Annotated in this window: 38 protein-coding genes and 2 pseudogenes; 20 read left to right on the top strand and 20 right to left on the bottom strand. The window is 39.3% G+C overall.

The genetic code is table 11. From position 1 onward, the window contains the following. Nucleotides 1-217, top strand: a pseudogene (locus CRJ00_RS18790) (hypothetical protein); the annotation flags it as partial. 171 nt (nt 218-388) lie between these two features. Here the strand turns inward: CRJ00_RS18790 and CRJ00_RS07770 are convergent. The 3 genes from CRJ00_RS07770 to CRJ00_RS07760 all read right to left on the bottom strand — a co-directional run bounded on the left by CRJ00_RS07770 (nt 389) and on the right by CRJ00_RS07760 (nt 3,634). Then, nucleotides 389-1,588, bottom strand: a complete 1,200-nt coding sequence (locus tag CRJ00_RS07770) for a porin (RefSeq protein WP_099366309.1) — start codon at nt 1,586-1,588, stop codon at nt 389-391. Between the two features lie 14 nt (nt 1,589-1,602). Continuing rightward, a complete protein-coding gene (locus tag CRJ00_RS07765) occupies nt 1,603-2,670 on the bottom strand; it encodes an agmatine deiminase family protein (RefSeq protein ID WP_099366308.1) in 1,068 nt (355 codons plus the stop codon). An 88-nt stretch (nt 2,671-2,758) separates the two neighbouring features. Next, nucleotides 2,759-3,634 (bottom strand): carbon-nitrogen hydrolase, encoded by an 876-nt coding sequence (locus CRJ00_RS07760; protein WP_099366307.1) that lies wholly within the window; start codon nt 3,632-3,634, stop codon nt 2,759-2,761. Between the two features lie 92 nt (nt 3,635-3,726). Here CRJ00_RS07760 and dinB point away from each other — a divergent pair, with 92 nt between their 5' ends. Then, entirely contained in the window at nt 3,727-4,797 is a 1,071-nt protein-coding gene (gene dinB / locus CRJ00_RS07755) for a DNA polymerase IV (RefSeq protein WP_099366306.1), read from the top strand. A 15-nt stretch (nt 4,798-4,812) separates the two neighbouring features. On the opposite strand, the gene CRJ00_RS07750 is transcribed toward dinB, so the two are convergent. From CRJ00_RS07750 to CRJ00_RS07725, 6 genes are all read right to left on the bottom strand, one after another. Continuing rightward, on the bottom strand, nt 4,813-6,183 hold the full coding sequence (locus tag CRJ00_RS07750; RefSeq protein WP_099366305.1) for an exonuclease domain-containing protein: 1,371 nt from the start codon (nt 6,181-6,183) through the stop codon (nt 4,813-4,815). Between the two features lie 97 nt (nt 6,184-6,280). Next, complete coding sequence (gene asnA / locus CRJ00_RS07745) at nt 6,281-7,285, bottom strand: aspartate--ammonia ligase (protein ID WP_099366304.1); 1,005 nt, start codon at nt 7,283-7,285, stop codon at nt 6,281-6,283. Between the two features lie 140 nt (nt 7,286-7,425). Further along, on the bottom strand, nt 7,426-8,712 hold the full coding sequence (locus tag CRJ00_RS07740) for an anthranilate synthase component I family protein (protein ID WP_099366303.1): 1,287 nt from the start codon (nt 8,710-8,712) through the stop codon (nt 7,426-7,428). 5 nt (nt 8,713-8,717) lie between these two features. Then, nucleotides 8,718-9,989, bottom strand: a complete 1,272-nt coding sequence (locus tag CRJ00_RS07735) for an adenylosuccinate synthase (protein ID WP_099366302.1) — start codon at nt 9,987-9,989, stop codon at nt 8,718-8,720. 127 nt (nt 9,990-10,116) lie between these two features. Next, complete coding sequence (locus CRJ00_RS07730; protein WP_099366301.1) at nt 10,117-10,611, bottom strand: Fur family transcriptional regulator; 495 nt, start codon at nt 10,609-10,611, stop codon at nt 10,117-10,119. A gap of 82 nt (nt 10,612-10,693) precedes the next feature. Next, nucleotides 10,694-12,898: a RelA/SpoT family protein gene (locus tag CRJ00_RS07725; RefSeq protein WP_099366300.1), complete on the bottom strand. Its 2,205-nt coding sequence runs from the start codon at nt 12,896-12,898 to the stop codon at nt 10,694-10,696. A 153-nt stretch (nt 12,899-13,051) separates the two neighbouring features. Between CRJ00_RS07725 and CRJ00_RS07720 the strand changes: the two genes are divergently transcribed. Genes CRJ00_RS07720 through CRJ00_RS07705 form a run of 4 tightly spaced genes read left to right on the top strand, consistent with a single transcriptional unit; the run spans nt 13,052 to nt 15,371 of the window. Next, the gene (locus tag CRJ00_RS07720; RefSeq protein WP_099366299.1) at nt 13,052-13,681 is read left to right on the top strand and encodes a DUF4294 domain-containing protein; all 630 of its coding nucleotides are present in this window, start codon (nt 13,052-13,054) and stop codon (nt 13,679-13,681) included. Nucleotides 13,682-13,727: 46 nt separating this feature from the next. Further along, a complete protein-coding gene (locus tag CRJ00_RS07715) occupies nt 13,728-14,228 on the top strand; it encodes a glutathione peroxidase (protein ID WP_099366298.1) in 501 nt (166 codons plus the stop codon). A gap of 48 nt (nt 14,229-14,276) precedes the next feature. Continuing rightward, a complete protein-coding gene (bshB1, locus tag CRJ00_RS07710; protein ID WP_099366297.1) occupies nt 14,277-14,996 on the top strand; it encodes a bacillithiol biosynthesis deacetylase BshB1 in 720 nt (239 codons plus the stop codon). Nucleotides 14,997-15,050: 54 nt separating this feature from the next. Then, nucleotides 15,051-15,371 carry a hypothetical protein gene (locus tag CRJ00_RS07705; RefSeq protein ID WP_099366296.1) on the top strand — a complete coding sequence of 107 codons (321 nt, stop codon included), beginning with the start codon at nt 15,051-15,053 and terminating at the stop codon, nt 15,369-15,371. 52 nt (nt 15,372-15,423) lie between these two features. Here the strand turns inward: CRJ00_RS07705 and CRJ00_RS07700 are convergent, their stop codons facing one another. The 5 genes from CRJ00_RS07700 to CRJ00_RS07680 all read right to left on the bottom strand — a co-directional run bounded on the left by CRJ00_RS07700 (nt 15,424) and on the right by CRJ00_RS07680 (nt 19,222). After that, the gene (locus CRJ00_RS07700) at nt 15,424-16,401 is read right to left on the bottom strand and encodes a bifunctional riboflavin kinase/FAD synthetase (RefSeq protein WP_099366295.1); all 978 of its coding nucleotides are present in this window, start codon (nt 16,399-16,401) and stop codon (nt 15,424-15,426) included. 16 nt (nt 16,402-16,417) lie between these two features. Then, nucleotides 16,418-17,146: a tRNA pseudouridine(55) synthase TruB gene (truB, locus tag CRJ00_RS07695; RefSeq protein ID WP_099366294.1), complete on the bottom strand. Its 729-nt coding sequence runs from the start codon at nt 17,144-17,146 to the stop codon at nt 16,418-16,420. A gap of 111 nt (nt 17,147-17,257) precedes the next feature. After that, nucleotides 17,258-18,073, bottom strand: a complete 816-nt coding sequence (locus CRJ00_RS07690) for an undecaprenyl-diphosphate phosphatase (RefSeq protein ID WP_099366293.1) — start codon at nt 18,071-18,073, stop codon at nt 17,258-17,260. Between the two features lie 3 nt (nt 18,074-18,076). Continuing rightward, nucleotides 18,077-18,328, bottom strand: coding sequence for a DUF3098 domain-containing protein (locus tag CRJ00_RS07685; protein ID WP_099366292.1), 252 nt, complete (start codon nt 18,326-18,328; stop codon nt 18,077-18,079). A 15-nt stretch (nt 18,329-18,343) separates the two neighbouring features. After that, a complete protein-coding gene (locus tag CRJ00_RS07680; protein WP_099366291.1) occupies nt 18,344-19,222 on the bottom strand; it encodes a cell division protein FtsX in 879 nt (292 codons plus the stop codon). Between the two features lie 157 nt (nt 19,223-19,379). Between CRJ00_RS07680 and leuS the strand changes: the two genes are divergently transcribed. The 5 genes from leuS to CRJ00_RS07655 all read left to right on the top strand — a co-directional run bounded on the left by leuS (nt 19,380) and on the right by CRJ00_RS07655 (nt 26,982). Then, nucleotides 19,380-22,163 (top strand): leucine--tRNA ligase, encoded by a 2,784-nt coding sequence (leuS, locus tag CRJ00_RS07675; protein ID WP_099366290.1) that lies wholly within the window; start codon nt 19,380-19,382, stop codon nt 22,161-22,163. 666 nt (nt 22,164-22,829) lie between these two features. Continuing rightward, nucleotides 22,830-24,068, top strand: a complete 1,239-nt coding sequence (locus CRJ00_RS07670) for an OmpA family protein (RefSeq protein ID WP_099366289.1) — start codon at nt 22,830-22,832, stop codon at nt 24,066-24,068. 144 nt (nt 24,069-24,212) lie between these two features. Then, entirely contained in the window at nt 24,213-25,127 is a 915-nt protein-coding gene (locus CRJ00_RS07665; RefSeq protein ID WP_180268448.1) for a DUF5106 domain-containing protein, read from the top strand. A gap of 172 nt (nt 25,128-25,299) precedes the next feature. Then, on the top strand, nt 25,300-25,713 hold the full coding sequence (locus tag CRJ00_RS07660) for a hypothetical protein (protein ID WP_099366287.1): 414 nt from the start codon (nt 25,300-25,302) through the stop codon (nt 25,711-25,713). A gap of 60 nt (nt 25,714-25,773) precedes the next feature. Continuing rightward, nucleotides 25,774-26,982 carry an MFS transporter gene (locus CRJ00_RS07655; RefSeq protein ID WP_099366286.1) on the top strand — a complete coding sequence of 403 codons (1,209 nt, stop codon included), beginning with the start codon at nt 25,774-25,776 and terminating at the stop codon, nt 26,980-26,982. Here the strand turns inward: CRJ00_RS07655 and CRJ00_RS07650 are convergent. Together CRJ00_RS07650 and CRJ00_RS07645 are read right to left on the bottom strand one after the other, a co-directional pair. Beyond that, on the bottom strand, nt 26,979-27,578 hold the full coding sequence (locus CRJ00_RS07650) for a class I SAM-dependent DNA methyltransferase (RefSeq protein WP_099366285.1): 600 nt from the start codon (nt 27,576-27,578) through the stop codon (nt 26,979-26,981). The two genes, CRJ00_RS07655 and CRJ00_RS07650, sit on opposite strands and share 4 nt — an antisense overlap. A gap of 10 nt (nt 27,579-27,588) precedes the next feature. Further along, entirely contained in the window at nt 27,589-28,149 is a 561-nt protein-coding gene (locus CRJ00_RS07645) for a DUF4230 domain-containing protein (protein ID WP_099366284.1), read from the bottom strand. A 130-nt stretch (nt 28,150-28,279) separates the two neighbouring features. Between CRJ00_RS07645 and CRJ00_RS07640 the strand changes: the two genes are divergently transcribed. Next, entirely contained in the window at nt 28,280-29,746 is a 1,467-nt protein-coding gene (locus tag CRJ00_RS07640; RefSeq protein WP_099366283.1) for a TPM domain-containing protein, read from the top strand. On the opposite strand, the gene CRJ00_RS07635 is transcribed toward CRJ00_RS07640, so the two are convergent. Further along, entirely contained in the window at nt 29,747-32,602 is a 2,856-nt protein-coding gene (locus CRJ00_RS07635) for a triple tyrosine motif-containing protein (protein WP_099366282.1), read from the bottom strand. It lies immediately after the preceding gene. A 106-nt stretch (nt 32,603-32,708) separates the two neighbouring features. Between CRJ00_RS07635 and ispE the strand changes: the two genes are divergently transcribed. The 3 genes from ispE (at nt 32,709) to CRJ00_RS07620 (ending at nt 35,276) form a co-directional block, all read left to right on the top strand. Beyond that, nucleotides 32,709-33,515: a 4-(cytidine 5'-diphospho)-2-C-methyl-D-erythritol kinase gene (gene ispE, locus CRJ00_RS07630; RefSeq protein ID WP_099366281.1), complete on the top strand. Its 807-nt coding sequence runs from the start codon at nt 32,709-32,711 to the stop codon at nt 33,513-33,515. Between the two features lie 112 nt (nt 33,516-33,627). Further along, complete coding sequence (gdhA, locus tag CRJ00_RS07625; RefSeq protein ID WP_099366280.1) at nt 33,628-34,962, top strand: NADP-specific glutamate dehydrogenase; 1,335 nt, start codon at nt 33,628-33,630, stop codon at nt 34,960-34,962. Between the two features lie 68 nt (nt 34,963-35,030). Then, the gene (locus tag CRJ00_RS07620) at nt 35,031-35,276 is read left to right on the top strand and encodes a hypothetical protein (RefSeq protein WP_099366279.1); all 246 of its coding nucleotides are present in this window, start codon (nt 35,031-35,033) and stop codon (nt 35,274-35,276) included. Between the two features lie 186 nt (nt 35,277-35,462). Here CRJ00_RS07620 and CRJ00_RS07615 read toward each other — a convergent pair whose 3' ends face one another. Further along, nucleotides 35,463-36,146, bottom strand: coding sequence for an SIR2 family NAD-dependent protein deacylase (locus CRJ00_RS07615; RefSeq protein WP_099366278.1), 684 nt, complete (start codon nt 36,144-36,146; stop codon nt 35,463-35,465). A gap of 63 nt (nt 36,147-36,209) precedes the next feature. Next, on the bottom strand, nt 36,210-36,503 hold the full coding sequence (locus CRJ00_RS07610; RefSeq protein WP_099366277.1) for a YgaP family membrane protein: 294 nt from the start codon (nt 36,501-36,503) through the stop codon (nt 36,210-36,212). 120 nt (nt 36,504-36,623) lie between these two features. On the opposite strand from CRJ00_RS07610, the gene CRJ00_RS07605 reads away from it, so the two are divergent. The 5 genes from CRJ00_RS07605 (at nt 36,624) to CRJ00_RS07585 (ending at nt 43,422) form a co-directional block, all read left to right on the top strand. Continuing rightward, nucleotides 36,624-37,466, top strand: a complete 843-nt coding sequence (locus CRJ00_RS07605) for an ATP cone domain-containing protein (protein WP_099366276.1) — start codon at nt 36,624-36,626, stop codon at nt 37,464-37,466. Beyond that, a complete protein-coding gene (locus CRJ00_RS07600) occupies nt 37,459-38,211 on the top strand; it encodes a TIGR00730 family Rossman fold protein (RefSeq protein WP_099366275.1) in 753 nt (250 codons plus the stop codon). The genes CRJ00_RS07605 and CRJ00_RS07600 overlap by 8 nt, the downstream gene beginning before the upstream one ends. A 104-nt stretch (nt 38,212-38,315) precedes the next feature. Then, on the top strand, nt 38,316-39,218 hold the full coding sequence (locus CRJ00_RS07595; RefSeq protein WP_099366274.1) for a sugar phosphate isomerase/epimerase family protein: 903 nt from the start codon (nt 38,316-38,318) through the stop codon (nt 39,216-39,218). A gap of 243 nt (nt 39,219-39,461) precedes the next feature. Then, on the top strand, nt 39,462-40,610 hold the full coding sequence (locus CRJ00_RS07590) for a hypothetical protein (RefSeq protein WP_099366273.1): 1,149 nt from the start codon (nt 39,462-39,464) through the stop codon (nt 40,608-40,610). A 1-nt stretch (nt 40,611) separates the two neighbouring features. Continuing rightward, nucleotides 40,612-43,422, top strand: a complete 2,811-nt coding sequence (locus tag CRJ00_RS07585) for a hypothetical protein (protein WP_099366272.1) — start codon at nt 40,612-40,614, stop codon at nt 43,420-43,422. A 252-nt stretch (nt 43,423-43,674) separates the two neighbouring features. On the opposite strand, the pseudogene CRJ00_RS07580 reads toward CRJ00_RS07585, so the two are convergent. Further along, nucleotides 43,675-43,896 (bottom strand): annotated as a pseudogene (locus CRJ00_RS07580) (IS110 family transposase); the annotation flags it as partial.

Below are 43,896 nucleotides of genomic sequence, written 5' to 3'. Positions count from 1 at the left end.
CGGCATACTGAAGGCGGAGTTCGACCTCTACGCATCACAGGGTGGCCTGAGGGAGACCACCGGAAAGATACGGGAGAACATCAGGGTATACAACAACCTGAGGCCGCACGCGAGCTGTGACTACCTCACCCCTGAACAGGCACACATGAGATCAGGTGCGCTCAGAAAGAGATGGAGACCAAAAAAATATCCAATAGTGAAGAAAGAGTTTGTATAGTACATATAGTATTACCAAATTTGCCTGTATAATCAATTCAGAATTAAACCAATAATCTGTATAGCTATATAAGGACAAGACAAGGTGTAAGCATAGTAAAAGTGACATGTAAGTGAGGTGTAAGTGCATGAAGGCACTTACACCTCGCTTATATAAAGAAGAAAAATAGGATTAGATACCTAATTCTACTTGGAAAATTCCTCCCCAAGTTCCTTTTTGGTTATTGTTGTTGAAGTAGCCATCTTTAAAGGTATAACTACCGTTCAGTTGGAATTTTAAGCGGTGTGCTTTCATGTATTTGGTCAAGCCTAATTCCACAACTTCTGTTTGACGTTCAAAATCCTGAATGTCCTGGTGTGGTTCGATATACGTATAACGTCCCGCTATTTCATAACCTTTATTCATGAGGTAGGAGATCTGTTGGTTCAATCCCCATCCTTTATAAGCAACGGTTGGTTCTGGTTCATCTTCATCCGTTACATTTAAAGGATTATCCACATCCCTGCGCATGTATTCTGCTTGATAAGCAAAGCCCATGTATTTGAAGATCATATCCGCAAAACTGGTTTTCAAGGTAAATGGGTTTTGTACATAACGGCCGGTTTGACCACCTTCGCGAATGGTGCGGTCATTGTAGGAATAACCTCCACCAAAGGAGATTTTCGGTGTTTCCTCACGGACAAGGTCACCCTCTTGGTAATCATTTTCATTGGTGAATTTACCTAAAGGAAGAAATTCTACCCGTCCGGTATAGGCCAAACCATCATCTGTTGAATTGGCTGGTCTTCCTTCACCAGTAGAAACAGCACCTTTCGCTGAGAACGCAACGGAACCGATCTCTTTACTGTAGTTCAGGGAAACTCCAAAGTCACGGTCAATCGTAAAGTTGCTGTTCACCAAAGAGCGGTCAGCAAATTGTAATTGTCCGGAAGAGTTTACCCTTTGACGGTTACCAGGTAATTTGTTCTGTCCAAATGAAATATAGAAGTCATCGGAGAAATTGTAGAAAACGACCGCATCACGAACGATATTGGCAATTCCTGTATCATCAACATCCTGGTCACTACGGGTAAACGCCAATTGTACCGAATATGAAATCTTGGGGGTATAGATATAACCATCCATACGCATTCTTAACCTTCTGATTCGGGCATCGAATTTTCCATCATCTTCACCATTGATTTCGTTGGAGAAACCTAATCGGTTCTGCATCCGGAATCGGAAGTTGGTATAGAACAAGGAATCCTTTGATTTATACTGGATTCCCTTGAAATTTAAAATAGTAGCCCTGTCATCTCTTTCCTGCGCATTCAACAATCCGATGCAAAGGAAGAAGAACAAGGTAGTTAGTGTAATGTTTGTGCTTTTCATAGTATGGTGCTGGCTTAAATTGCGGGTTCTTGTTGACTTAAACAATGGAAACTTCCCAATCCCCAAATAATATCTACTGAATTGATACCGATAACTTTACGGTCTGGAAAGCAGGATTGAATAATATCCAATGCTCGCTGATCGTTTGGATCGTTGAATACAGGAACAACTACTACCTTATTGGCAATATAAAAATTGGCATAGGAGGCAGGTAACTGTTGGTCTTCATAGATAACTGGTTTCGGCATAGGCAATTCCACGATTTTTAAAGAACGACCATCTTTTAATTTCATATTCTTCAAGTTCTCTAAGTTTTCCTGAAGAATAGGATAATTCTCATCCGATGGATCTTCCTCGATTACTGTCAGAACGGTGTCCTCCGAAACAAAACGGGTAATATCATCTATATGACCATCGGTATCATCTCCAATGATACCATCGCCCAACCATAAAACTTGGTCCTGGCCATAATAATCCATTAAATACTGTTCTATTTGTTCCTTGGTCAAATGAGGATTTCTGTTTTCGTTCAACAGACAGGCCGTTGTAGTTAGCACAGTCCCTTGACCATTGAACTCCACCGATCCTCCTTCCATAACAATAGGAGGGGTGAAAAGTTTTAGATTAAATTCCTTTGCGATTCTTGTTGGAACCACATCATCCAGGTCAAAGGGCGGATATTTACCTCCCCAGGCATTATATCCCCAATCTACAACCGCTTTTTCTCCGGTAGTAGGATTGATTAGGAATGCAGGCCCATGATCACGGCACCAGGCATCATTTGTCGGATTGAAATGGAAACTTACATTTTCCATATTCGTTCCGGCAGCCTCAATATGTTTGGAGGCAAATGCTTTCATGTCTTCATCTGCCACATTGATTCTTACCAACTGATCTTCTGCAACAACTTTAATAAATTCGCTATAGGGTGCATAGATGGTTTCAATTTTACCTGGCCAAGATTCTTCTTTATGCGGCCAAGACAACCAAAGGGCTTCTTGTTTTTCCCATTCTGCAGGAAATCGGAAACCTAATGCTTTGGGAGTTTCTTCGATGGAATAAAGGGAGGAATTTGTGTTCATATGTTTGGATACATAAAAATACCTTCATGAAGGGTATTCCAACCAGGAAATGAACATGAAGGTATATTGTGTAATGGATTTATGCTAATTAATCTTCGTCAATAAAGCGTTTTGTGATCGGACTGTAAGTTTCAATACGTCTATCACGTAAGAATGGCCAATGCTTGCGGAAGTAATCCGATTGTTTAAGATCTAACTCCACCACTTCCACTTCTTCTTGATCATGGGAAGCTAGGTAAAGCAATTTTCCTTGTGGGTTGGTTACAAAACTTCCTCCCCAGAATTTCATCGCACCATCTTGCTCAAATCCCACACGGTTGACAGATACTACAGGAACACCATTGGCAACAGCATGTGAGCGTTGGATGGTTTGCCAAGCATTATATTGGTCTACATTGGTTTCTTCATCCTGATCGGTTGCCCATCCAATAGCAGTTGGGTAGAAAAGGATTTCAGCACCCATTAGGGCGGTGATTCTGGAAGCTTCTGGATACCATTGATCCCAACAGATCAATACCCCAATTTTACCGAATTTGGTTTGGAAAACCTTATAGCCTAGATCGCCTGGAGTGAAATAGAATTTCTCGTAAAAGGCAGGATCATCAGGGATATGCATCTTGCGGTATTTGCCCAAGTATGAACCATCAGCATCTAAAACAGCTGTGGTATTATGGTATAATCCTTCTGTACGTTTTTCAAATAAAGAAGCAATAATAACGACACCTAATTCTTTGGCAACTGAAGAAAGGGCATCTGTAGAAGGACCAGGGATAGATTCCGCTAAATCGAAATTGTCATAGTCTTCTACATCACAGAAATATAGGGAGGTAAAAAGTTCTTGTAAACAAACTATTTGGGCGCCTTTTGCAGCAGCTTCACGAACCTTTACAATCGCTTTATCCAAATTTGCCTGTTTATCTTTTACACAGGACATTTGTACCAATCCAACTTTAACTTTGCTCATTTTCAATTTTAATATTTGATTGCTGCAAAGATACTATATTTATTAGCTAAATTACCTCGAAAAAATACCTGGATGTATTTTTTGACCAAAATATGCGAAAAATCATACATATCGATATGGATGCTTTCTACGCTTCGGTAGAGCAGCGGGACTTTCCCGAATTTCGGGGGAAACCTTTGGCTGTTGGCGGTTCTCCGGATGGCCGAGGGGTGGTAGCAACAGCGAGTTATGAGGCTAGGAAATTTGGTGTTAAATCGGCGATGTCCTCCCGGATGGCACTTCAATTATGCCCGGATTTGCTTTTTACTTACCCACGATTTGATGTATATAAACAGGTCTCTAATCATATCAGGTCGATATTTTTAAGGTATACCGATATTATTGAGCCTTTGTCGTTAGATGAGGCTTTTCTGGATGTTACGGAGGATAAATTAGGTATCGGATCCGCTTTGGATATCGCTAGGGAAATTAAAGAAGCCATTCGTGAGGAATTGCAATTAACAGCCTCAGCGGGGGTATCCGTAAATAAGTTTGTGGCAAAGATCGCTTCGGATCTGCAAAAACCGGATGGATTGACCTTCATTGGGCCTTCCAAAATCGTCAAGTTTCTGGAGCAGTTACCGGTGGATAAATTCTTTGGCGTAGGAAAAGTTACAGCCAAGAAAATGCATCAACTGGGTATTTTTACGGGTAAGGATTTGAAAAGGTTTTCGGAATCGGAAATGATCTTTCATTTTGGGAAGTCGGGGAAATTTTTCTTCCATATTGTTCGAGGAGAAGATAATAGACCTGTAAAACCCAACCGCATTTCGAAATCCATTGGCGCGGAGGATACTTTTGAAAAGGATCTTAGGGAATTGGAAGATCTTAGAACGGAAGTGATCAAATTGTCTGCGAAAGTGTTTAATCGATTGGATAAATCAGGGCGGAAAGCGAAGACGATTACCTTAAAGGTGAAGTTTGCAGATTTTACCCAGATAACCCGTAGTAAAACCATGCTGGATTATTTTGGAAGCCAACAAGAAATAGAGCATTTAGCCTTGGAGTTATTGGAAAATCTTGACCTGCAGGAAATAAAGATCCGCCTATTGGGTGTTACGGTTTCCAATTTCCAAACATCTGAAGGTGATCAACTACCAAACCCTCAATTAAAACTCTTTTAAATACCGCTTGGTGTATTAGATAGTTAAAACCAGGTTGGGATATCTTAAGGCATAACTATCGGCAAGATTATTCATATAATAATTGCTGTGAACCAAGTTTTCTTGAACGATGACATCCTCGATATTGCTTATTTCCAAATCGTTGGCTACAAATCCAACAGCGTGCACCTTGTTATCTTTAAAATACACATAACTTTTTTCTTCCCTGTTCCTGCCTTTATCGACAATTAAGAAGCTTCTTTTAAACTGATCCAGATGGTTCAGCGCATTATTCATACGTTCATTATAGGATTCCACATCAGGAAGATTTTCCTTCAGCACAGGTTCCACCCGTTCCTTCGGTTGTTTTCCATTGTCAAAAAAGGAACATAAACGATAATCCAACTGATAGGTATCAATGAGTTTCATCAAAAATTGGGTAGACTCATGGACGGTATTAAAATAATAGACCGGATAGACCCCTTTACGGATTTGACAGATGGATAAGCGTAGGTATCCATTCTGGTCCTCATAGCTTAAAAGCCCGAATTTAGGTTCATATTTTTTGAGAGCTCGGTTATAGATCGGCCAATGTTTTTTGATCAGGTTACATTCCATCATCAAGGCCATCAATTCCGTGCCTGATTCCTGAAATTCAATGTCAGCAATTTCATTGATGAACTTTTGTCGCCTTTCGCCTTGATTATTGCCACTGAAATGGGAAATAACCCTTTTTTTGATGTTTACGGCCTTGCCTACATAGATAATCTTGGAACTTGAATTTCGAAAAATGTAGATTCCAGTGCTTGATGGAAGGCTTTCGAAAAGTTCTGATGGGATATGTGTTGGCAATCGCTGTTCCTTCGCTTTTGCTGAAACTGCTTTGGCGATGTACTGTTCCTCATCCCTTTCATAAATTTGACGAAAGAGCTCCACGGTAGCTTTTGCATCTCCAAATGCCCGGTGGCGATCGGATAAAGGTATGTTTAAGGATTGGCAGATCTTACCAAGGCTATAGGAAGGGAAGCCTGGAAATATTTTCCGGGCAAGTCTTACGGTGCATAGGCGTTGCGCTTTCCAATCATAGCCTTCATTTTTTAGGCCGGCAAGGATGAAGGAATAGTCAAAATGAACATTATGGGCAACAAAGATTCTTCCTCGAAGCATCTGGTAGATGTTTTCAGCGACATCCTTAAAGGTGGGAGCATCCTGAACCATTTCATCGGTAATGCCCGTGAGGGTCTGGATATGGAATGGGATGGGGGACATGGGGTTGATCAAAGTAACATACTCATCGATGATTTTTTTGCCATCGAAAATGAATATGGCAATTTCCGTAATCTGGTTGGCAGCGGCGTATGATCCCGTTGTCTCAATATCGACTATGGCAAAGTGTGATTCCCTCATAAAACAAAAATACTACTAATATTTTTATTTACTAAAAATGTTAGCAGTATTTTTGCATGTTTTATTGAATAATAGAATATATAATAGTGTGGATGTTTTATAAGAGTTCTACGCCTTGTTCCAATAGGGATTCTTTTCGTTTTGGATCCCAGATACTCACCTGTACCTCGCCGATATGTTTTAGTTTCAGCATGAACATGCAGATTCTTGATTGGCCGATACCACCTCCAATGGATTCAGGTAGGAGGTCGTTCAATAACATCTGATGGAAGGTTAACTGTTGCCTGTCCATACTGTTCCTGATTTCCAACTGGGTGATCAAAGCTTTTTTATCCACCCGAATACCCATTGACGAAAGTTCAAAGGCAGTTCCTAAAACCGGATTCCATACCAGAATATCGCCGTTCAATCCTTTATATCCTCTTTCATTTCCGGTGCTCCAATCGTCGTAATCTGCTGCGCGGCCATCATGCGGATAGCCATTGGACAAGTTGCCCCCGATTCCATATAAAAATACAGCACCGTATTCTTTTGCAATGGCATTTTCCCTTTTCTTCGGTGTAAGATCCGGATAGGTCAATAACAGCTCTTCGGAAGAAATGAAATGTATGTTTTCTGGCAATACGGCTTCTATATGTGGGTATTGTGTTGAAACAGCTTGCTCGGTGGAATAGATGACCGAATAAATATCTTCTACCGTTTTCTTTAAGAAGGGTAGGTTCCGGTGATCTGGCGTAATGCAACATTCCCAATCCCATTGATCTACATAAATAGAATGGATCGGCGAATAATCCTCATCTGGTCTTAACGCCCGCATATCGGTAAGAATTCCTTCACCTGGTTCCATCTCCAATTCCTTTAATCGGATCCTCTTCCATTTGGCTAAGGAATGGACCACAACAGCGCGTTGGTCATCCAACGATTTGATGGGAAAGGATACGGGTCTTTCAATGCCATTCAGGTCATCGTTGATACCAGTTCCATCCAATACCACAATAGGTGAAGAAACTGGCGTAAGGTTCAACACCTTCTTTAATCCAGTCGCAAATGTTTCTTTAACAAACGTAATGGCTTGTTCTCTTTTTAAAATATGTCTTCCCATTAAAAATTTCAACTAATAAACATAGAGCCAGCTAATAGATGATGACCAGCAATTATAATTGTAAGCAAAAATAGTAAAATGTTAATGATTTAGGTGTTTTATTATTAAAATAATTACAAAACGTTGAAAACGTGATGAATTTATTTAATGAAACCGTCCAATGCGCGAAGAATGGCACTGGCTTTGGTTAGGCATTCGGCATATTCATGTTCAGCAGTTGCATCAATGGTAATGGCACTGCCAGTATGAAAGGATAGGAATTGATTATCGGCATTATAAAGAAGCGTACGAATGACTACATTAAAATCGAAATCCCCATTAGGTCCAAAATAACCGATAGCGCCGGAATAGATTCCTCTGCGCGAATGTTCATAACGATCGCATAATTTCATGGCCGATAGTTTAGGGGCCCCGGTCATGGATCCTGCAGGAAAGGTATTTTTGATTAGATCGGTAGCTTTTACACGGCTATCTACCTGGCAGGAGATGGTGGAGATCATCTGGTGGACATGCTTAAAGGTGTAGACGCCCAGTTTCTCCGTAACTTCTACCGTACTTGGAATGGCAGTTCTGGTCAGGTCATTTCTTACCAGATCGACGATCATGACATTCTCCGAAATCTCTTTTGGATTGTTTGCCAGATTATGACGAAGGATCTCATCTTCTTCTTCTGTTTTACCGCGCGCTGCAGTTCCCTTGATAGGTTGTGAAATAACCGTCGAACCTCGTTTTGCCAGAAAACGTTCAGGAGATGCACTCAGGATATATTTATTCTTCCACTTAAAGAAACAGGAAAAGGGGGTAGGCGAAATTTCATTCAGACGCTCATACAGATCCTCTAAATTATTAAGTGCTGCCGCATCATCATAAAATTCCTGACATAGATTTGCTTCGTAGATATCTCCGCGTTTTATGTGGGAAATCATCTGCTCAAAAGCGTGGAAATACGCTTCTTTGCTCATTCTGGCGCGAAGATGCCCGGTATAACTATTGCTATTATCCGGAATATTAAAACTTTGAATGGCTTCGAAAATTGCTTCAGGACTTCCTTCACATTCAATTTCCACCTGATCATTGGAAAACTTGATCAGCAGTTCAGGAATAAAAAAATAGGCGTCTGGAAATTGTAAGGGATTTGGATGATTGGTGGAAATATCCTCCAATTCATTTTTCAGATCGTAAGAAAGAAATCCCGGTATCCACTGATGCGGATAACGGGATTTAAAATCTTCTATTTCTGAAAAAGCACGACCTACGTTGGCTGTCAATTCATCCTTTGCTCCAATCGCTAATAAGCTTTGTATTTCTGAATATTGGTTCTGAAATTCGTTCGATTGAAATAAACAAACTACTTCAAAGCCTTTTGACCAGTGTAAAGCTTGATGTAAGAAAGATGCTGGATCAATATGAAAGCTGGCTGTTGCCATGTTTCTTATAATTCGATCGTTTGCTTACGGTCAGGACCTACTGAAAGATATTTGATCGGCACATTCAGTTCCTTTTCAAGAAAAGCAATGTAATTTTCCAATGCCGTTGGAATTTCTCCTTTGCTTTGGATACCTGTAAGATCTTGTTTCCAACCTTCGATAGCCGTATAGATTGGCTCTGGTTTGTTGGTGATGATCTCGTAAGGCATATAATCAATCTTTTCTCCTAGGTAATTATAATGCGTACAAGCGTAAATAGTATCAAAAGAATCCAATACATCCGCTTTCATCATGATTAATTGGGTTACTCCATTGATCATGATCGCATATTTTAACGCAGGAATATCGATCCAACCTGTACGACGGGCGCGGCCTGTTGTTGCACCGAACTCATGTCCTAACTGACGTAATTGTTCGCCGGTTTCATCATCCAATTCCGTTGGGAATGGACCACCACCTACACGTGTTGCATAAGCTTTAAAGATACCATACACTTCACCAATCTTGTTGGGAGCAATACCTAATCCGGTACATGCACCAGCCGTAGTGGTATTCGAAGAAGTAACGAAAGGATAAGATCCGAAATCCACATCCAATAATGTTCCTTGGGCGCCTTCTGCCAATACGCGTTTACCATCTTTCAGATATTGGTTTACCAAATGTTCTGAGTCAACGTGCGGGATAGACTTTATAAATTCAATAGCATCTAAGAATGCTTTTTCTTTTTCAGAGAAATCTGGGATTTCACCGTAATGAGAAAGCATGGATAGGTGTTTTTGTTTTAGTTTTTCATATCGTTCTTGGAAGTCAGATAGGGTAGTATCACCTACGCGCAATCCATTTCTTCCTGTTTTATCCATATAGGTTGGACCAATACCTTTTAAGGTAGATCCAATTTTACCTGCTCCCATATTGGATTCAGAAGCAGCATCCAATAATTGATGGGTCGGAAGGATCAAGTGTGCCTTACGGGCCAACACTAAATTTCCTTTTCCAACAGGATCGAATCCAGCGGCCTTTAATTTGTCTAATTCTCTTTTAAGGATTATTGGGTCGATAACCACACCATTACCAATAAGGTTAAGTGTGCCTTCATTAAAGATTCCGGATGGAATGGTGTTCAGTACGAATTTTTTGTTGTCGAATTCTAAGGTATGTCCTGCATTTGGCCCACCTTGGAAGCGAGCAATTAAATCGTATTTAGGACAAAAAACATCTACGATCTTTCCTTTTCCTTCATCACCCCACTGCAAACCCAAAAGCACATCAACTTGCATAGTTATTATTGAATTTATTGTTTAAATATTTGTTTGATACACGAAAAAAATAAATGTTCGGCAGAAGGAAGTGAGTTTACTAGCCTTTTGCCGAACAAAGGTATATATTATATCTTTCTATGTTAAATTAATTTGAAATTACTTCCGCTTTTAAGGTCGTTTCATTCGTTCCTTTACTCTTGCGACAATCCGCACAGATGCCATAAAGGTTGAGAGAGTGGTGTTTAATATCAAAATTCAACAGGTCACCGATCATGGATTGGATTTGATGGATCCTAGGGTCACAAAATTCCACCACCTTATTGCATTCAATGCAGATCACATGATCGTGCTGCTTGTAGCCATAGGATTTTTCAAATTGGGCCATGTTACGGCCAAACTGATGTTTGGTAACCAAATCGCAGGATACTAACAGCTCCAAGGTATTGTAAACTGTGGCGCGGCTCACGCGGTATTTCTTATTCTTCATGTGGATATATAAGGATTCCACATCAAAATGGTCTGAACGTGAGTAGATTTCTTCCAGGATAGCGTAGCGCTCCGGTGTTTTTCTTAAGTTCTTGTTTTCAAGGTATGCCTCAAAAATCTTTTTAACAGTTTCGTAATTTTCGCCCTGTCTCATATGATTCCTTAACGTTAAAGGTTCAAATTTACCACTTTTGTATGGTATTCACTATTTAATTCTGTCAGACGCTTGTAAGTCTTTAATTCTCTGATTCGTAACGGGTAACTCCTGTGATGCCCGATATCTGTTTTAAATTTTTGATGAGGTTGTCCAATTGTTGCGTATCATTCACAAAAACCATGATATCTCCCTCAAAAATCCCTTCGTTACTGGAAATGGATAAGGAACGGATATTCACATTAAAATCATGTGAAATGACTGTTGTTATCTTGTTCACTAAACCTACATCATCAATACCCACAATTTTTAAACCGGTCAAGAAGGAAGGTCTGTTCTGCATGGATGCCCATCTGGCTTTTAGGATGCGATATCCGTAATTTGCCATTAATTTGGATGCATTCGGACAGCTTGTACGGTGGATTTTTATACCATCATTCACTGTTAAGAATCCAAAAATATCATCTCCAGGAATAGGGTTACAACAAGGCGCCAAGGTATAGTCCACTTTTTGGAAATCATCTCCAATCAAGATGGTGTCATCTTTCTTATTGATCTTCTCTACCAACCCATTGATATGCGTTTGGAACTGATTCTGGTTAGCATCCTCAGAACGTTCAGCGGCAACAAATTCCCGAAGATTTTTGATGTCAATACTTCCCTTGGCCACATTGTAGAATAATTCCTGCGAGCTTGGGAATTTAAAATAATTCGCAATCTTATTGATGTTGTCCGTATTGTAAGTGATTTTCAACGTCTTTAACTTCCGTTCTAAAATCTCCTTACCATCTTCAGCAACCCTTCTTTTTTCTTCTTTTAAGGATGATTTGATCTTGGACTTAGCTTTCGCCGTCACCACGAAATTCAACCAATCCTCTTTTGGGGTCTGTTTGCTGGATGTGATGATCTCCACCTGATCACCGTTCTGGAGCTCATGGCTTAAAGGCACCAATTTATGATTGACCTTCGCGCCGATACAGGTTGCACCAATATCCGTATGGATCTCAAAAGCAAAATCAAGTGCAGTAGCACCGTTTGGTAATTGGATCAACGTTCCTTTTGGCGTGAAGATGAAAATCTCGTCCGAGAACAGGTTCATCTTGAAGTCATCCACAAAGTCCATGGCATTCTGCTCAGGATTACTCAAAATATCCCTGATCTTCTGTATCCATAGATCCAATCCATTATCCGAATTAGACTCTTTGTACTTCCAATGTGCCGCAAAACCTTTCTCCGCAATTTCGTTCATGCGTTTTGTACGGATCTGTACTTCCACCCATTGACCTCTTGGGCCCATTACGGTTGTATGCAATGATTCATAGCCATTGGCCTTCGGAGAGGAAACCCAATCTCTCAAACGATCTGGATTTGGGCGATAAAGATCAGTTACGATGGAATATACCTTCCAACATTCTGTTTTTTCTTTCTCATCCACCGTGTCGATGATGATCCGGATCGCAAAAAGATCATAAACCTCTTCAAAAGGGATGGATTTTTTACGCATTTTGTTCCAGATGGAATGGATGGATTTAGGCCTTCCGAAAACCGAAGCCGTAATTCCCTCTTCTCCTAGAATCTCTTTGATAGGACCAATAAAATCGGCAATAAACTTCTCCCTTTCGGCTTTTTTCTCGTTCAGTTTCTTTGCGATGAATTTATAAGTATCCGGATCGGTATACTTCATGGAAAGATCTTCCAATTCGGATTTTATCGCATATAATCCTAAGCGGTGAGCCAGAGGAGCATACAGGTAACTGGTTTCCGACGCGATCTTCAACTGTTTATGGCGTGCCATGAACTCCATGGTCCGCATGTTATGAAGTCTATCGGCCAGTTTGATCAAGATCACACGGACATCATCCGCAAGAGTCAACAACATCTTACGGAAATTCTCCGCCTGCATCGAGCTATTTGGATCAAAGATCCCAGAGATCTTGGTCAGTCCATCGATAATACGAACTACCTTTTTACCAAACTGTTCTTCAATATCCTGTAAAGTGACACTGGTGTCTTCCACCACATCATGTAGGAGGGCACAGACAATGGAAGTTGTTCCTAAACCTATTTCTTCGGCAGCAATTTGTGCTACCGCTATGGGATGATAGATATAGGGCTCTCCAGATTTTCGGCGCATGTCCTTATGGCTTTCCAATGCAAGATCGAAAGCATTACGAATCTGTTGCTTGTCGCCTTTCTGCAAGGTCGGCTTACAAGCTCGTAATAATGCGCGGTATCTTTTACGGATTTCCTTATTTTCTGCCTCAATATCAATCACGTATTCTTCCATAAAACTTCCTGAGTAATAAAATAATATTTAAAATTTTTATTATATTTAGTGGTCAAAAAACTATGTATTTTTGTATAGCGTTTAACGTATAAATATACGCAAAAAAAATGATAATTTAGGTTTCAGGCATAATTATTTAGAATAGCGAAAAGGATGAAAAAGTGGTTAGGGATATGTTTAATCGGGTTGTTTTTCCCTTTCTGGGGTCAAGCACAAACCTTGATTATGCCCCAGTATGGAGGAGGTAAACCGCCCGTAGTGGAAAAGTATGCCACCGATAAATTGGAGAATGGAGAAGTCGTTCCATGGTTTCCCATTGAAGAAATTGTTATCGTAGCGGTCAGGAGATTTAAAACGGAAGAAGAAAGACAAAAATATTTACGTCTAAAACGTAATGTTATTCGGGTATTACCTTATGCCATTTATGCGCAGAGGAGATATGAGCAATTGGATCGTGATCTGGCAATGGCGAATTCCAATCGTGAGGAAAAAAGATTGATCAAGGAATGTGAAAAGGAAATCAAGGAGAAAATTACTTCTGAAGTGAAAAATCTGAGTGTTTCCCAAGGAAAGATCCTCATTAAACTGATTGAAAGACAAACAGGAAGTACGAGTTATGAACTTGTGAAGGATATGAAGGGTAATATTTCTGCGTTTTTATACCAAGGGGTAGCTAAAATCTTTGGCCACAACTTAAAAAGTACCTATGATCCTACGGAGGATTATGAAATAGAGAACATTTTGCGTGAATACGAACGTTCGCGTCCGATGACGACCCAATAAAGGGATATCGGTTCCAACAACATATAAACCAATAAAACCAGCGATTATGAACAAGACGATCTATGATTTTTCAGCACTGGAGTTTAGCGGTAATAAGCGGTCTTTACGAGATTTTGAAGGTAAAGTAGTGCTTATTGTCAATACAGCCAGTAAATGTTTCTTCAATAAACAATTCGAAACCTTAGAAAGCCTTTATCGCAAATATAAACAGTTGGGTTTTGAGGTGCTGGCCTTTCCATCCAATGATTTTAGAAAGCAGGAACCTCTAACGGGTAGAACGCTGGAAACCTATTGCAGGATCGCAAAACAAGTATCTTTTCCCGTATTCAAAAGAATCCATGTAAGAGGGGAATTTACCGACCCTTTATATCAATATCTATCCAATAGCAACATCAATGGAAAGGTGGATTCTGTACCACTTTGGAATTTCCATAAATACCTGGTGAACAGGAAAGGGGAGGTTGTCGATTATTTCTATAGTTTGACCAGCCCAATGTCAAAGAAAGTCCACAATCGCATCGAAGAGCTGCTCTCGTTAAAAGTTTAACCATATATTTTGGTTAAATTTGGAATTCATCCAAAAAAATAAGAAAATATGAAGTTAGATTTATTGGTTATGACCGTTCATCCTGATGATGCGGAGTTAGGTGCAGGTGGAGTTATTGCTAAGTATGTAGCAGAAGGCAGGAAGGTTGGAATCATTGATCTCACACAAGGAGAATTGGGGACCAGAGGTACTGCTGAAATACGAGAAGCCGAAGCCGCAGAGGCAGCCAGGATTTTAGGAGTCGCAGTCCGTGAAAACCTTAAATTAAGGGATGGATTCTTCCAGAATAATGAAGAATGCCAATTGACCATTATTAAAGCGATCCGTAAATATCAACCCGAAATTGTGATCACCAATGCTTTGGATGATCGTCATCCTGACCATGGTAGAGCAAGTAAATTGGTCAATGATGCGCTGTTTTTGGCGGGGCTGAGAAGGGTAGAGACCCAATTGGATGGAAAGGAACAAAAAGCATTTAGACCTAGACTGCAATTGCAATTGATCCAGGATAAATACATTCAACCAGATATTTTGATCGATATCACGGAATTTTGGGATGTGAAAGAGAAATCTATTTTGGCTTACGGAACCCAATTCAATGTTTCCGATTCGGATGACGAACCAGAAACCTATATTTCAAACCCTGATTTCATGAATTCCACAAGAGCACGTGCGCAGGAATTGGGCCGCTCTATCCAGGTTAAATATGCGGAGGGCTTCACATCACGAAAGCTATTGGGAATCAGTGATTTGTTTGAATTGATTTAATTTTTTATATTTGGTTTAGTCAATTATTTAGTAATTATTACAAACCAAATTCCAATGAGAAATTATCTGAAATCATGGAAACATAACATTGGGAATGGCTTAATTCCAATCCTCTTCGTACTGTTTATATTGGGCGCTTGTAAGAAAAATGACCTGGATTTAGATGACCCTACTATATATCAGTGGGAGATTACGGAAACCTGGTCATCCACAATGCCGCATGACGATAATGGAACAATAAAAGTCGATATGGGGAAAAATAGGCTTGTGGTCAACGTGGAGAACAAATGGTTGACCAATGCACAAGTCCAAAAACTTAAAGATGAAGATAAAAGGAATAGTAGTTATGAACTTAAATTCCGAAAATTAAAATAAAAAGATCAATATAAAACAAAAGGCCTAAAAAAAATTAGGCCTTTTGTCTTTATCAATTTTCAAAGAAAGCTCGAATATCCTTTTCGTCTTTTTTGATTTGTTCCTGCATCAATTCTAAACTTTCAAACCATTGATCATGGCGGATAAACTGTAAGAATTTAACCCTCACGGTCTTGGTATATAGATCATCATTGAAATCCAAAAGATTCACTTCAATCTTTCTGTTCATACCATCTACCGTTGGCCTGGTGCCTATATAACACATTCCCTGTGCTACGCGCTCTGGCTCAGGTTGATAATAATGTCCTGTCTTTATTTCTGTAGATCTAGGATAGATTTCCACTTCCACCGCATAAATTCCATACGCTGGAATCAATTTATGGGCTTCATGAATATGAAGATTAGCCGTTGGAAAACCGATCTCCCGGCCAATTTGATCGCCTCTGATAACCGTTCCAGTCAATTCAAATGGATAGCCCAAGTATTTATTAGCCGTTATGATATCCCCTTTGATAAGTGATTCCCTAACGCGGGTAGACGATACAGCCACATCCTCAATATCCTGCTCCGGAATTTCTTCCACGGTATAATCAAATATCTGCGAATTATGGATCAAATCCTTGATCGTACCTTCCCGATTCTTGCCAAAATGATGGTCATATCCGATGACAATCTTCTTACAACCAATTTTATTGACCAATACATTCGAGATGTATTCCTCTGCTGTTTGGTTAGAAAAATCGCGGGTAAAAGGAGTTATGATTAAATGATCAATTCCGGCTAAAGCCAATCTTTCTACTTTTTCCTCGATATCATTGATCAATCGCAGTGAATCATCATCTGGATTGATGATCAATCTTGGATGTGGGTAGAAGGTTAGTAACACGGTTTCACCAGTATTATCTTTGGCAAGCTCAACCAATTTGTTCAGTATTTTCTGATGACCAACATGTACACCGTCAAAAGTTCCGATGGTGACAATGGCAAAGTCTAATGGTTGAAACTCATCAAGATTTCTGTATATTTTCATTCCTTATTGTTGAAGGTTATTTTAACAAAGATTGCTCTTTGGTTTCTTTTATCTGATTAATTAAAGTGGTAAGATCCCAGGCATCCTGCACATCAAAATCACCACTTTTTGTTCTTCTCAAGGAAGATAGGTGACTTCCAGATTGCAGCCTTTTCCCGAAATCATTTGCAATAGAACGGATATAGGTTCCCTTTGTACATCGAATCCGCAAATAAACCAATGGCATTTCAATTTTTTCAATGTCAAAAGCCGTAATGTTTATCCTTCTCGCTTTCAGCTCCACTTCTTCACCACGCCTTGCTTTTTCATAAACCCTTTCACCGCCAATTTTAATCGCTGAATGGGCAGGAGGGAATTGATCCTGTTCGCCGAGGAAATCCGCAGCCGTTTGCTGGATCATTTCTTCTGTGATATGTTGGGTTTCGAAGGTTTGGTCGATTTCGCTCTCCAGGTCATACGTTGGGGTTGTTGCACCTAAAGTAATGGTCCCGGTATATTCCTTGTCTTCAGCCTGAAAGCCGTCGATCTGTTTGGTCATTTTACCTGTACATACAATCAATAATCCCGTTGCCAATGGATCCAGGGTGCCCGCATGTCCCACCTTTAATTTTAAAGGTTTTAGGGTGTTTCTTAATTTTCCCACCACATCAAAACTCGTCCAGGTCAACGGTTTGTCAATCAACAAAACGGCACCTTCAGCAAAATTAAGGTCGGCAATGGATTTATCTTCTTGTATGTTGTTCATTCCAATTTTCTGCAAAAATAGTAATAATATTTAGCATTGCCCTTGCTATAAATAAAAACGGTCAAGGGTTTTACCACACCTTGACCGTTCATTACCTATTATAGCGTACGATTATTGGTTATAAAAGAAAACCAATAAAGCAATACCGATTACAATTCTATACCAGCCCCAAAACTTGAAGCCGTATTTTGTCAATACCGTGATAAATGATTTTACAGCGATCATGGCCACAATAAAGGCAACGATATTTCCTATGATGAACACCATGATGGTTTCATTGCTCGCCATGATCATTTCATATCCTTTCTGTGCATGCGCTGTTCCTTCGCCCCAAGTCTTTACGAAAATAGAATAGACCGTAACGGCCAACATGGTAGGAACCGCCAAGAAAAAGGAAAATTCAGCTGCAGCTTTACGGTCCAATCCTTGGGTCAAACCACCAATGATGGATGCCGCAGAACGCGATGTTCCTGGCATCATGGCTAAACACTGCCAAAAACCTATAATAAATGCTTTTTTAATAGGAATCTGCTTTTCGTCCGTGATCTTTGGATTCTTGAACCATTTATCAACGAACAAAAGAACAACTCCACCTAAGACAAGAACTGCCGAAATAGCGATCTGGTTCCCTAAAACCGCCTCAATCTTATCGTCTAATAATTTACCTAAAACCAGAGCTGGAATAACAGCGATGGCCAATTTAAAATAGAAATTCAGGTTTTTAAAATCGAAGAATTTTCTCCAATAGAGCACGACGATGGAAAGGATGGCACCGAACTGGATCGACACTTGAAACATTTTAAGATATTCACTTTCTTGCATACCCATCAGGGCAGCTGTGAATCCCATATGGGCAGTAGAAGATATGGGTAAATATTCGGTTAATCCTTCAACAATTGCTAGGATTATGGCCTCAAAAATACTCATCTATTATTTTTCTTTTGTCTTTGGTTTATATAAAATGGCTACGAATCCTAATGCAAAACCAGCTACTACCACTAAAGGAGCAAGCGTGATCTTGGTGAAACTATAGATATCTTCAGTACCCATCATCAATAAAAAACCTACAGCAACCACAATGATGCTTAATATAAATAATTGATAATTTATTTTTTGAAAGATAAATTGGCCTTGGTTAGCCGTTTTAGCCTGCGTTTTCGTGTTTTTTACAGTCTGACTCATTTTAATAATAATTGATTAACGGTATAAACTCGCGGATTTAGCGCGTAAATATTTGGTAACAGCAAAATAGGTACTCAAACCTGAAATCAGGATCCCCAATCCGATAACGATCGCAAAAATAATCGCAAACTCCACCCAATCACGAAGGAACACCAATTCAGGAACCTGTTTTTGAGCAAATTGAAGGGTCAATACCAATAATAGAATAGCGATCAAGGAACCAATTAGGCCATGCGCAATACCATACATGATATATGGGCGTCTGATGAAATTCTTGGTCGCACCGATCAATTGCATGCTCTTGATCAAGAAACGCTGCGAGTAGATCGCTAAACGGATGGTGTTGTTGATCAAAGCAACGGCAATGATCAATAGGATTACCGTGAATGCCAAAATAACAATTCCTATGATACGGATGTTCTGGTTGACCATATCAATCAATGACTCTTGGTAAACCACTTCTTTTACCTTACTGTTCTTGCCAACCTTATCAATGAACATTTTGATGCTATCGGTATTGGCATACTGTTCTTTCATATAGATATCAACAGAAGGTAATAGGGGGTTATGGCCCAAGTATTCTACGAAATCTTCACCAAGATCTTCTTTCAGATTCTTGGCCGCTAATTCTTTACTCACATATTCTGAACGGAGCACATATGGATCTTTTTCCAGGTCCTTCTGCAAAGAAAGCACGTCGCCTTCATTGACATTGTCGTTGACAATGACATTCAGCACGATATTTTCCTTTACATACCGAGATAGATTTTTGGCATGCACGAGGATCAATCCCAATAAGCCTGTCATTAATAGTACCAGTGCAATACTGATCACTGTAGAAATGTATACCGATTTAGTTTTTTTTCTTGGCGAACCCTGTTCGATCACTGACATATGATTTCCTTAATATTATGTGCGAAAGTAAGTATTTTCACTAAACATCTAACAACGAATATCAGAAATTATTGTATAGAATAAAAAAGTTTTGTGCTAAAATTGCCTTAAAATAGCTATTTTCGCAATTCTTACAACATTTCTTTTATCAATAATAATGGAGTACAATCATCTTTCCATCGAGCAAAAGTGGCAAAAGTTTTGGGCTGATCATCAGACCTTTAAAACAGAAACGGCATCCGATAAACCAAAATATTATGTGTTAGACATGTTTCCCTATCCATCGGGCGCAGGTCTGCACGTCGGCCACCCACTCGGATATATCGCTTCTGACATTTTCTCAAGATATAAAAGGCTGAAGGGTTTTAATGTCTTGCATCCCATGGGATACGATTCGTTTGGCCTTCCAGCAGAACAATATGCCATTCAAACTGGCCAACACCCTGCAATCACTACCGAAGCTAACATTAATCGCTATAGGGAGCAGATGGATAATATCGGTTTCTCTTACGATTGGAGTAGGGAGATCAGAACCTCTGAACCTGAATATTACCATTGGACCCAATGGATTTTCATGAAATTGTTCGATGCCTGGTACAACAAAACCAGCGATAAGGCGGAGACCATCCAAGCGCTGATCCAACATTTTGAAAGCCAAGGTTCAGCAGGTATACAGGCCGAAGCAGATGATGATATCCGTGAATTCACCACAGCGGAGTGGAAAGATTTTTCTGAAAAAGAACAACAAGAAGAATTGTTGAAATACCGATTAGCCTACTTACGCGAAAGTACCGTGAACTGGTGTGCTGCATTAGGCACTGTATTGGCGAATGACGAGGTGATCAATGGTGTATCCGAACGCGGAGGATTCCCGGTAGAACAAAAGAAAATGATGCAATGGTCGATGCGTATCACCGCATATGCAGACCGGTTATTGCGTGGTTTGGAAACGATCGATTGGCCAGAACCCTTAGTGGAAATGCAACGCAATTGGATAGGCAAGTCGGTAGGAGCAAGTGTGAAATTTCCAGTTCCACAATTGAACAGCGAGATTGAAGTCTTCACTACCCGTTTAGATACCATCTTTGGAGTAAGTTTCGTAGTCTTGGCGCCAGAACATGAATTGGTGGATGCATTGACTACAGCCGACCAAAAGGCACAAGTAGAGGCATATATCGATAAGACATCCAAAAAATCCGAATTAGATCGGATGGCAGATACAAAAACTGTTTCAGGTGCATTTACCGGATCTTATGCAAAACATCCGATTACGGGAGAAGATGTACAGATCTGGATTGCTGACTATGTATTGGCAAGTTATGGAACCGGTGCAGTAATGGCCGTTCCATCCGGAGATCAACGTGATTATGTCTTTGCTAAGCATTTTGGATTGCCGATCATTCCAATTTCCGATACCCAGGATATTTCAGAAGCAGCAGATCCAAACAAAGACGGAAAATACATCAACTCTGATTTTATCAATGGAATGACCTACCAAGAGGCAGTGCCTGCTTTGGTGGAGCGTCTAGAATCCTTGAAATTGGGTAAAGCAAAAGTAAACTTCCGTATGCGGGATGCCATATTTGGTAGACAACGCTATTGGGGCGAACCAGTTCCTGTATATTTTAAGGAAGGGTTGCCTTATCTGATCAAAGAGGAGGAGTTGCCTTTATTATTACCAGAGGTTGATAAATATTTGCCAACCGAATCGGGCGAACCACCATTGGGACGCGCTGAAGACTGGAAGTATCAAGATGAATACGAGTATGAGTTGAGCACCATGCCGGGTTGGGCAGGTTCGTCTTGGTATTGGTTCCGATACATGGATCCGAAAAATAAAACGCAATTTGCTTCTTCTGAAGCGGTTGATTATTGGAAAGCCGTAGATTTATATATTGGTGGTTCAGAACATGCCACCGGCCACTTATTGTATTCTCGCTTCTGGAACAAATTCCTGAAGGACATTGGATACCATAATGAAGAAGAGCCATTCAAAAAATTGATCAACCAAGGGATGATCCAAGGAAGGTCGAATTTTGTTTACCGTATTTTGGATGCGGAAGGTAGAGGAACCAACAAGTTTGTATCCTTAGGCTTAAAGAATGATTACCCAACGATCCCATTGCACGTTGATGTGAATATAGTTCATAACGATGTGTTGGATCTGGAGAAATTCAAATCATTCCGTCCGGACTTTGCCAATGCTGAATTTATTTTGGAAAATGGCAAATATATCTGTGGAACTGAGGTGGAGAAGATGTCCAAATCTAAGTTCAATGTGGTTAACCCAGATGATATCATCAGTCAATATGGTGCGGATACCCTACGTTTGTACGAAATGTTCCTGGGTCCTTTAGAGCAGGCAAAACCTTGGAATACAAACGGTATAGAAGGAGTATATAAATTTTTACGTAAGGTATGGCGTCTGTTCCATGATGCAGAAGGGAACTTCCTGGTGTCAGATGACGAGCCTAGCAAAGCCGAATACAAAGCATTGCATAAGATCATCAAGAAAGTGGAAGAGGACATTGAAAGATTTTCCTTCAATACTTCCGTTTCTGCTTTTATGATCTGTGTCAATGAGTTGACTGATCTTAAATGTAATAAGCGTAAGATCTTACAGGATCTGATCATCTGTTTGGAACCTTATGCACCACATATTACGGAAGAGCTTTGGTCCTTATTGGGCAATGAACTAGGAACCATATCCTATGCACCATATCCAGTCTTTAATCCAGAATACTTGGTGGAAAGCGAATTTGCATATCCTGTATCTATCAATGGTAAAATGCGTATGAATCTACCTTTGGCATTAGATCTGGACCAAAAGGCGGTAGAGGCAATTCTTATGGAAAACCAAGATGTACAGAAGTATTTGGATGGGAAACCAGTTAAGAAGATCATTTTTGTAAAAGGGAAGATCATTAATATCGTGATCTAAATCAATATTTCTTTAAAGTAGCAGAAGGCCGTATCAGCACATTCGTGTTTGATACGGCCTTTTTTGGTTCACTATGAAGGTATATTGTAAGCACCTTGTAAGTAAGGTTTAAGTGCATAAAGGCACTTACACCTCACTTACATGTCACTTCCAGCTCACTTTCACCAAGACCCAAAATACGATTCATATTGTAAAAACAGAGCAACATGGAAGAAGCATGAAATCCGATCAGGGTTTTTAGGCTAGGAAAGAAAATTTAGTGAAAGACAAATTAAATAATGGGTTTAAACAAGTTTTAAGCATGATTTATTGCAGGCTTTCCTATGTAGATGTTTGTTTACAAATAAAATTTAACCCATTTTAAATATTACTCAATAGGATTTCCGTTTTTCGATTAAAAATTTATTATAAAATTAATTTTGATAATAAATATTTAAAACAAACGTTGATTTGAAAAATTCAATTTTGATTATTTGAGATATATTACACTATAAAGAAATATTTTACACAATATTGTCGGCCATCTATTTTCCTAAAAAAGATTTTCAATTATATCTTTGTTTCAGATTTGAATAGGGGAGTACAAAATTAAGATCACACTAACTATTAATTTTTATCCAACAAATCAATTTACAAATTTATTAAATCAATTCTTATCGTTAAGAAATGAATAAAACATTACTTTCTATAGCCCTTGGTCTGTCCATTAGTACAGCAAGTTACGGGCAAACCCTAACCATCAAACGCGATTCTGTTGTTACTGTCAGCGAGGATCAATACAAGGTTGTTACCAACCGCTTTTTTGATAACTGGTTTTTTGGTGCTGGTGCTGGTGCCCAAATGTATTTTGGAGACCACAATAAACAAGCAAAATTTGGCGAACGTTTAACACCATATTTCCATGGCTATATTGGGAAATGGTTCTCACCAGGTATTGGGGTGCGCGTAGGTGTTGATGGATTAAAGGTTAAGGGATTAACCCAATTTGGTCCGCATTCAACAGGTGTACAATATGATGGAAAACCATGGGATGGATACTGGTTATATAATGAAGAGTTTGGATATTGGCATCTTCGTGGAGATGTATTGTTCAATTTAACGAATATCTTAGATGGTTTTAAACCAAACCGTTTTTACAACGTTAGCCCTTATGCAGGTTTAGGTTGGATGGTGACTACCGAAACACCGAATGAGCGTGAGGTAAGTGCAAACATTGGTGTTTACAACACATTTCGTTTAGCCAATGCACTGGACCTAACCCTTGATGTAAGAGGCGCAATGGTACATGACCGTTTTGATGGGGATGAAGGTAACCGGAGAAATGATGGTATCCTATCCGCAAGTTTAGGTCTTGTTTACCGTTTCAACAAACGCGATTGGGATAAGCCAACCCAAATTAAAGTAACGGAATCTTACGATGAAGCCCAATTACAAGCTATCCTAGATCGCTTAAAGCAACTGGAATCAGACAACGATGCCTTACGTAAATTGTTGGCTCAAGCGAAGGATACGACCATTACGAATATTAACGTGAAGAGAAACATGTTGGCTGCACCAATTCTTGTTACTTTCCCAATCAATAAAAGTACGGTTAGTAATGAAGCTCGTGTAAACCTAGGTTTCTTCGCGAAATTGATCAAAGAAACCAATCCTAATTTTGTATACAGTATTACGGGTTATGCGGATGAGGGTACAGGTACTCCAGCGATCAACGAACGTTTGAGTAGAGAACGTGCAGATGCTATTTACAATGTATTGGTAAACGAATTTAAGGTTAATCCTAACCAGTTGAAGAAAGACCATAAAGGTGGTGTTGCCAATATGTTCTATAATGATCCAAGATTAAGCAGGGCAGTTATTACTATCGCTGACCTTCTTTTAAATGAAAAAATCGAAGAAAACTAAATGAGAATTTGATAACTATCAATTCTTTTAGAATATAAAAAGAGGCTTAATCAAATGCTTGATAAGCCTCTTTTGCTTTTATGGTTTGATATTTGCCTTTTGAAATATATGGTGATAATCCATACCTTACAAAAAAATGAACACATGAAATATTTAGGTATCCTTTTCGGCTTAATGGTCATTGTATCTTGTCAACAAAATAAAAAAACATCAACTCCTACGGAAACAACAACGGCGAAGGTCTATAGTCCACCACAAGCGCCTACTGTTTTAACCAGCCCTGAAGATCAAAATACCTATGTATTTGACCATTATTGGGATAATTATAATTTTCAGGACACCTTATTATCCTTGAATCCGGAATACAGTGAGCAAGCAATAGTGAATTATATCAATATGATGAAATTCGTAGATGAAAAGAAGTTTAATGATGGGCTGGAGGATCTTTTCAACCAAGCGAAAATAGAACCCAAAACTTTCCAATACATTACCAATACCATGGATCGTTACTTGGGCGATCCCAATTCACCGTTAAGGAACGATATCCTTTATGAAGGTTTTATTATTAATCTGCTAAAAACAGATAAATTAACGGAAGCTCTAACGATAAAGTACAAAACCTTACTTCCGATGGTGCAGAAAAATAAACCGGGAACTAAGGCAGCTGAATTTAAGTTCTTGAAAGATGATGCAACGTTTTCTAGTCTCTATGAAGAAAAAGCAGATTGGATCTTTCTCTTTTTCTATGAACCGGGTTGTAGTTCTTGCGCAGATGCCATTGAGGCATTAAAAGATTATCAGCCATTCAATGCGCTGATTGACTCTGGAAAATTAAAGGTACTAGCGATTTATCCCGATGGAAACCGTGACCTTTGGGATGATTATAAAGCGGAAATTCCTGAGAATTGGATCAACGGTTTAGATGAGGAGCAGTATATTGTGAACAAAGGTATCTATCAGATCAAAGCAACCCCGACGATTTATCTGCTCGATCAACATAAAAATGTTCTTTTAAAGGATGCAAATTTAGATGAAGTCGCCAAGTATCTCAAGATTTAACTCATAAAACATTCCTATGAGGTCCAAAACCCATTGCTTGATATAGACGAAAACTTACAATTTTATGGATAATGTATTTATTTGAATGAAAGCAGGTATTTTGCTTTTAGATTAGGGATAATTTCTAATCATAATTAAGGATATTTGTGTCAATTTTTAAAACACACTAACCATGAACAGATTTTTTTTGACAATGCTTGCATTGTTTTGCTCCAGCATTTTTTTTATTGGCTGTAATTCCGGACAAAAGGGCGAAGTAACCAAAGACCCAAGGTATGCGGATATTGCAAACAACATCTTTTTCACCAAACAGCCGACCTATTACTATCATTACAAACAACAGCGACCGGATGGCAAAGAAGGATATTTCTTATCCTCCCAACCACAGATGCCATCTGCCGAACTCATTAAGGAGATTCCGGTAAGAGCACATGTGCATATCTCGAAGGTATTTGAAATCCCACAAGAAGATGGTTTCGTGCAGGTCATGGTTGAAGGAAAAGTTTTTCCGGATACGCAAAGTAGCGGCGAAGAATACAAAGCCCTCTATGAAGATATTAAACCTTCGCTTGAATTAGAGAAGTAAACTTATTAGATTTGACAGCCGGATGAATTTAACATCCGGCTGTTAATTTTCGTATATATCATGCAGAAGGCTTCGTTTGTTTACAATCCACAAAAAACTACCTATCCCATTTTATTTGCAATCTGTATTGCACATTTACTGAACGACCTGATCCAGGCTATCATACCAGCATCCTATCCGATGCTAAAAGAAAATTTCCATTTAAACTATGCCCAGATTGGTGTTATTACCCTCTGCTTCCAATTGGCTTCTTCCTTACTACAGCCCGTTATAGGCGCTTATACGGATAAACATCCAAAACCTTATTCACAGATCGTTGGGATGATGTTCAGTTTTGTAGGGGTGATCTCTCTGGCCTATTCCAATAATTATGGTTCCATCTTGTTTTCTGTGATCATGGTGGGTATCGGGTCATCTATCTTCCATCCTGAATCTTCCAGGGTGGCCTTTATGTCTTCCGGAGGAAAAAGAAGTCTTGCGCAATCTATTTTCCAGATCGGTGGTAATACCGGGACAGCCTTAGGGCCATTGCTATTGGCCTGGTTTGTCATCCCCAATGGACAACGGTATATTATTTGGTTTGTCGCTGTAATTGTTCTTGCCCAAGTGGTGTTGACCTATATTGCAAAATGGTATCAAAAAGTCTTGTTGGCACAAAAAGGAAATGGCAAGAAACTGCTCAAAATTCCAGATCTGTCTTCCCAACGCATTGCTTGGTCAGTTGGTATACTATTGTTATTGATCTTTTCTAAATACATCTATATCGCCAGCATTACGAGTTACCTGCAATTTTACCTGATGCAGAAGTTCGGGATATCTGAAGTTGGCGCGCAGTTATACCTGTTCTATTTCTTGATTGCCATTGCTTTAGGAACTTTGATAGGCGGATCCTTAGGGGATATTTTAGGTAGGAAATATATCATTTGGCTTTCTGTGCTAGGTTGTGCACCTTTCACATTGTTATTACCTTACGCCAATCCCTTCTGGACGGCCATTCTGGTTTCGGTTATTGGATTTATTATGGCTTCTGCCTTTCCTTCCATTTTGGTTTATGCACAAGAACTGCTGCCTAAGAAAATCGGCATGGTATCGGGTTTATTCTATGGTTTTGCCTTTGGAATGGGTGGGATAGGAGCCGCATTCCTAGGTTGGTGGGCCGATCATACCTCATTAGATAATATCTATCATGTATGTTCATTCCTGCCTTTGATTGGTGTAATTGCTTACTTCTTGCCAAACATGAAAAAGATAGGATTTAAGACAGTTTAGGTTCTTTGGCAGACCCAAACGGAAGCATTACCAACACTTGGATCTTCCAACGCTTTCTTAAGGACAATAAACTCGTTTTCCTTTAATAGCTGTTCGTAATCCGATGGGGATAAGGAGGCATGGAAGACATCTTCCTGGTTTAATCTACTCCAAGCTTCACCCTCATCCGGGCCGGAGGTAAATACCAAAATACCACCGGGGTTCAAGTATTGTTTGAATATAGGGAACATCGATTGCTGATCTGCAGCAGGCAGATGAAAAAAGCTATGCCAAGCTATGATGGCGTCGAATTTTTCCGGTAGATCCAAATTCCTCATATCCTGAAGGAAAAAAGCTTGTTCGGGGAAATTCTGGGCTGCAATCTTAAGGATCTCCCTACTGGCATCAACCGCAACGACTGTTCTTCCCAAAGATAGTAGGTAGGCTAAGATGGGCTTTCCAGTTCCGCAACCTAAATCCAGTATCTTTCCATTTTGGGGGATTTTTTCCAGGACAAAATCCAGATAAGCCTTCTCCATGAGGTCTTGCCCACGGTTCTGATGGAACCAACCGGCTATTTTGTCATAGATCTTGTAGACATCTTTAGTTTCCTTCATGATTTCGATTTTAATCGAATGTAAGGGTTACTTTTTTGAATCCCAAAGCTTCGATCAAAGGCTGGAACACCGACATGGCATTTTTTTGAGTCTGTGAAAGGATATCAGATGCCTTAACCTGTTTGTGGATTTCCTCTTCTGCATATTTATAGGCTTCATCTACCAGGTCTGCTTCCCTAAAAAACGCCATTTTGGTATCATATACCTTCGAATCTTTATGGTCGATTTTGACGTAACATATTTCTGGTTTTGGAAGATGAATGGTAACCGAATCACCAGTAACCTGAATGTCCGTTGAATCGAGTTTAGTAAGGTCTATACAACCTACTGCATCTGCTTTGATGATCAATAGCACACTGGCATCAGGAAGATAGGCACTGATGCTTTTATGTTCTACCACGTCGCTATATCTATATTTTACCAATTCAAGTTTGCCCATGGCTTCGATTCTTTCCAATAGCACCTGATGATTGCTTTCGGTTTTCGTGCTTGGCTTTATACGGTCCCATACAAACCAGGTGACCCCGATGATGATGGCCAGTGTTAAAAGTACTTTTAAAATTTTTCCCATAATATTTATCGCTCAAATAATAGACCATAATAGGGATAAAATGTCAAGTTCTTGTAAGGGTATTTTTTAAATGATTATATTCGAATGATAATTCTCCCCAAGTACATGGGGGTATGATTTAAATCCAATTATGCTTTTGAAAGGTATTTTTCACACTATTCTAAAACTTTGGCTGGTTCTATTCTTTTGTATCCCAGCTTTACATGCGCAGATCCCCAATCCTAAAAGTAAAGGACAAGATTATTATGTTTCCAATCCCGATGGTATTTTGGATTGGTATTCCGTGCAGGAACTTGATAGTATATGTAAAAGCATAGAACAGGAAACTGGGGCGGAGTTTGCCATTGTGCTGGTCAATGATTACGATGGCGAAGATGATTTTGAATTTGCTTTATCTTTATTCAATAAATGGGGGATTGGGAAAAAAGAGTCCAACAATGGATTGTTGCTCTTTATCGCAAAGGATAGGCGGGAATATCGTTTTATTTCTGGCTATGGAATGGAACGGCTCTTTCCGGATGCCTATTTAAAGCGGGTGGGCGAATTATACCTTGTACCTAATTTTCAACAGGGGTATTACAGCGCTGGTGTTTTTCAAGCGGTGCGTTTTATTGAACATGTGCTTAAATCACCAGATTCCGTAAAAGAGCTGAAGGAGATGATGCCTGAAGCACAACCTTTCTTCAGTTGGGATAATGCTATTTTTAAGAATAGCTTATTGGTGATCCTCTTTTTTATTGCATTATACATCTATACCCATCTAGTCATTAAATCGCTATTAAAAAAAGCGAACAAAGTCTCGTTTGTAAAGCCAATATTTTATGGGCTTGGATGTGGTGTATTATTGATGTTTGTATCAGTTTTCCCACTGATCATTTTATATGAGGATCTCAGCCCCTTGTATAATAAGAACAATACCCCTTATATATTATTTGCATTGGGAGGGGTTATTTTGGCCATGCGGATTACTACTGGTAGGGAAAGTATCGTTAAGGGTGGCAAGGATGAGGAAGAAAAACAAAATGCACTCAAGAAGTTTAGGAATTACTTATTGGTACCTATGTTGCTTTCGCCATTGGCGCTTTTCGATTTGATTTGGCTTTCTAATCGGATGTTCAAGAATAAAGGCAGGTTCCTTCCACCGAACAATGATCCGGATTGGACGCGTTTGAATCGAAATAAGGACGCCAAAAAGATCAAGACGATCCTTGATGATGGCCAACGTGCCGAAGAGCAGAAAGGATCCCGGAAATATGAAATTTGGCAGCATAGTAAGACTGGGAAGTATGAATTGGTCCCTTGGGAAGTAAGTAAAAAATTTGATGTCTGTCCGGCATGTGGGTATCATACCTTATTGAAAAACCAGACCAAAACGGTAGTTGCTGCGAATTATTCCAGTGCAGGTTCGGGGGAGAAATTCGATAAATGTCAATTCTGTAATTATAAAAAGCATATTGAATTCTACACCATTGCTAAGAAGACACGCTCCAGCAGCAGTAGTTCTTCTGGAGGATCCTCTGGCGGTGGTTCCTCATCCAGCAGTGGAAGTTTTGGTGGAGGTTCTTCTGGTGGTGGGGGTGCCGGCGGACGTTGGTAATTACAGCTCCAATAAAAATTCAGTAAGATTTTTATTCGTTGGCAATTCCAGTTTTTTCCGCAATCGGTACCTACGGATCTCCACACCTCTGGTACTGATATTCAATAAGGAGGCAATCTCCTTACTCGACATGTTCAGACGTAGGTAGGCACAGAGTTTAAGATCATTGGGCACCAAACTCGGATAATCGGCTTTCAGTTTTTTGAAGAAATTCTCATGGGCTTCATTGAAGCTTTTTTCAAAAAGATCCCAATCCCGATCATCACTATGTGCTTCATCAATCAGTTTATTTACCTTTCGTAATTGCTCGTTACTCAGCTTGTTACCATTAGAATCATTCAGGTTGGTCAGTTCATGATGCAGGTTGTTGAGCATTTCATTTTTATAGACAATATTCATGGCCGAATTGGCCAATTCCCTGTTTTTGATGGCAAGTTCCTGTTCGAGTTGCTCGTTCTTTATGGCCATCAATTTCTTTTCGTTCTCTTCGGCTTCTCGGGCCAAGCGTTTTTCCTGATCCGCTAGCATGTTTTCCTTCAGCTTACGTTGGTCTTCCTTCAGCCGCTTTTCATAGGCTTTCTTGCTCCAAAAGAACAGAAAGATAGCCGCTAATACGTATAGCAGGATCATTGGCCAACTCAGGTACCAAGGAGCCTTGATTCGAAAGTTAATCGATGTGATATCTGATTGTATCCCGTTTGCTGATATCGCTCGAACCTTAAAGGTATAATTTCCAAAGGGCAGATTCGTGAAATCCCTATAAGCTACCACATCCCAGTTGGACCAATCATCGGTATAACCCTCCAAGACATATTGGTATCGAATTGGCGATGAGGAATACCAAGGTGACGCGAATGAAATCCTTAAATTGTTTTCGGCATTCGGGATGCTTAAGTCGTCATATAAAGGTTTCTGGTCCTTGGTGATGTTCCAGATATTGGTGATAATGGGTTTGGGAATCTGTTGCTTTACGGGGAATTTGTTGAAGTAAAGTGCAAAACCATTATCTAAACCAAACAGGGATAGTTCGCTGTTAACCTGTAATATATGTTCGTAATTGTTCATCATTCTTCCTTTTAAGGAATTCCAGGAGGAAGAATCAATTCGGATTTGCTCATCGGCGGGAAATTCCACCCGGGCAATATGAGATTTTTTGATTAGCCAGTATTGGTTGTTGCTGATCGGAATGACCTTGTTGGCATTGTAAAAAGAACCCAGCTGTCCGTTGAGTTCCGCATAGGCTTTAAATTCATTCCATACATGGTCAAAACGGTAGAAGCCTGAGTCTGTAGTAAATACAGCATTATTGGCCAAGTTATATATTCCATGGATCCGGGCATTCTTCGGCAGTCCTTTATCCAAGGTTTTCCATTCTTTTACGGATTGGTATCCAGGATTGAATTTTACCTGTTGAATCTGCTGTTGGTTACTTATCCAAAAAGTTTCTGCTTGCTCTTGGTAAATGTCGCGCGTTAGGTCGTTCCTGCCTTCCAACTGTTTGACAAATGACACGGTTGGATCTGTGGTCATCAATCCGATCCCAGTGTAATTTCCTTGCAGCCAATAATTACTATTGGCAACAGGTAGAAATTTCCAAGCTCCGGTTACAGAAGAGATTTTTTTAAGCACTTGGTCCTCTAAGATAAAAGTGCCATTATTATGGCCTATAACCAGTTTTCCCGCAATATTCGCCAATTGCCATACTTGGCCTTGGGAATTGGGGATGAGTTGAAATTTCAATGAATTATAAGAGGAAACCCCTTTCCAATCACTTACGAACAAACCTTGGTTGGTGCCCAGGTAGATCTTATTATTGAACAGGATCGAACTGTATACTGTACCAATATTGCCTGTAAAATCTGAATAATAATATAAGGGTGAATTGATATCAATGCGGTCGATCCCATTATCTAAGCCTACCCATAGGTTGGATTGTTTATCCACGGCTAAACTTAATACGGTGTTATTCTGTAATCCATTGTTCTTGCTGATATGCTGAACGATTTCACCCGATTTATTCACGATATACACCCCATTCTGTATGGTTCCAAAGGCGTACTGATCTGCAAAAAGTTTAACCCCATTATTGATCTGATATCTTTTTAGGGCATCATCAGCAGCCGTTGGAAAAGGTTTGATGGAGCCTGTGGGGCTCATTAAGAACAAACCATGATTGGCGGTTGCGATTAATGTTTGATGATCATGGAAGGGGAGCATGCTTAAAATATTCATGCCATGGAGCTTGGCTGCGTCTGGAATCCTTTCTAGACGATTATTGCTCAAGCGGTGTAAACCCGAAGGTATCTGTTCAAAATACAGGTTGTAACCAACCTGATGTCCGAATAGGAAAGGCTCGCCCTGTGCTCTTAGCAAATCAATGCTTCCTTTTTGATAGCGGTAACTTTTTGAAAAGCTGTGGAAGAATACCTGGTCTTCTTGAATGAGGATCCGCCAGATATCATCATTGCGTAAGGTTTCTTTATCTTTGATTGAGTCCGACAAGCTGGTGTAATTCATTTTCCCATAGCTTCCTCTGATCCAATAACCAAATTCGCCCGACCCACCTACAAAAATTCTTCCTTCTTTATCGATATTAACGCTGCGTAGGCTGGCATGGTTCTTCATAGGGAAAAGCTTCCATTCCTGTCCATCAAATACCAATAAACCTTCCGTATTGGCTGCATATACAAATCCGTCATGACTGATGGCAAGTCCCCAATTTTGGTTTCCAGCAGCATACATCGATTTGGTATATTGCTGCACAAAAGGTGTTCCGACCCTAGGGATGTTCTGCCCTAGGATGCTTACACTAATGAATAATAGGAAAAAGCCAATAAAGCCAGATTTTATAGACATAAGGTTCAAACTTATCCAAAGATAATAAAACCATTTAATCCTTAAAAAATAGCATATTTGTAGGAAGAGAGTGCGTTTATTATATCATCAACATTAAAAATCAACTATGCTCAAATTCGCAAATGCTAAAATCAATATAGGCTTGCATATTACTGAAAAGCGTTCCGACGGATACCATAACCTGGAAACTGTGTTTTATCCAGTGAAGATATATGATGCTGTCGAAATCATACCTAGCCAGGAAATAGCCTTGCAGATTTGGAATTCAGATTTAATAGCTGATGATAATAACTTGTGTTTAAGGGCATATAGGTTGTTAAGTTCCATATATGATTTACCTCCAGTAAACATTCATTTGCTGAAAAATATTCCGATTGGTGCTGGCTTAGGGGGAGGTTCTTCCGATGCAACAGCCGTATTGCTGTTATTGAACGAACAATTTTCCTTAGATATTTCTACAGGAGAATTGAAGCAATTAGCTGCAAAACTTGGTGCCGATTGTCCATTTTTTGTGGAAAATAAAGCCATGTATGCTGAAGGTATAGGAACAGAGCTCGAGGAGATTGCTCTTGATCTGTCTTCCTATCAGATCGTACTGGTTAAGCCGGATATCCATATATCCACGGCAGAAGCCTATAGTCAGGTGCTTCCGAAGCCATCCGAACTGGATTTACGGCAAGCGATAAATCTTCCCATGCAGGAATGGAAATATACCATAAAGAATGATTTTGAATTCTCTCTTTTCGAAAAATACCCGCTGATAGGTGATATCAAGAATAAGATGTATGAATTGGGGGCTATTTATGCTTCCATGAGCGGATCTGGATCTTCTGTCTACGGTATTTTTGAGACCACCGATGGATTGGAAGATTTAAAGCATTACGGTCAGTTGTTTTTGCCTACTAATTTATAATCCTTTCCAGTTATTTAGGGCTTTTAATTGTATTGATAAAATGCGTAAATAATTAGCGTTTTATCAATATTTTCATTAGTATTGTGATGAAAAAATAAATAATTAACAATAAATGTCCCTAAATCTTAAGAATTTCATCAAACAAGTTGATTTGCGAAACCCAAATGAACCTGAATTTTTACAGGCTGTCACGGAGGTTGTCGAAGATCTTATTCCCTATGTAAATGAGCATCGTCCTGATCTTATTGACCTTAAAATTTTAGAACGGATGGTTGAACCTGAGCGAATTGTTTCTTTTCGGGTGGCTTGGACAGACGATCAGAATCAGATCCAGGTAAATCGAGGATATCGTGTCCAAATGAATTCCGCCATTGGACCTTACAAGGGAGGTTTGCGATTTGCTCCAGATGTAAATCTGAGCATTCTTAAGTTTTTGGCATTTGAGCAGGTGTTCAAGAACAGCCTGACCAGTTTGCCTATTGGTGGTGGAAAGGGAGGTTCTGATTTTGATCCCAAAGGAAAGTCAGATATGGAAATCATGCGTTTTTGCCAAAGCTTCATGACTGAATTACAAAGACATATTGGGTCGGAAACCGATGTGCCTGCTGGGGATATTGGTGTTGGTGGACGTGAAATAGGTTATCTGTTCGGGCAATATAAGCGCTTGCAGAACAATTTTTCAGGCGTATTGACCGGAAAAGGTACTGCTTGGGGTGGGTCATACATTCGACCAGAAGCTACTGGTTATGGATTACTTTATTTTGTTCAATGTATTTTGGATTACAATAACGAAAAGATAGAAGGGAAGACGGTATGTATTTCCGGAGCAGGGAATGTAGCCTTTTACGCTGCTGAAAAAGCCATCCAATTGGGTGCAAAAGTACTCACCTTGTCCAATAGTCAAGGAACGATCTATGATAAGGAAGGCTTTAGTCTGGATAAATTGAATTATCTAGGGACATTAGGACGAGATCTGGCCAAATACACGAAGAAATATCCTTCTGCAAGTTATCATGCCAAGGAAAATCCATGGCAGTTTGCATGCGATATTGCCCTTCCATGTGCCACCCAGAACGAGATCAGTGAGGCAGATGCCATAAGATTGGTAAAAAATGGTTGTAAGATTGTGGCTGAAGGGGCAAATATGCCCTCCTCAGCAGAAGCCATTAAAGTGTATCTGCAAGCTAAGATCCATTTTGGTCCTGGGAAAGCGGCCAACGCTGGAGGTGTCGCTGTTTCCGGCTTGGAAATGTCGCAGAATGCGATCGGACAGCAATGGGCACGGGAAAAAGTGGACCACCGCCTCAAATTGATCATGGAAAATATACATAAAACCTGTGTGCGCTATGGTAAAGAGCCAAACGGATATATCAATTACCTCAAAGGAGCTAATGTTGGTGGGTTCATAAAAGTCGCCGAAGCCATGAAAGCGCAAGGGGTGGTTTAAGCAATTTAAATTTTATATTTTTGAAATTCCAAGTCCAATTCAGGCTTGGAATTTTTTTAGTGATCTATATGCGTGTATTAGCAGAATTACCTCATCCGGAATGTAAGATTAGCATCTTCGGCATGAATCAGAAGTTTATCATCAAGTTTGAGCAAGGTACTTTAGAACAATCCTATAAATTGGCTGAGGTGGATGTAGTAGGTGGTATAAATGGAGTCTTTGAAATGTTGGATGAGCCCTTTATTCAACAGGTGCTTTCTATCTTTACCCAGATGAGAGGGGCAATAATCGAAACCTATAATAAATATCAATAATAGGTTTATATAAATATTATAAATACCTGAAAAACAATAGGTATTTAAGAAATAAACCCCAAAACAAAATTATATTTTGTTTTGGGGTTTTCTTTTTGTTGTCATAAAAATAGGAAAGTAAACTATTAATTTATGTAATATATATAAAATGTTGAATTATAGTTGTTTTTATGTGGTAAAAAAATTTTATTTGACTATTAAATCTGCCAAATATCTAACACCTTTGGAGGCTTTTTCGGAAATCTTGATCACGTTGGGTGGAACCCGATATTCTTCCGCATTAGGGTCAATCAGAATGAGTTTACATAAGGGGGAAGTTTCATATAACAGGTTTGCTGCAGGGTAAACCTGAAGGGATGTGCCGATCACTACAAATACATCAGCCTGGGAGGCAAGCTTGGAAGCAGGAATCATATTCGGGACAGCTTCCCCAAACCAGACCACATGTGGTCGTAATGGAGAACCCAACTCACACACACTTCCGGAAATTATTTCATCGCCTTTGATATCATATACCAAATTGGGATTGATGGAGGATTGGGACTTTCGGATTTCACCATGGAGATGAAGTACCTTGCTGCTACCGGCTCGTTCATGTAGGTCGTCGATATTCTGAGTGATGATGTGTACATCAAAATCCTTCTCCAACTCAGCCAGTTTTATATGCGCTTCGTTTGGAGTGGCTTCTATACAGTTCTTCCGACGCTTGTTATAAAAATCCTGCACCAATGCTGGGTTTCTTTGCCAAGCCTCCGGAGTGGCCACATCTTCTACGCGATGGCCTTCCCATAGACCATCTGTACCACGAAAAGTAGGTAATCCACTCTCTACGGAGATCCCAGCTCCGGTAAATACGACAACTTTTTTCATTTTCAAAGATAAAAAAATCCGATTCCTACGGATAGGAATCGGATCTTCTTATGGGATATTTTGTTATTTTACAAAATACCTGTGTTCAACTACTGTAGCTTCTGCTTTTTTGCTGTCAAATGTATCTTTAACAGCACAATAACCAGTTACTCCTCGGTAGATCAATGCTCCACCCAGAGTGATTCCAGATACGGATGTTAACGGGCTTTTCAAAACGGATTTGATACCCATCGCTAAAATGAATCCACCTGCAACAACAGATAATACGCGTTCCGATTTGCCGATATTTCCATCTGTACAAGAATCGTCCATGGTAGATTTTAACTTGTCGAATGCTAAATTTAATATTCCGCTCATAATTGTCTCTATTAATCGTTATGTTATAAACGTTTTGGCGAGGCTTTTGTTTTGAGAGAAATTAGAATTTTCAGGATAACCTGCAAAATTTGTACTTTCACATTTAAAATAAATTTATCTATGCTAGTAAAGAAGTATTCTGGCGAATTGGTGCCTTTTGATGAATCTGCTTTAAGAAAATCACTGACACGTTCCGGCGCTACTGATCAGGAGGTGGATCAGGTTTATAAAGATATCAAGGATTGTCTTTATGATGGAATCAGCACAAGAGAGCTTTATGATGCGGCATTTAAAGCCTTAAAAGCTAAGAAAAGTTCTTACGCTGCGCGTTATAGTCTGAAGAAAGCCTTACGTGAATTAGGGCCAGAGGGATTCTATTTTGAAAAGTGGGTGGCTAGGATGTTCCAAGAAGACGGTTATCAAGCAGTAACCGGACAAACCGTTCAAGGTCATGCCGTATCCCATGAAATTGATGTGGTGGCGCTCCATGGGGAAACTTTACTGGCAATTGAATGTAAATTCAGAAACGATGCTGACGCGAAGATTTCGGTCACTACGCCTATGTATTTCAAGTCCAGGGTAGAGGATGTATCGGGTATTCCATATACTTTCTTCGATCAGAAGAAGGAATTTACGGATGGCTGGTTGGTGACCAATGCCTACCTAACCACCGATTCCATTTCCTTCGGCGAATATTATAAAATGAACCTGCTTTCATGGGATTATCCGCGCGGAAGTTCCATCAAAGCTCGGGTGGATAATAACGGGGAGTATCCGGTAACCTGTTTAACGACCCTGACCCAACAGGACAAGTCCATGTTATTGAAAAATCAATGTATCCTGGTAAAAGACTTGATACGAGATGCTGCCGTATTGGATCGGATTCAGATTCCCCAACCTAAAAAGCAGCAGATTTTACAGGAAGCCCAAGAATTGTTAGCTAGTCCTTTGGAACATGAGTAATAAATTTGTTAGAGAAGAGATCAGCTTTTTTAAAGGAGCTAGAAATAGGTTAATCGAGCTGAAGTATGTTTTTGGCGTTTTCTTTCAGTTTATGAAAGGATTTAGAACCTTACATTTTGTAGGACCTTGTGTTACGGTGTTTGGATCTGCTCGTTTTGGCGAAGATCATCGGTATTATAAGCAGGCAAGGGCTGTATCGGCTGAATTGGCCAATATCGGATTTACGATTATGACCGGAGGAGGACCTGGGATTATGGAAGCTGCAAACCGCGGCGCTAAGGATGTAGGTGGTCCTTCAGTAGGCTGTAATATCGTACTTCCCCACGAACAGATGCATAATCCCTATATGGATAAGTTTGTGAACATTGATTACTTTTTTGTTCGGAAAGAACTCTTAAGGAAATATTCCTTTGCATTTGTAATCATGCCTGGAGGTTTTGGAACATTGGATGAATTCTTTGAAACCTTGACCTTGATTCAAACCAAAAAGATTTCCCAATTTCCAATTGTTATTATGGGGCTTGATTATCACCGATTTATCAAGGAACATGTGGAGCTGATGATTCTGGAGAAGACCATTAGTCCGGAAGATCAGGATCTGTTATTGTTTACGGATGATGTGCAGGAGGCGGTGGAACATATCCGGAAATATGCCGATACCAATAAGATCATCAAATTGAAAGAGCCAAAACCAAGCTGGATATTGGGTGAGCCCAAAATCAGAAAGGAAAAAAAGGCGGTTTAATATAAAATACCTATTGTTTTGCAATAGGTATTCTTTTTTGTATTTTCCCGATGAATTTTGAAAATGACACTTTTTTAAGATTCCTGAACCCAATTTAATTAATCATGTTAAGAAAAGATTTCATTAAAAGCTTATCCATTCTTGCGGGGGCTAGCCTTGCATCGCCTGTATTTTCAAAGACCGAATCGTATTTATTTGCTAAAAAGATAAAAAAGGGATTGGGATTTAGTATGATCCAAGAGAACCTGAGTTTGGTGGATAAATTGAAGTTGGTAAAGGATTTGGGCTTTGATGGGGTAGAGTTTAATGGACCTATAGATTTTACTGTTGATGAGTTGTTGGATGCAAAGGAAAAATCGGGGATAGAAATTCCGAGTTTGGTGAATCGGGATCATTGGTCGAAACCGCTCTCGGATCCTGATGCTTCTGTAAGGAAATTTACGGTTGATTCGGTGGTAAAGACTGTTAAGGAAACAAAGGCATTGGGTGGAGATACCGTTCTGGTGGTGCCTGGAGTGGTTAATGATAAAGTTTCTTATGAGACTGCCTGGAAGAATTCCATTGATTCTATCAAGAGGATATTACCACAGGTGGAACAATATGGGGTGAAGATTGGGATTGAGAATGTGTGGAATAACTTTATTTTAAGTCCTATAGAGGCTAAAATGTATCTGAAGGAAATCAATCATCCTTTGGTTGGATGGTATTTTGATTTAGGAAATATTCTTAGGTACGGCTGGCCGGAGCATTGGCTGGAAAGCTTGGATTCGCAGATCGTGAAATTGCATGTGAAGGAGTTTAGCAAGGATATCATGAATAATCAAGGCTTAGGAAAGGGATTTGGGGTGGAATTAGGGAAGGGAGATGTGAACTGGAAGAGGGTGATGGAAACGATCCGGAAGAGTAATTATAAAGGAGAGTGGATGACGTTGGAAGTAGGTCACGGGGATCGGAATCATTTGAGAAAATTATCCCAGCAGTTTGATGAGATTTTAAAACTTGGGTAATGTTTACGTCATTGCGAGGAGGTACGACGAAGCAATCTTTCTTTCCATGTCATCCTGAGTTTCAATGTCATCCTGAGCGAAGTCGAAGGATATGTACGGGTACCAAATGTAGATGCTTCGACTTCGCTCAGCATGACATGCAGGGAAGATTGCTTCGTTCCTCGCAATGACGTAGGATTAACACCAATTAACAACACCAATTAACAACACCAATTATCAATACCAAATATTAACACCTTATTTATGAGAAAAATCTTATTATTATTCCTATTCCTTTCAACCTTTCTTTCTGCTTATTCCCAGCGTTTGATTTATTCTTCCGATTATCCTGTAGAAAAAATCCGTATTATCCTGGAACAATTACGTGGCGGCACAGTATCTGAAAACTTAACTGATCTTGAATATATCCCTTTAGGAGGTGGTAAAAATGACATTATTGATTTCATATCAAATATCATTATTACCCCTAATAATATAGGCATCATCAGCAACAGTAATCAAAATCTATACATATACGATCTGAAAGGGAATTTAATAAAACGTATCTCAGAAATTGAAGGATTTAAACCAAAAAATAAAGTCTTATTCTATAACATCCAACAGGAAAAAGGAAAAATCGTTGCCTACGGCGATAAATTGAAAGTTGTTTTTAACGAAAAAGGAGAAATCCTGGAAAAGAACTTAGATTATAAGTACATGGGGACAAAGACTTTTGTTTCCTTACAGGATACCAAATTTTATTATGGTTCACCCAGTACAGGAAAGAAAGATTCCTTGCCGGAATATGGTCTAAAAATGAATGATAGTATATTGGTTCGTTATGATCCTAGGGATACCATAGGATTTATGTTTGCTAATGGAGATGAAATCATTAAGACTTCCGAAGAAATTGGTTTTTCCGTATTCCCAAATACCTATCGAATTGCCCAGCTCAATCCTAAAGGAGTGAGTAAAATTATCCAATTTGTATTCCCATATAAAAACACGGTGGATACCAGCAATTATGATATTTATAAAACTGTACAATCCTATTTTAATTTTATGGAAAATAATAGGGATAAAATAACCAGTATTACTGATGCAAAACGCTATAAACAATATCTTTTATTTCAGGTTATCGGATCAACCCCGACCCGTATAGCCTTAAATTTAACAAATAATGAAATTATTAGTCTTAATAAAATTCTTCCAGATAAATCCAACGACTTTATGGAGTTTTTAGGGTATAATGATATGGAAACGGATGGGGAATATATTTATAGCATTATTTATCCAAATGATGTTGCCAAGGCTAAAGAGAAGTCCAAAATAGAAGGGCATAGCATTCGAAAAGAGTATCTACAACTGGAAAAGTCCTTAAACCCAATTCTTGTCCGTTATAAGCTTAAATAACATGCATCAAAAAACTATGCTATTCCTCATGTTCATACTGGGCATGATAGGAACAACACATGCCCAAACAAAAGTTCAAGGAATTCTTATTGATTCCGCCTACAATAGGGTGTTGGAAGCAGCTACGGTTTCCATTTATGAAAACGGCAAGAAATCGGTAGATCAAGTTTCCCTTACTGACCGATATGGAAAATTCCTGATCGAAAAACCTACCGTTGGAAAACCAATGTATATTGAGTTTAGTCTTCAGGGTTATAAAAAAGTAAAGATCGATTATCAATTGGCCACCAATGAAAGCAAGGATTTTGGCAAGATCAATATGATCCAAGTGGAGAATGAGATTGAAGTGGTGGATCTGATTCCTCCTGTTCGCATGAATGGGGATACCATCGAATTCAATGCTGATGCTTTCCAATTGGATTCCAATGCGGTTGTTGAAGATCTGTTACAGAAATTGCCTGGGATGGTTGTCTGGGGCGATGGTGAAGTGACGTATAATGGTAGAACGGTTCCCACTATTCTAGTGAATGGCAAGCCTTTCTTTGGATCGGATATGGCTATTGCGCTTCAGAATATTGATAAAAAAGCGGTGGATAAGCTTCAGGTATATGATAAGCGAACCTTTGAAGAAAAACAGAAAGAGCCTGAAAATAAACAGATGGAAATGAATGTGGTGCTGAAAAAGGGGAAGGAGAACATGATGTTTGGAAGTATTGGTGCTGGATATGGTACAGACGATAGGTATCAAGGAAATATGAACCTAAATAAAAGCTTCGGCAAATCACAGGCAACAGTTGCGTATTCTGTCAATAATATCAATAAAAACCTGAGCAGTGTCGACCAACTCTTGAGGAATACAACATTCAAAGGGGTAGGGGTAAATGCGGATTTTGAATCCGATTTTCAGCGACAGGGGATCCTGAATCAGCATGTGATTGGCGCTCGTTATCAATACGACCTTAGTGGTAACAACCAAACCAATAATCAACACAATTTTCAGGGAAATGTAAATGCGAGATGGGAAAAAAATTTGCAGGAAAACGAATCGCAAACCATTCTATTGACCTCGGAAAGTACAGACCATAATAGCCGCTCATCCAAATCCAATGCGGAATATGATTCTAGACATCAGACTGGAAATTTTAATTATTCCCGGAGAAAAAATTCAAGCAATGGTGAAGAACGTAGCTTTAATTACAGTGCAGACATCAATTTGAGAAATAGCCACTCGGAAAGTATTTCAAGTAACCTGTACCTATATGATTATTTGGAAAACCAATCTTCCAATAGCCTTGAAAACTCAAATACCTCATTAAATTCAGCTATGGATTTCAATTTACGGTATAATTTAAATCAGAAATGGAAAGTAAAGGATGGGGATGGGAAAAGTTTGAATAAAACGTTTGATTTAATTGGTTTTGATTTTGGATTATGGGGATCAATAGGTTCCTCAAATGGTGAAAACTTTATGCTTGGTAATTATAAGAACTTTACTGATCCTGAATTGAACAAAGAAAGTAATAGGAGATATAATAGTTCAAATGATTCTAAAGATATATCTGCAGATATGAATTTATCATATGATAAATTTGGTTTGAAACAGCGGTTAAATTATAAAAAATCAGATTTTGACCAAGTTGTAAATGAACTGTTTGCGGGAGAAATGATTGAGAATGGTTCATTGACACATGTTTCTTCATCAAATCAGTTAGAATATGAACCAACTTTAACCTATAATACCAGTTTACAGAGTAAATACCTAAATGGTAGGTATAGTAAAAGCATCAGTCTTAGCCTGTCTATGGGGGCAAGATTTTTTAGGGATGATCAGACCTCTACATTGGATTACCGGAATTTACTTCAAAATTTCACCACATTTAAGCCTAATATTTCCCTAAACCAAAGTTTTAGCCGTATGGATAAATATTACCTAGGCAATAGCTTTAGTTATAATTATAATGAAGAATATCCTTCTTTGGATAGGCTGAGGCCGATATATGATGATATCAATCCAGGAATACGGTATTATGGTTCAAGATATCTATTAAAAGCTACTGGTGTTCATGCTTTTAGTTTGAATGGAAATTATAATGAAATGAAGCAATATTCTGCTAGGATTAATTATAATGTTAATTATAGAATTTATAAGGATGGCCTTACGGATAGTTTGGTTTTTGAAGGACCCGAACAACAGGTATATACGAGTCAGGTTCCTCAATCTCAACATCTCGTGTCTTATTATCTTAGTTTTGCTAAGCCATTTTTGTTAAAGAAAGATCATACCTTAACCCTTAATGTTTCTAATAATGGAAGCTGGGGTAATAAATATCAATATGTGGATGACTTTATGCAGGAAATGATCAATAGGAACCTTTCTTTTCAAATGAATATGAACTATACGTTCTTGAATAAGCTGCAGGTTGCCATGAAGAATAATTTTGGAATTTATTCGAGAACCGATAAAAAGGCGGAGAACAGTAATAATGATTATACGTCAAAGAATTGGACTTTGGGTCTTGCTACGGCTTATATGTTGACCAAAAGATGGACAATTAATACTAGTTTGGATAACAGGACAAACTTTTCAAAGTTCCAGGATAATAAGGCTTTGATCTGGAATGCGAATATGACGTATAGAATGTTGAAAGGTAATAATTTAGAAGTGAAGGTGGCAGCGCTGGATTTATTGAAGCAGAATAAAGGCTTTTATTTTTATGATAGTGTAACGGAGTTTACTTCAGGAACGAGGAATATTCTAACGCAGTATTATATGGTTTCTTTGAGCTATATGCCTAGGAAGTTTGGGAAGTAATTTTAGTGTTTTTTCGTCTTTGGGAGTAGGTTTGCGTCATTGCGAGGAGGTTTGCGTCATTGCGAGGAGGTACGACGAAGCAATCTTTCTTTCCATGTCCTCCTGAGCGTAGTCGAAGGATCTGCACGTGTACCAAATGTAGATACTTCGACTTCGCTCAGCATGACATGCAGGGAAGATTGCTTCGTTCCTCGCAATGAACTGTGTATATATCCAAATAATAAATTAAATTTTCTCCAAATAATATTCTGATTAGGCCGCTTTTGCGATGTAGCCCTTTCCAGATTTTGCGATGGCGAATGCCTGTTTGATCAGTTTGTTCACCACTGCTATGATTGCGACCTTGTAGGGTTTTCCCTTTTCCATCAACCTCCCATAAAGCCCGCTGCAGGCGGTGTTGCTCCTGATGGCGGATATTGCCGCCATGTACAGCACCTTTCTGACCTGGCCCATCCCCATCTTGCAGATATGTCC

It is taken from the genome of Sphingobacterium sp. 1.A.4, assembly GCF_002734245.1.
Taxonomy (GTDB): Bacteria; Bacteroidota; Bacteroidia; order Sphingobacteriales; family Sphingobacteriaceae; genus Sphingobacterium; species Sphingobacterium tenebrionis.
Note: the sequence above shows the minus strand (reverse complement) of the source record. Positions and strands in the feature narration are given on the sequence as shown.

Excerpts from the sequence above, each read along its gene's own strand:
- CRJ00_RS07640 (WP_099366283.1), top strand. The coding sequence starts at position 28,280 with ATGCTTTTGAAAGGTATTTTTCACACTATTCTAAAACTTTGGCTGGTT.
- CRJ00_RS07715 (WP_099366298.1), top strand. The coding sequence starts at position 13,728 with ATGAACAAGACGATCTATGATTTTTCAGCACTGGAGTTTAGCGGTAAT.
- CRJ00_RS07705 (WP_099366296.1), top strand. The coding sequence starts at position 15,051 with ATGAGAAATTATCTGAAATCATGGAAACATAACATTGGGAATGGCTTA.
- CRJ00_RS07700 (WP_099366295.1), bottom strand. The coding sequence starts at position 16,401 with ATGAAAATATACAGAAATCTTGATGAGTTTCAACCATTAGACTTTGCC.
- CRJ00_RS07665 (WP_180268448.1), top strand. The coding sequence starts at position 24,213 with ATGAAATATTTAGGTATCCTTTTCGGCTTAATGGTCATTGTATCTTGT.
- leuS (WP_099366290.1), top strand. The coding sequence starts at position 19,380 with ATGGAGTACAATCATCTTTCCATCGAGCAAAAGTGGCAAAAGTTTTGG.
- CRJ00_RS07650 (WP_099366285.1), bottom strand. The coding sequence starts at position 27,578 with ATGAAGGAAACTAAAGATGTCTACAAGATCTATGACAAAATAGCCGGT.
- truB (WP_099366294.1), bottom strand. The coding sequence starts at position 17,146 with ATGAACAACATACAAGAAGATAAATCCATTGCCGACCTTAATTTTGCT.
- CRJ00_RS07620 (WP_099366279.1), top strand. The coding sequence starts at position 35,031 with ATGCGTGTATTAGCAGAATTACCTCATCCGGAATGTAAGATTAGCATC.
- asnA (WP_099366304.1), bottom strand. The coding sequence starts at position 7,285 with ATGGGAAGACATATTTTAAAAAGAGAACAAGCCATTACGTTTGTTAAA.
- bshB1 (WP_099366297.1), top strand. The coding sequence starts at position 14,277 with ATGAAGTTAGATTTATTGGTTATGACCGTTCATCCTGATGATGCGGAG.
- CRJ00_RS07765 (WP_099366308.1), bottom strand. The coding sequence starts at position 2,670 with ATGAACACAAATTCCTCCCTTTATTCCATCGAAGAAACTCCCAAAGCA.
- CRJ00_RS07655 (WP_099366286.1), top strand. The coding sequence starts at position 25,774 with ATGCAGAAGGCTTCGTTTGTTTACAATCCACAAAAAACTACCTATCCC.
- CRJ00_RS07635 (WP_099366282.1), bottom strand. The coding sequence starts at position 32,602 with ATGTCTATAAAATCTGGCTTTATTGGCTTTTTCCTATTATTCATTAGT.
- CRJ00_RS07770 (WP_099366309.1), bottom strand. The coding sequence starts at position 1,588 with ATGAAAAGCACAAACATTACACTAACTACCTTGTTCTTCTTCCTTTGC.
- CRJ00_RS07690 (WP_099366293.1), bottom strand. The coding sequence starts at position 18,073 with ATGAGTATTTTTGAGGCCATAATCCTAGCAATTGTTGAAGGATTAACC.
- CRJ00_RS07610 (WP_099366277.1), bottom strand. The coding sequence starts at position 36,503 with ATGAGCGGAATATTAAATTTAGCATTCGACAAGTTAAAATCTACCATG.
- gdhA (WP_099366280.1), top strand. The coding sequence starts at position 33,628 with ATGTCCCTAAATCTTAAGAATTTCATCAAACAAGTTGATTTGCGAAAC.
- CRJ00_RS07750 (WP_099366305.1), bottom strand. The coding sequence starts at position 6,183 with ATGAGGGAATCACACTTTGCCATAGTCGATATTGAGACAACGGGATCA.
- CRJ00_RS07760 (WP_099366307.1), bottom strand. The coding sequence starts at position 3,634 with ATGAGCAAAGTTAAAGTTGGATTGGTACAAATGTCCTGTGTAAAAGAT.
- ispE (WP_099366281.1), top strand. The coding sequence starts at position 32,709 with ATGCTCAAATTCGCAAATGCTAAAATCAATATAGGCTTGCATATTACT.
- CRJ00_RS07720 (WP_099366299.1), top strand. The coding sequence starts at position 13,052 with ATGAAAAAGTGGTTAGGGATATGTTTAATCGGGTTGTTTTTCCCTTTC.
- CRJ00_RS07590 (WP_099366273.1), top strand. The coding sequence starts at position 39,462 with ATGAGAAAAATCTTATTATTATTCCTATTCCTTTCAACCTTTCTTTCT.
- CRJ00_RS07740 (WP_099366303.1), bottom strand. The coding sequence starts at position 8,712 with ATGGCAACAGCCAGCTTTCATATTGATCCAGCATCTTTCTTACATCAA.
- CRJ00_RS07660 (WP_099366287.1), top strand. The coding sequence starts at position 25,300 with ATGAACAGATTTTTTTTGACAATGCTTGCATTGTTTTGCTCCAGCATT.
- CRJ00_RS07605 (WP_099366276.1), top strand. The coding sequence starts at position 36,624 with ATGCTAGTAAAGAAGTATTCTGGCGAATTGGTGCCTTTTGATGAATCT.
- CRJ00_RS07600 (WP_099366275.1), top strand. The coding sequence starts at position 37,459 with ATGAGTAATAAATTTGTTAGAGAAGAGATCAGCTTTTTTAAAGGAGCT.
- CRJ00_RS07645 (WP_099366284.1), bottom strand. The coding sequence starts at position 28,149 with ATGGGAAAAATTTTAAAAGTACTTTTAACACTGGCCATCATCATCGGG.
- CRJ00_RS07730 (WP_099366301.1), bottom strand. The coding sequence starts at position 10,611 with ATGAGACAGGGCGAAAATTACGAAACTGTTAAAAAGATTTTTGAGGCA.
- CRJ00_RS07615 (WP_099366278.1), bottom strand. The coding sequence starts at position 36,146 with ATGAAAAAAGTTGTCGTATTTACCGGAGCTGGGATCTCCGTAGAGAGT.
- CRJ00_RS07725 (WP_099366300.1), bottom strand. The coding sequence starts at position 12,898 with ATGGAAGAATACGTGATTGATATTGAGGCAGAAAATAAGGAAATCCGT.
- CRJ00_RS07595 (WP_099366274.1), top strand. The coding sequence starts at position 38,316 with ATGTTAAGAAAAGATTTCATTAAAAGCTTATCCATTCTTGCGGGGGCT.
- CRJ00_RS07735 (WP_099366302.1), bottom strand. The coding sequence starts at position 9,989 with ATGCAAGTTGATGTGCTTTTGGGTTTGCAGTGGGGTGATGAAGGAAAA.
- CRJ00_RS07680 (WP_099366291.1), bottom strand. The coding sequence starts at position 19,222 with ATGTCAGTGATCGAACAGGGTTCGCCAAGAAAAAAAACTAAATCGGTA.
- CRJ00_RS07585 (WP_099366272.1), top strand. The coding sequence starts at position 40,612 with ATGCATCAAAAAACTATGCTATTCCTCATGTTCATACTGGGCATGATA.
- dinB (WP_099366306.1), top strand. The coding sequence starts at position 3,727 with ATGCGAAAAATCATACATATCGATATGGATGCTTTCTACGCTTCGGTA.
- CRJ00_RS07685 (WP_099366292.1), bottom strand. The coding sequence starts at position 18,328 with ATGAGTCAGACTGTAAAAAACACGAAAACGCAGGCTAAAACGGCTAAC.
- CRJ00_RS07670 (WP_099366289.1), top strand. The coding sequence starts at position 22,830 with ATGAATAAAACATTACTTTCTATAGCCCTTGGTCTGTCCATTAGTACA.